Source organism: Devosia sp. P3_B2 (assembly GCF_056402875.1).
The window spans coordinates 54116-108403 of the sequence record NZ_JBFUGO010000009.1 but is presented as its reverse complement, the minus strand read 5'-3'; the positions used below and the strand labels follow the sequence as shown (position 1 = coordinate 108403).

The following is a 54288-nucleotide window of genomic DNA, read 5'->3' as shown; positions in this document are numbered from 1 at the left end:
CTCGGGGCCCTTTTCTCGTTGCGGCAAAGGCGATGGATCAGGCGCCGGTCCACGATTTCGGGTTGGCGCCCGACATCGAGATGATCCGCAAGCCGGCCTGGGCCTTGAGCTTGACCGCGTTGGTGCGGTTGTCGAGCACGAAGTCGCCCTGGCTGGTCTTGACGATGAGTATCGCGTGCCCCTCGCCCGAGCGGGTCTTGGCGAAGGCGATGCGGAGCGCGCCGGGCGGTAGCCCCAATTTGATCAGCCGCGAACGCTTGGTGACAACATAGTCTTCGCAGTCGCCGCTGCTGGCGTTTAGGGTCCAGACGTCCTTGCCCCGATTGTCGTTCTTGGGGCGGATGGCATTATTCACCGACAGATTGACGCGCTTGAGCGTCTGCATGGTCGCGTCGGTCATCGGCACCGAGGACTTGCCACCGGGCTGGCACTCGCCAGGGTTCTTAATACAGAAGATCTTGAAACCGAGCGGTGACTGGGCGCCCGCTGCCTGAACTTCCACCGTGCCCGCCAGCATGGCGATCACGAGCGCTGTTGCAACCATCAATTTGGATTTCATTCCGCCATCCCCCTCATTGGGCACGGCGGCACAATGACACTCCCGGATTTCCGGGCTTTTTAAGGTATCCGGCGCATTTTAGCTAATTTGCGCCGGTCGAACTTTCCTGTCAGACGTCACTTCAACGTGCTGACCACGACCTCAACAGCAGCAGGAGCGAGCGGCCCTGCATTGCGGGCGTTGGCGTTGGCCTTGCTGACGCACGGTTCGCGAATGCCACGGATGGTTGCTCCGGTCAACATGCCATCAGGCGTGCCCTCGACGAGACCCTGCTGCCGCAGCAACTCCTGCACAACGAAATGTACGCGTTTTCACTTAGGCCGCGCAATCGCGGCAATAGCATGGCGCATCTCGGCAGATCGAGCTTCATGAACCGCCGTGCGGTCTCCGCACGAGCCGCAGGGTGCGCTGCGGCCGGATTGCACAAGTCACGGGCAGTCGATCAATTTCAGGTGCCCGAGCGTGGCCCGACCTGGGCGAAGGCGTCGTCAACAAGCTGGTCCCGATCGGCGAAGTGATCGAGTTCGACCTCAACAGTGCGCATACCCTCGGTGAGCGAATAGAGTTCATCAGCCTGCTGCATGATCGGCAGCACGTCGTCGCCTGCCGCGACGGCGTCGAGGAGGCGGTCGAGCAGGGCGTCCACAGTGACTTTCGCGTCGTTGATGTACATTGTCTCCGCGCGATCGCCCGGCCAGTTGGCGCCGCCGCTCTCGGCGAGATAGCGCAGCGAGATCAGAAAGTAGCTGCCCTCGGCGATGAGGTCGCGCTGCAATTGAGCAGTCTCGAGGTAGGTCGGACCCGCCGCGCCGACAGCGCGGACGTCGTCGGCGACCAGCGCCGGCACATCGACACTCGGCACCACGCCATACGTCGCGCGGATCATGAACAGCACCGCGCGCTGCGATACGTAGCGTCGCGCAGTCTGCTCCGCGAGCTCGGGGCTCGCCGGCACGCTCCGCGCTGGAACGTCCGCTGCAAATGTGGGAACAGCCGGAATAGCGGTGCCGAGAAATGCCAGAAGCGCGGCAATGGCGCAGTATCGCATGGTCAATACCTCAGAAGCAGCCGCGTCGGTTTCCTAACACGGGTTCCGCGGCGGCGGAGTGCGGTGCGGTACAATATTGGCCGGTAAGGTTAGCGCCGGGCCGGACTTCCCAAGCCCAGGCGCTGCTGACCATCGCTTCAAGCTCAGGATATTTCGGGGTCCAGCCGAGCAATGAGCGCGCGAGCCCGCTGTCAGCCCATAGTTCGGGCGGGTCCCCTGCCCGGCGCGGTGCGAGTTCGTGGGCCACGGGACGGCCGACGACGGTACCCACCGTGCGGATCACGTCGAGCACACTGTGCGGTCGACCGGTGCCGAGATTTACCGCGCGCGACTGGCCGCCTCGCATGAGGTGATCGAGTGCGAGGACATGGGCGGTTGCGAGGTCGGAGACATGCACATAGTCACGCAACGCGGTCCCATCCGGCGTTGGATAGTCGGTACCCATGACCTTGAGCGGCGCGCCGGTTCCGGCGGCGGCCCGGAGGGCTAACGGGATCAGGTGCGGTTCGGGGTCGTGCGTTTCGCCGATCTCGCCTTCGGGATCGGCGCCCGCCGCATTGAAGTAGCGCAAAGCCATCCACTTGAGATTGTGCGCGACGCCAGTCCAATGCAGCAGCCGCTCACAGGCCAGTTTGGTCTCGCCGTAGGGATTGGTCGGCTGCTGCAGCGTGTCTTCAGTGATCGGCAGCAGGTGCGGCACACCATATGTGGCGCAGGAAGAGGAAAAGACGAACGCGGCGCAGCCTGTTCGTTGCGCTGCCTCGACGAGCCCCAGGGTGCCCGACACGTTGTTGTCGTAGTAGGCAAGGGGCGCCCGCATCGAGTCCCCGACATAGGCCGAGGCGGCAAAATGCATGACTGCCTCGGGCCGTACCACCCCGAACAGCGTGTGCAGGCCCTCGCGATCTCGGATATCGGCCTGGTGGAGTGCCCCCCAGCGCACAGCCTCGCGATATCCGGTGGAAAGGTTATCGATCACCACCGGTTCGTGCCCGGCGACGGCCAGCGCCTTGGCGGCATGGCTACCGATGTACCCGGCCCCGCCGACCACTGCCACGCGCATCAGGCGGCCAACAGATCGCGGAAGTAGGCGATGGTGCGGCTCATGCCGGCCTCGAGCTGCACGGTGGGAGCCCAGCCAAGCTTCTCGCGGGCGAGTTGGATATCGGGTCGGCGCTGGCGCGGATCATCGGGCGGCATGGGCATGAACACCAGTTCCGAGTGGCTGCCCGTCTGCCGGATCACCATTTCGGCCAGTTCGCGCATGGTGAACTCGCCGGGGTTCCCGATATTGACTGGTCCAGGGAGGTCCGGCCCCGTCTCCATCAAACGGACCATGCCTTCGATGAGGTCGTCGACGTAGCAGAAGCTACGGGTCTGGCTGCCATCGCCATAGATAGTCAGCGGTTCGCCCTTCAGTGCCTGGACGATGAAGTTCGACACCACGCGCCCGTCGTCGGGCTGCATGCGCGGGCCGTAGGTATTGAAGATGCGCATCACCTTGATATCGAGCTGATGCTGCCGGTAATAGTCGAAGAACAGCGTTTCAGCGCAGCGCTTGCCTTCGTCGTAGCAGGCACGGGTGCCGATGGGATTGACCCGGCCCCAGTAGGCCTCGGTCTGGGGGTGGACCTCGGGATCGCCGTAGACTTCGCTGGTCGAGGCCTGGAGGATGCGGGCGTGGAGCCGCTTGGCGAGGCCAAGCATGTTAATGGCGCCATGGACGCTCGTCTTGGTGGTTTGCACCGGATCCCGCTGGTAGTGGATGGGCGAGGCCGGGCAAGCCAGATTGTAGATGCGGTCGACCTCGACATAGAGCGGGAAGGTCACATCGTGCCGCAGCAGCTCGAAGCGCGGATTGCTGAGCAGGTGGGCTATGTTGGCCTTCGAGCCGGTGTAGAAATTGTCGGCGCAGATGACGTCGTGGCCGTCCGCGATCAGCCGGTCGCAGAGATGGCTGCCGAGAAAGCCGGCCCCCCCCGTTACCAGTACACTCTGCCCTGCACTGCTTCTCATCGCATCGCACCTTCGATTGCGCCGCCAGGGCGCCCGAGACTATCCTAGACCAGCAACTCGCGGACGCCCCCAAAAGCTCCACTTATGGGTAATGGCAGGGGCGGCGTCGGACGTCAAACCCCTGCCGGGAACGAGATTTTCCGATCTTGGCGCCACAGCGAAGGGTGTTTCGCGCGGGAGGTCAGCGGCAGTAAGATTAGACTAGTAAAAGCATAGGGTTTTGAGCGATGACGGGGTATCTAGATACCAATGTGAGACCGCTTTCATGCGACGGTCCACGCCGGACAAGGAGTTCCCCGAATGAACCAGATTTCCATCCGCCGCGCGCTGGTCGCCGCAACGCTGCTTGGCAGCGTTGCGCTGGCGCCGCTCGCCATGGCGCAGGAGTTCGATGCCAACGCTACGATCCGTATCGGCTCGCTGTACGAGCCGCAGAACCTCGACAACACCGCCGGCGCCGGCCAGGGCATCAACGAGGCGTTCAACGGCAACGTCTACGAGGCGCTATTCCAGCTGACCGATGCGGGCGCGGTAGAGCCGAAGCTGGTCGACAGCTACACCGCCAGCGAAGACGGGCTGACCTACACCTTCAAGTTGAAGCCGGGCGTGACCTTCCACTCGGGCGATCCGCTGACCGCGGCTGACGTAAAATACTCGATCGAGCGCGTCACCGCCGAGGCCTCGAAGAGCTCGCGCAAGAAGAGCCTCTCGACCATCACCGGCATCGAGACGCCGGATGACCAGACCGTGGTGATCACGCTGTCGGCCCGCTCGATCTCGCTGCCCTACAATCTCAGCTACGTTTGGATCGTCAACGACAAGGCGACCGACATCACTGCGACGGAAGACGGCACCGGGCCCTACACGCTGGGCGAATGGCGCCGCGGTTCGGCCCTGGCGCTGGCTCGCAACGACAAGTACTGGGGCACGGCGCCGACCAATGGCGAAGTGATCTACACTTACTTCACCGACGCGACGGCGCTGAACAACGCGCTGCTGACCAATGCGGTGGATGTGATCACCTCAGTGCAGAGCCCGGACTCGCTGGCACAGTTCACCGGCAACCCGGCCTACACGGTGACTGAGGGCGCTTCGACCACCAAGGAGTTGCTGGCCTGGAACGACCGCGTCGCGCCGTTCGACAACGTCAAGGTGCGCAAGGCTCTGGCCAAGGCCACCGACAAGGCGAAGCTGCTCAACTCGATCTGGGGCGACTACGGCACGCTGATCGGCTCGTTCGTGCCGCCGACCGACCCGTGGTATGTCGACCTGACGGGCGTCGATGCCTATGACGTCGATGCGGCGAAGGCACTCCTGGCGGAAGCCGGGTATCCGGATGGCTTCGAGTTCACGCTCGATACGCCCGACTACGACCCGCATCCGATCGTCGCGCAGTTCCTGCAGGCGGAATACGCCAAGGTCGGCGTGAAGGTGAACATCAACATCATCACCGCCAACGAGTGGTACGAGAAGATCTACAAGGCGCACGATTTCCAGGCGACGCTGCAGGAGCACGTGAACCACCGCGACATCGTTTTCTACGGCAACCCGGACTTCTACTGGGGCTACAACAACCCCGAGGTGGTGAAGCTGATCGCCGACAGCGAGGCGGCCGCGACGACCGATGAGCAGAACGCCAAACTGCTGGAAGCCAACAAGCTGATCGCCGAGGACGGGGCCAGCAACTGGCTCTACCTCTATCCGCAGATCGTGGTGTCGGCAGCGAACGTCACCGGCTATCCGGTGAACGGGCTGAACTCGCAGTTCTTCGCCTACGGGATCCAGAAGGCGAAGTAAGCTCTGGGTCGCGAAGACCCTGGTCCATGACGACGAGGGCGCCGCACGCTAAAGTGCGGCGCTCTCATTTTTGCGAAGGCCGTCTTCCATTCTTACCTACCTCCTCCGCCGTCTCGGCATCCTGATCCTGTCGCTGTTGATCGCGGCGGTGGTGCTGTTCGTGCTGCTCCGGCTGCTGCCGGGTGATCCGGCGAATGCTCTGCTGGGCGTTGGCGCCACCGAGGCGCAGATCGACGCGGCGCGGAGCCAGGTCGGCTCGGATCAGCCGCTGATGACGCAGTTCGTGACGTTCGTCGGCAACCTCGCGCGGTTCGACCTGGGCAACTCGTTCGTCAGCAAGGCGAGCGTGCTCGGGGAGATCGGCAACCGGCTGAGCGTGACGTTGCCGCTGACAATCCTCGGGTTCGCGCTCGCCATCGTCATCGCGCTGCCGCTGGGGATCATCGCCGCTGTGAAGGGCGATCGATGGTATGGGGCCGCGATTTCGATCGTCAGCCAGCTGGGGATCGCCATTCCGGTGTTCTGGCTGGGAATCCTGATCGTCACGATCTTTGCCATCAACCTCAGGCTGTTCCCCTCCGGTGGCTTTCCGCTGAAGGGCTGGGCCAATTTCGGCGAGGCGGCAGTGGCGCTCGCCCTGCCCGTGTCGACGGTGGCGCTGGTGATCGCGGCGTCACTGCTGCGCTATGTGCGCTCGGCGACGCAGGACGTGATCGGCAGCGACTACATCCGCACGGCGCGGGCGCTCGGCTCGGGCTTTGTCGAGGCGCTGGTGCGGCATGGTATCCGCAATGGCGCGGTGCCGGTGATCTCGATCCTCGGCATCGAGCTGGCGACGACCTTCCTCGGCGCCGTGGTGGTCGAGAAGGTGTTCGCGCTGCCGGGGCTCGGCTCGATGCTGCTGCTCGCCATCCAGCAGCGCGATTATCCGAACGTGCAGGGCGTGTTGTTCATCTCGACGCTGCTGGTGCTGCTGATCGGCTTTGCGGCCGACTTGCTGCAGCGCTACATCGATCCGCGGTTGCGCGGGCGGGCGGGGGCGCCGTGAGCGCGGTCGTGGCAACTGCGCCGCGCTCGCGCGGTTCGCTGACGCTGTGGCTCGGCTTTGCCCTAGTCGCCATCCACGTGGCGGTGGCGCTGCTGACGCTGGTGTGGACGCCCTACGATCCGACGGCGCTGACCGGCGGACGGCTGGCGCCGCCATCCTGGGAGCACTGGGCCGGCACCGACCGGCTGGGGCGGGACTTCTTCACGCAGATCATGATCGGCTCGCGCATCGCGCTGATCGTCGGCGTCGGGGCGGTGGCGATCGGCGGGTTGATCGGGGTGACGCTGGGGATGCTGGCGGCATTCGCGACGCGGCTGCTCGACGATGCGCTGGCGGCGACGCTCGACATCCTGATCGCTTTCCCCACCCTGCTGATCGCCATGCTGGTGGTGGCGGCGAGCGATACGGCGAGCCTCGGCACGGCGATCCTGGCGCTGGGTACCGCGCTTTCGGCTATCGTGGCACGGCTGACGCGCATCCTCGCCAAGCGGGTGCTGCTGATGGACTACATCACGGCGGCGCGGACCTCCGGCACCTCGTGGCTGGGCATTGTGTTCCAGCATGTGCTGCCCAACATCTGGCCGACGCTGTCGGTGAACTTCGCGCTGCAGTTCGGCCTCGCGGCGATTGCGGAGGCGTCGCTCAGCTATCTCGGGCTGGGGGCGCCGCCGCCGAACGCGAGCTGGGGCCGGCTGCTGCAGGAGGCGCAGGGGACGGTGTACACCGCGCCGATCGGAGCGATTGCGCCGGGCATCGCGCTGGTGTCGCTGGTGATCGGGGTGAACCTGTTGGCGGATGGACTGCGCGATATCGGCGATCCGACGCGGAGGGGTTCGCGATGAGCCTGCTCACGATCGACAAGCTCAACCTCAGCGTCGACGGCAAGCCGCTGGTTTCCGACCTGTCTTTCTCGATCGCGCCCGGCGAGCGGCTGGGGGTGATCGGGGAGTCCGGATCGGGGAAGTCGCTGACGGCGATGGCGGCGACGGGGTTGTTGCCGCGGGCCATTGCGGCCAGGGGCTCGGTGCTGCTCGGTGGGCAGCAGGTGATCGGGGCGCCGGACCGGGTGCTCGACGGGTTGCGCGGGACGGTGGCGGCGTTCGTGTTCCAGGAGCCGCTGACGGCGCTCGATCCGCTGCTGCGGGTGGGCAGGCAGGTGGCGGAGCCGCTGCGGCGGCGGGCGCGCCGCGACGGGCGTGAGCTTTCGGGCACTGAACTCAATCGCGAGGTGCTGGCGCTGCTCGAGCAGGTCGCCCTGCCCCAGCCCGAGCGCATCGCGCGATCGTATCCGCACGAGATTTCGGGCGGGCAGCGGCAGCGGGTGGCGATTGCAATGGCATTGGCGTGCCGACCGCAGCTGCTAATCGCCGACGAGCCGACCACGGCCCTCGATGTGACGACGCAGGCGGAAATCCTGAAGCTGCTCGACGGGCTGGTGCGGGAACGTGGCATGGCGCTGCTGTTCATCAGCCACGACCTGCCGGTGGTGGCGGAGATCGTCGACCGGGTGGTGGTAATGAAGAAAGGCGTCGCGGTGGAGGCCGGGCCGGTGGGCGAGGTGTTCGGCGCACCGCAGGACGACTACACTCGCTCGCTGGTGGTAGCTGCCAAGGCGTTCGACGACGCGCTGGAGGGCACGCCGTGAGCCTCGTCAGCGTCGAGAACGTCAGCTTCGGCTACAACCGCGACCGGCTGGTGCTGAATGACGTGTCGCTCAGCATCCGCACCGGAGCGAGCGTGGGGCTGGTGGGCGAGTCCGGATCGGGCAAGACCACACTGCTCCGGCTGCTGCTCGGATTGACCAAGCCGAGCGCGGGGCAGATCCGGTTCGATGGTGCCAGACTCGAGACCGGCAATCGCGGCTTCATGCGGGACTATCGCCGGGAGGTGCAGGCGGTGTTCCAGGACCCCTATTCCTCGCTCGATCCGCGGCAGAACGTGCTCGGCATCGTCTCGGAGCCGCTGCGCTCCCTAGGTATTCCGGGCGACGGGCGGGCTCTGGTCGAGGCGGCGCTGGTTTCGGTAGGGCTGGAGCCGGGCATTCTCGGCCGCTATCCGCACGAGTTCTCGGGCGGGCAACGGCAACGTATTGCCATCGCGCGAGCTATCGTAGCCAAGCCAAAACTGCTGCTGGCGGACGAAGCGGTGAGCGCACTCGACCTCTCGACCCGCGTCCGCATCGTCGAGCTGCTGAAGCGGCTGGCAGCGGACATGACGCTGGTATTCGTATCGCACGATCTCGGCGTGGTGGCGGCGCTTTGCGAGGAGATGCTAATCCTCGAAAAGAGCCGCATCGTCGAGGCCGGCGCCACTCGCAAAATCCTCGCCGACCCCCAACATCAATACACCCGGAAGCTGCTCGGCAGCGTTCCGCGGATGCCCGCCTGAGCCACCCAAGGACGACTCGCATGACTAACTCTGATTACTTCGCCGCGCTCGATGCCTGGAAGACCAAGCGCCTCAACAACCTCAAGGCGCCGAACGGCTGGCTCAACATTATCGGCCGCTTCGTGCTCGACCCCGGCACGGCAAGCGTCGGCACGGCCGAAGACAACGACATCGTCATCTCGGCCGGCCCGGCGCACCTGGGAACGGTGACGCAAGAAGCGGACGGGACGGTGACGTTCAAGCCGACCGACGGCGAGGCCATCCACATCACGCCGAACAAGAAGAACCCGCCAAAATTCCAGCTCGGCGCACTGCTCTGCGAGATCACCACGGTGAACGGCGACAACGCCCTGCGCATCCGCGACACCGCCTCGGCGGCGCCGGGTGCCTTCCCGGGGATCGAGTACTTTCCGGCGCAGCAGGACTGGCGGATCGTCGCCGAATGGGTGCCGTTCGAGGCGCCGGTGGAGATGGATGTCGACACCACGGGCAACATCCGCACGGGCGTCGCGGTGACGCACAAGGCGGTGTTCACGCATGAGGGCAAGATCTACGAGCTGATCGCCACGCACGGCACGCCGCAGTCGCCGCAGTTCGTGATCCGCGATCCGACCTCGCGGGATTCGACCTACCCGGCGTCGCGCTTCCTCTTCGGCGAAGAGGTGACGGAGAACAGCATCGTCCTGGATTTCAACAAGGCGATAAACCCGCCCTGCGCTTTCACCGAATTCGCAGTGTGCCCGCTGCCGCCGCCGGAGAACGTGCTGCCGTTCCGCATCGAAGCCGGCGAGAAGCGCGTGCCCTATCCCGCTTAGGTCGAACCGTCAGGCGGTCTGAAGCTCGATCGGCAGGACGTCGCCTTCGGCGTCCCGCATCTGCGCCAACGTGGTGCGATCGAGCACTTCGGCGATGGCGTTGCGGACGTTCAGCATGGTGTGGCGGATCTGGCAGGTCGCCACATCGCAATCGTCGCAGGCTTCGTAGCGGGTGTGGCTGGCGCAAGGGATCGGCGCCAACGGGCCATCGAGCACGCGGACGATCGAGCCGACCTTGATCTCCTCGGGGGGCCGCGCCAGGCGGTAGCCCCCGCCCTTGCCCTTACGGCTCTGGACGATACCGGCGTTGCGCAGGTCGCCCAGGATGGCGTCGAGGAACTTCTTGGGAATGTTGTTAGAGGACGCGATGTCGGCCACCAATGCCAGCTCGCCGGGCGGAAACTGCGCAAGATGCACTAGCGCCTTCAGGCCATATTTTCCTTTGGCAGTGAGCATTCGTCGACAATCATCCCGGGCAATGAGCTTGCGCAAGGTATAAATTCTACCGACTAGCTATACAAGTGCTCCGTATCGGGAGGATCAGGAGACCTGCCGGCGGCCAATGGGGAAGTAGGCGAGGCCGGCGTCCTCGACTGCCGCAGGCTCGTATATGTTGCGGCCATCGAAGATCGCCTTGCGGGTCAGCCGGGCCGCCAGCGACTGGAAGTCCGGGGCCCGGAACGCCTTCCACTCGGTGACGATGACCAAGGCGTCGGCGCCCTCGACGGCGTCGCTGGCAGAGCCGGCGAAGGTGATCCGGTCGACATGGCCGTCAAGGTCCAGCGCCAGCACACGCTTGGCCTCGTCCATAGCGACAGGGTCATACGCGCGGATGGTGGCGCCGCGGCGCACCAGATCGGCGATCAATACCCTACTCGGCGCGTCGCGCATGTCGTCGGTATTCGGCTTGAAGGCAAGGCCCCAGATGGCGAAGGTCAGGCCGGTGAGATCGTCGCCGAACCGAGCGCGGATCTTGGCGCCGAGCACGTCCTTCTGTGCGGTGTTCGCCTCCTCGACTGCGGCGAGGATGCGCAGCGTACGCCCCTGCTCCGCCGCGCTTCGCCTGAGGGCGCTGACATCCTTGGGAAAACAGCTGCCGCCGTAACCGGTGCCGGCATAGAGGAAGCTGTAACCGATACGCGGGTCCGAACCCATGCCGCGGCGCACTAGTTCGATGTCGGCGCCGAGATCCTCGGCGAGGTTGGCGAGCTCGTTCATGAACGAGATGCGGGTGGCGAGCATGGCGTTGGCGGCATACTTGGTGAGTTCGGCGGAACGCACGTCCATGACCATGGTGCGATCGTGGTTGAGGGTGAACGGCGCGTAGAGATAGCGCATCAGCTCCAGGCCGCGCCGGCCGCTGGCGGTGTCGTCGGCGCCGATGATGATGCGGTCCGGGCGGTTGAAATCGGCGACCGCAGCGCCTTCCTTGAGGAATTCGGGGTTGGAAATGACGGTGAAATCCGGCTGACCGAGGCGGATGCGCTCGGCGGCATCGGCCGCGAAGCCGCGCTGCGCCAACTGTCCGGTGATCGCCTCGGCGACGCGGTCGCCGGTGCCGACGGGCACGGTGGATTTGCTCGCCACTACCTTGAAACCCGTGAGGTGTTCTCCGATGGAGCGGGCCACTGCGAGAACATACTTGAGATCAGCCGAGCCGGTTTCGTCGGGCGGCGTTCCGACGGCGATGAACAGCACCTCGCCGTGACCGACGCCTTGCGCCACGTCGGTGGTGAATGAAAGATGCCGGTGGGCGCGGGCGCTGGCAACGATCGCCGCAAGGCCCGGCTCATAGATCGGCAAACTGCCGCTGTTGAGCTGCGTTACCTTCTTCTCGTCGATATCGACGCAAATCACCTGATTGCCCGCATCAGCGAGACAGGCGCCCGTGACGAGGCCCACGTAGCCTGAACCAAACACCGTTACTTTCATTCGTCGCCCCGCTGGAGAATAGCGGCAGCATACATGCCCGAGCTCGGTGTGCAGCAACTATCGGCGCGAGTGTACCAAATGTGGATGGGCGGGCTGGGCCCGATCGTCCGTAACCACCGCCACCCTGCCGAACTGGATCGATCCTCCAAGTGACGCCATAGGCCGTAGAACACTACTGACACGCTGGGCGCCGAAAGCATCAATGAGATTGCGCTATGCCGCTGCCATCAATAGAGCCACCAAATAGCCGGCACTGGTTCCCGTTGCCTCGACGCCGCGGGCGCGCACCGGCAGCACCGTGCGGCCACCTAGGCCGACAAAGCTCACCTCCTTGCCCGTCGCCAGCACCGCCACCAAATCGCCGGCCCTGCCGACGTAAATGGCGAGTCTCGCCCAGGAGATCGGTCGAGTCGCTGATCGTGTCGTAAATCCGCCGCGGGCGGGTGCCCCGATATCACGGCCTTGGTATTTCTCGCTCATGTTCTGCTCCAGCAATGGAGCCACAAGCTTAGGGCCGCGCCCAAACGTGGGGATAAGTGGGGGTCGTGGGCTAGGCCCGGCCGAACTCGTCCTCGATGCGGATGATGTCGTCCTCGCCCAGATAAGAGCCGGTCTGCACTTCGATCAGCTCCAGCAGGATCTTGCCGGGATTGGCCAGCCGATGCACAGAGCCGAGCGGTAGGTAGACCGACTGGTTCTCGGTCAGCATCATCACCTTGTCGTCGATAGTCACCTCGGCAGTGCCGGTGACCACCACCCAATGCTCGGCACGGTGGTGGTGCTTCTGCAGGCTGAGCTTCTTGCCCGGCTTGACGAACAGCCGCTTTACCTGGAAGCGCTCACCATTCAGCACGGACGAGTAGCCGCCCCAGGGCCGATAGGCGGTGCGGTGGATTTCGGTCAGCCCATGGGTTGCCGCATCGGCGCGCAGTGCCTTCACCATCGGGCCGACGCGCTGCGCTTCGGAGAGCTTGCCTACATAGATCGCGTCTTCGGTGGCGATCACCGCGACGTCGTCGAGCCCTTCGACCGCGATGTGGGCCTTTTCCGACATGACGAGGGAATTGCGGGTGTTGGAGAGCGTGGCATTACCGTTGGTGACGACGTTGCCGGCGGCGTCCTTGCCCGACACCTTCCACACCGCGTCCCAGGCACCGAGGTCGGACCACGGGTAGGTCACCGGCACCAGAGCTACCTGCGTCGACTTTTCGAAGATAGCGTAGTCGACCGAGATATTGGGCGCGGTGGCGAAGCCGGCTTCGTCGAGGCGGATGAAATCCAGATCGGTCTTCGCGGCCGCGACGGCGGCCGCCGCGGCCCGCAGAGTATCGGGCGCCAGCGCTTCGACCTCGCGCAGGAAGCTGCCGACACCGAGCATGAAGGTACCGGAGTTCCAGTAGTAGCCGCCATCGGCGAGCATTTTCGCCGCGGTTTCGCGATCGGGTTTTTCGACGAAGCGGGCGACGGCACGCACGCCCTGATCGAGTTCTGCCCCGGCCTCGATGTAGCCGTAGCCCGTTTCGGGAGCGGTGGGGGTGATGCCGAAGGTGACGAGACGGCCGGCGCGGGCGGCCTCGGCAGCCGTGGCAACGCTCCACCAGTAGTTATCGTCGGGCTCGACCGCATGATCTGAGGCGAGGACGTGGATTACTGCGTTATCGCCGAACCTGCCGCGTACGAAGACAGCCGCTGCAGCGATGGCCGCCGCGGTGTTGCGCGCAACGGGCTCGAGTAGCACCGCCGAGGTCGCCACGCCGGCCTCCTGGGCCTGCTCGGCGACGAGGAAACGGTATTCGGCGTTGGTGACGATCACTGCCGGCGTATAGTGCGCGGGATCGGCCACGCGGAGCAGCGTCTGCTGATAGAGCGAGGTGGGCCCGGTAAGCGGCAGGAACTGCTTGGGGCGCGCGGCGCGCGACATCGGCCAAAGCCGGGTCCCCTGCCCGCCTGCGAGGATTACCGGTACGATCGGAGTGGCTTCAGTCATCGGTTCTAGGCCTCGACGTGGTATCCCGCGTACTTGCTACGATATGCGGCGGGATTGCTAGTTTGATGGTTGAGAATGGTTAGGATCGGCACGTCGTCCGCTTTGGCACCGATCAGCGACGCCATCGCCGCCTTTACCTCCTGCTGGGGCGTGCTGGAGAATTTCACCACAACGGCGATAGCATCGGTCATGCCTGCCAGATAGAGGCCATCGACGACCGACCCCGCCGGCGGGGCGTCCGGTACCATGACATCGAAGTTCATCCGCGCCGCGGCGATCAATCGCGCGAAGGTCTTACCGGTCGCGAATTGGTCAGTGGCGCCATCGCTTCGCCGTGAGCCGACGATGACCTTGGCTCCGCTACCCGGATCGACGGTGAGGATCGCCCTGAGTCGGATGGGTCGCTGGTATGGGCAAGATATTCGAGCAGGCCCCGGAGGCCTCGATGCCGAGAAGCGCTGCACGCTGCCGTTCCAGGTTGTCGATAGCTTCGTCCCCGAGGCCTGCCGCCACCGCTGCCCAATCGCGGCGCGCAAAACTGCTATCGGAGCGCCCCAGCAAGGAACTCGACTGCGCCCTGAGGCTGTCCAAGCTCGCGATCTCGTCGCGCATCTGCAGGAAGTCGGCGCGCCCTGTCGCGTCGCCGATGCGCGTGATGTTCCGTTCGATGAAGGCGTCGAACGCGCGTTCGCACGCTGCGACTGCGGCACCTGCCTCGCTCACGCGGTCCTTGAGAATGGCGGCTGAAGCCAGAGTGGAGGCAACCTTCGCCTCCAGCAAGCAGGTTCTTCGTGCCAGGATCGACAAGTACTCGCGCAGATGCTGAATAGACCTGCTTCATCGCGAGAAGCGCCACACCAGCAGCTCCAAGCACAAGGGCGGCGGCCACCACAAGGATGAGCCAGGCTCCGCGCCTCAGAAGATCGAGCGTGGTCTTGAGATCGAAAGGCACCGTCCATGCGGCGACCCAAACCACTGCGTGCGGCAGCAGCCATTTGACGGCAGCTCCGATCTCGGCCGAATGGTCGAGCGGCAAACCCCCTGCCGTCACGCTTACACTACGCCCCCGAAGCAGTACTCATGCCGCGTTCCTTACGCTCAAAGGCGTCGCAACTAATGACTAACCAAGGAACGTCGGTTAGTCTGGGAAGTACTGGGGATAATACCTATCTCAGGGCGGTGACGTCAGGCGGGCGGAGCGTGATCGGCCGGCGAATGATCAACCCGAGCAGCAAGCCGACATTGAAAGTGACAATGGCTAGCACCGTCCATCCGATCGCGGTCAGCAGGTCCGCCTGAGCGGCGAGTGCCGCCGTGGCGGTCGTCAGCAGCAGCAGGTTCCCCACCAGGATCCAGCCCATGGTGTGGTAGTAGCCGCCGGCGATCAATCCTAGTCCGCTGGCAAGCATAGCCGCCAGCACTGCCGCACTCATAGGTTCTCTCCTACACCGGGAGAATCCAACATTGCCTGTTAAGCGAACGTTATGTCTACGTGCCGGTTTATGCCATCCACAGCAGGCCTGAGGCGAAGCATCCAACTAACTCGCTTGGGGAATGTGGCGGAGAGGATGTCCGCTAAGAAGTCCTGATTTCCGAGCGTCTTAGTAGCTGGTTTTGGACATACCTACAACTGGACTCACAGGCACGGTTTAATGCGCATCGTCCTTCGCTTCGCCCCATTGCATTGACCTGAACTGCGGCCCAGCCAGCGTCCGCGGGCGGTAGGAGTCCTTGTTCGCGCAAGATGCCCATAGGAGGCTCAAGGACTGACTCCGCTGCAATCGAGACCCAAAGCAAATCTCGGCCAGTTCGTGCCGGTTAGGCGCAATTGCGAGCCGACCGCAAACCGGCGCGTTTTTTCAACGGGGCCGCACTGAACCTCCTCGCCGGCCTCAACACGACGTCCTCGAACTCCACGTTCGGGTCAACAAACTGCCCACGTATCTTGTAACCAGAGAATCGCCACCGAAGCTCGAACTGGCCCTCGTCGGTATTCACATCCCGTGGTTCCAACTATGCCGTTGCGGTGGGCGAGGCAGTTCCTAGTGACCTGGAAGCAAGTGAACATCGGTTACATTGTTCCGCTCAAATCTCGCATTGAGGGCCTGCAACTCGACAACGCGCATGATTCCCTTCGTGATTAGCTGGAAAGGGTTGAACACCGCGTCGAGAAACGTGGCGCGCCCTTCAATCAATTCGCGAAGACCCTTGGCGACCACCCATACCTCAAACTCCTCAAATGACGCGCCTGCTCGGGTGAAGTCGGCCAGCCATCGCGTGCTTGCCGATCTGGTCCGCAACGTCCTGAGCATCAGCGAAAAGCCAAAGACGCACGAGGATAAAGAAGCTCGGCCGCAAGATGCGCCGTGGCGACACCATACCAAGGCCGACGCCCACCAGGTGCTGCTCGCGATCCTCGCTGACGAGGTCGTCGACAAGGTCCGTCGACACGCTGACAGCTCGAATCGATCGGCTGCTGGAAGCGCAGGCGAACGTACCTCAGCTCAGCCGAAGTAGCGGCGCATAGGCGAGCCGTTAGAGCATGATCACCCGTACTTAGAACCGCCGCTTCCGTGAGTAAGTCAGCCAGTCCCATCCGGAAATGATCGGCTGCTTCCACTCCACGATCACGCCGAGTTCGTCGGTCCGCAACTGCGGGTCGATGGCGTTGCGGACCCTGGTCGTCTCCTCGTCGTACACGACATCGCCCGAGTACCGCACATCGACAGCAAGTTGTCGGCCGGTCCGCCGGACTGCAACCAGCTTGCGTACGTCGCTGTCCATGGCGAACGTGAATAACTGGATATCGTCCATTTCGTCACCTACCTACCATGGGCATCGGCCACATTGCGAGCAGTAGCCCCGCGGCGAGCGCCCCCGCCGTAGCCGTAGCGTCCTCTGAGCATCTTTTCCCCCGCTCTCACGCCGCCAGGGAGTTGTAGCGCCGCGGTAGTTGCCGCGCCATCCTACTCTGGAGGTACCATGAACCCCGAAAACGCACGTCCGTGCGGTGGCGTCGTTCACGAGAGCAACGGCCTCACCGACGACCAAGAAGACATCGCAGCTTTCACCGTGAGGTTTTGAGATGGTGCCTTTCTTTCGTCTGTCGCAGTTCAGTGGTTGCTCCGCCGCGTGCTCGACTGGGGCGTGACGAGGGCAGCCGCCACGACTGCCCAGAAGACAATGCGCCCCGAGACACCCCAAGCGTTGCTGGTGCGGGGTGGCGGAAGCGGTCCGCTGATTGGCGGTGTGTTCGCTGGCCGAGGGAGCGGTGACGGGGTGACCACGGCGGGCTGACGCAACTCCTCTAGGCCAATCTCCGCCCAACGCGCTGGTGCCCATTTCGTTGATAACAACGAACAAAAGCGAGTGCTCAGGCAGATCGTAGAGCCACATTGCGCGATATTTCCCCCGGCCGCGCGGCATCTACATTGATGTGTGAACGAATTCAGCTGTCAATGCCTCAGTCCCCGACCTTGCCAAACAGCCAAACCGCAGCATCAATCATCGGGTTGATCATGCTCATCAACACCCGAAGAACAAAAGAAAAACGGTCGCACCACTTTAGGGACCGGCGCGACCAAAAGAGAGGTACCTGGGACTAAGCCCGTTAGGCTCCGTCCGACGGTTCCAACGCGTTGGAACCATTCTAGTTCCCGTGTTCGTGGAGTGTCTTGCGTCACCTATCTCGAACGAGACCCTTCGACGCCTTCGTTTAGGGAACTCCCACGCGCACGCGTCGTTGAATCTGCCGCGGCGACCGTAGTAATGGAGTTTGATCAATGGCCAGCTGCCGGCAGGCTGTGGATAGGTAACACAAAATGGATCGCCGTGCGCCAGGATCGCAGTTGAACCGAAGCCATCGCCGTTATCTAGCGCGCGCCTTCGCGTTTCCCGATGCGGCACGATTCTTTTTAATATTTACACCTCTTGTCACCATTACAATTTTGATTGTGTCCGTGGCTGTCGTCGTCGCGGTGGGGATCTATCCTCCTGGCGTCGTCGATGCGAGCACGCTGGAGTTCCTGCGGATGACCCACGAACGTAGTCTCGCCGAATTCTACGAGTTTGCGCTGCTTCTGTTTACATCCGTCGCCCTCCTGTTTATTTCGCGGCGGGCACACCATGCGATGTTCTCGGTAGTCGCCCTCGGGTATCTTTGGGTAGCGGCCGACGGCTTTCTGGGAATCCACGAGTATGTAGGCAATACCTTGGCCGCGATGGTACCTGGTTTGGACAGCGACATCGGTGAACTCGTCGAGTTTGTGCCTTTTGGCCTGTTTTTGATTGTCGTATCCTTGAGGCAGTCGGTCGCCAACGATGCGGCTCTGCAAAATGCGATCCTGGTGGCCCTGATCTGGATACTGGGCCTATTCGCTGTCGGCCTGGATTTCCTGCACAGCCTTGTTCCCACAAACTTGGCCTTCCGCCCCGACCGGATTCTTGGCCTGATCGAAGACGGAGGCGAGATGCTCGTCATTACCGCCGCCAGCGCCTACGCCGCATACCTTTTGCGGTGGTATTTCCGGCCCACAGGCCCGAACCCGGGAGGGACCTAAGGCTAACCAGGGGCGATCTACTCCAGCCCGGGACGCCGGCGAAGCTGCGCTCCCTGAGGCTTGCAAAGCCCGTAGGCCATCATGCCCAGCCCAATCCCTCTCGCAGATAAGCTGTGGCAGCCGGCATGTGTCGCTGTACTGGAGCACACCCCCGCGGCCGCGCGCTACGGAGCCAGTTCCACTGCGCCGGACCGGGCAGAACCGGAGTCCTCTCTGGCCAAGCGCACATTCGAGGCCCACGCCCGCATCGATGCGCGTCGGCAGGTTGGCTATCCGGTTAGTCGACGGCCGGGGGCCGGCAGGTACCGTCGTAGTGAACCTGATCGCGCAGCCAAGCGATGGCGCTGTGATCGCGCCCGCGCCTAGGTGGAATGTAGGTCCGTGGCTTCGGCTCCTGATCATCCTGATCGGCGCAGCGCCCCGCTGCGAGAACGGACGCTCCGCCGCGGATGCACGCGCCGGTCGCGCCCGCCCCGGCGCGAGCGCTTCCTTTGCCCTGGGCTGGGGAGGGAGCGTGGGGATAAGGAGGGGCTCACCGTTAAGAGTCCGGAAACCTAGCTGGCCCGCGTTCGTTATGAACTCCACCGCCGGGATTTTGGTATGCAAATTAGAGCCGGGTTCACCATCGCGTTCGACTGCCCGAAGCCCACGGCGACCCTCTTAGCGCTGAAGCTCCATCCAACACGGCGTATCGACCTGCTGACACCAGAGGTTCTCACCTTCTCGCCATACGTCGACGCTTGGGACTATACCGATGGCTTCGGCAACGTCTGCACCCGGCTGACAGCGCCGCCCGGTCGGCTCACCATCTCAACTGAGTTCGAGGTCTACGATTCCGGGTTGCCCGATTTCGTCCCACATGATGCAGTCCAGCACGGTATCCGCGACCTGCCCGACGACACCTTGGTCTACCTTCTGGGCTCTCGCTACTGCGAGACCGATGTGCTCACGGAAATCGCATGGCGACTGTTCGAGAAGACAGAGCCGGGATGGCCCCGAGTGCAGGCGATCCTCGATTTTGTGCACGGGCACCTTCGGTTCGACTATCAGCAGGCAGATAAGACTCGTACGGCCTACGGCGCGTATCTGCAGCAGGTCGGGGTTTGTCGTGACTTCACCCATCTCGCCGTGGCTTTCTGCCGGTGCATGAACATTCCGGCCCGGTATTGCACCGGCTACCTCGGGGACATCGGGGTACCTCCGATGGAGGCGCCGATGGATTTCTCAGCTTGGTTCGAGGTTTACCTCGGCGGTCACTGGTACACTGCCGATGCGCGTCACTACACTCCGCGCATAGGACGCATCCTTATGGCGATTGGCCGCGATGCCACGGACGTCGCCCTCTCCACCCAATTTGGTCCCTCAGCGCTGTTCCAGTTCGAAGTGCTGACCGAGGAAATTCAATCGTCAGATCAAGGCCTGAAAGAGGGACCGCAACGCCAATTGACGTAGGGGAATCTCCATGCTGCGCTGGTAGTCACTGATCCGATTGCGGGCTTAGGTGCCCGGCTATAGCGTGCGCGATCATGTGCCACGCCTACTCCATCACCACCAATCTCGAAGCCCTGCGGCGGCTGCGATTCACCTTCGAGGTGGCAACAATATCCGCAACCTGCCACCGCAGACGGGGATCTATCCCGACATGCTGGCGCCGATCATCCGGAACGCGCCGGGCTTTCGCGAACTGGTGAAGGTTCGGTGGGGCATGCCGAGTTCGTCGAGGGCGCTCTACCTCGCCGCCAAGGAGCGCGCCCGGAAGATCGAGGAGAAGGAAGGCCGGCGCCTCGCCCCGAACAGTTCTATGACATGGTGCGGATGGAGCCTGACAGGGGAACCCACAACGTTCGCAACACCGACCTGCATTGGAAGCGGTGGCTGGCGCCGGAGTTCCGCTGCATCGTGCCATTCACCAGCTTTGCAGAGTTCAGCAGCCAGGTTGGTCCCGATGGCAAGAAGCGGGGCAACACGTGGTTTGCGTTCGACGTGGACCGGCCAGTGGCGTTCTTCGCGGGATTTTCGTCCCTCAACACACCAGCGTGCGCAAAGTTTCGGAGGGCCTCATCACTACCGACCTATTCGCCTTCCACCACGAGTCCCAACGACGTGGTGGCCCGTGCCAACCCCGACGCCATGCCGGTGATCCTCACTACGCCCGAGGAGATCGAGATCTGGATGACGGCACCCTGGGAGGAGGCCAGGCTGCTGTAGCGGCCGTTACCACCCGGTATGTTGAAAGTCGTTTCGGTTGGCCGAAGGAAGACCCACCCCAGCCGGTCGAGCCGGCACTATTCTGACAATCAGGTATGAACTTGACCGCTATCGCCTGGGGCGACTGGGCGCGGTCGATCCCACCCGGCCGTTGCCGAAACTTTCAGGGCAGCCCGGTTTTGGCGAACTCATCCCACCCAATCAGGCCGGGATGTTCTTCATCATCCCGCTCCGGGTCGTTGGGCGCCCCATCGGCACCGTCCGCCCTTTGAAGTCGCTTCCGCTTGGCCTTCCACGATGCCGTAAGGCGTCGTTCGGCGGCGGCTTCGGCATCTTGCTCGCGCCATTCGACAACTAGGTCACTGCTTAGAGCACCTGCGACGAACACGGGGTCAAAGACGTGAAAGGTAATCGTGCCTCGACCCCGCAACTTCATTGTTCTCGTGCCAGCACTTGGAAGGCGGCCATCCTCCAACCACCGACGTCTCTCGGTGGAAGTTATTCCAAGGATGTCTTCGATCTCCCGCGGGATGACCGGCCGGGTTTCGATACCGACGAGAGCTTTGGAGACGATGGTAGACGCGGCGGCGAACTCAGCGGCCGCATCCTTGGGCATCCGCAGCATCAACTCACCGGCCTTCACAGTCAGCGACTTTTGCGTCGATTTCGGGAGATGGGATCGGACCTGCATGTAGAGGCCCTTCGAGCGAACCGAGGATCCCAAGCGGGCCTCGTACGGCAATGTCCAGGTGGCCACTTGCTCTTCAGGGATCGCTTTCGAGGCCATACTAAGTGCCAGAGGGTGGATCGGTGTCAGCTTGAGAAAGCTGCCCCGACAGGAAGCATCCAGATTTCGCGGCGCTTGATCCAGCCTTCACGGGTGGGGGAGAGGCTCGTGGGTGCTTCGTCGAGGTTGCCGAGGCAAATCTCGGCGCTGTTGTCGGCGAGGTGAAACAGCCTTATTCCGCATTCCGGACAGAAGCTTCGACCGGCATAGGTCTTGAAGTCACCGGTGACGGACAATCGTTCGAGCTGCCAATCCCCATAGTAGAGGAAGGCTGATCCCGTTTCCTTGCGACAGTCAGTGCAGTGGCACAGGCCGACCTTGGTCGGTTCGCCTCTGACCTCGTAGCGGACCTGGCCGCACCGGCAACCACCCTTACGGAGTGATGATTGGTCGTTGTCCATTCTCGGCTCCTTCGGATGAACCACAACTACGCCGTGCCCAACCGAGTTGCAGCGTTGCGCGTGAGCGCGGGGCGAATTTGGAGTGCCGCCGTCCCCAGATGGCCACAAGCGAACGCTGGCGCTAGCCGGCGCGGCGCAGCGGCACTGGCTCCGTAGCTCGTGGCCGCGGGGGTGTGCTCCGGTACAGCGAGACATGCCGGCTGCCGCAGCGAGGACAGCACATTTTCTGCTGCAGCTGTTCGATCGGGAACTCGTGACCCAACCCGGCAACCAGGCTTTCGAGGTCGATCGAGAACGCCGTGATGCAGGGCCTTTTTCGTCTTCAGCCCTTCGTGCCGGCCCTCGCATCGGAGGCTAAGGGTCCACCCAGCGTGAAGCGCAGCGCCAAGGCTGCGAACCTCATTGGCAATGTACTTTCGGGCAAAATGGGCGGTGCAGTCGGTGCCGGGGTACTGCATCGGGCACTGGCCAGCCATTGCCACTAACCGGCACACATCGGCCAACGGCGGATTGGGGAGAAACTTCCACATGGTGGCCTCTGATGTTGCGGAGTGGGCCGTGGAGCGACCCACCCCGTCTTGGACCGCTATGGACGGTCGTCGATGTAGACCGTGAAGGAGCCGTCGGCCTCAGTCGTGACACCGACCACCTGATCGAGCGGACAGGTCGAGGCCTCGAGCTTGGCCTTGGGGGCCCGCAACGGATGGAGAGAGCCAGCGAGCGACCATTTCGGTAATCAGTTCATCTTCGACTAACCAGCAATCAACCGATTCCGGCGCAACCTGTAGAAGCCTCGCGCTGGGTCACGGGCTCACACTTAGTGGATTGACGGCATGAGCAAGAGATACAGTGTTCCGCCTATTCCCGTACCGGAGCAGGCCAAATGGCACAAAGTGAGAGAGGTCGCACGTGAGGTCTCCAAAGGATCGGCCAGCGCGATCGGGATTCGAACCAAGAACAACTGGATCTGATATCCCAAGCCCTTCCACTTCTGTCGCCGGCAGAGGTCGATCGAATAGTGTTGGTGGTCTCGGATCTTCTTGAGCGAAGGAGTAGGTGACGCAAGGCACTCCACGAGCATGGGAACTAGATCGGCTCCCATGCGTTAATGCTATCGACCGAGCCTAACCGGCCGGTCCCCACGCACACTCTAAAGTCATACTCTCGGTCGCGCTGGTCCCTAAAGCGGCGCGACCGTTTTTCTTTTGCGACCTCAGGTCCCAGCCCGGACGGAACGCGAATGCCCCGTCGGCGTTGAATCGGGGTTGCGGCTAGCCTCGCTAAGAAGGACGCTGACATGAAATCCAGATTCTTATTCGGTGTTGTTCTCGTCACAGGTCTGCTTGCAACGGGTAGTTTTGCGGCCGAAGCTGTTAGCGGCGCCAATGTCCGCTCCGGTCCGGGCACCAGCTACCCGGTGGTAGACGAACTATCTTCCGGCGAAAACGTGACAGTGGATAGATGCGTGCAAGGCGGCTGGTGCTTGATCAGCCACGCTGGTGCTGATGGCTGGGTCTCAGCCAAACTCCTGGCCGACAACGGCAACCAAGATGATTACTTCAATGCCAACGGGGGCCGCGTCGCAGTCGCGGATGACGTCGAAGTCTTTGAGGATGCTGATGATCCTGACATGCAGGTGCGGCTAGGCTTCGGGTTTGGCTTCGGCGATGGGTTCTTCGTACGCCGTCCGGGTGGACGCGGCGATCTGGTCTGCCTGGTCACCTTCTTTCGACGGGCCGATGTTGCAGCCGGGCGGGATGTCGATGTTCAGCGCGCCGAGGTTCTGCCCCGTCGGGTAGCGGAACTGCGCGATCGACGGAATGATCGGAGGGCAGTGTTCGATTACGGGTCAGATCGCGAGACTATCCGGACCTGCAGGTACCTCGACCGGTTGAATTGACGACTTTCGGGCTCGCGGCAGCCCGAGCAGTACCGCGCAAGCTGGGCAGTTCCGCCTCCTAGGCTGGCCCCAGCCGGGCCATGCCGCCGAAACGGAGGGGCCGGATTGACCGATGCGATAGGGAGACCGGGAGACCCGCGAGCCTAGCGGTCTGCAGTGCCGCGTTGTCAAGGTTCTACGGCCTTGGCTTTCGCGTAGGCGCTGAGCTTGTTTCGGATAGTTCGGATCGAGATCCCAAGAATATGGGCGGCGTGCGTTCGGTTACCGTTTGTTTGCCGAAGAGTAGCAAGGATTAAGGCCTGCTCGACATCTGCTACAGCGAGCCCAACCAAAGATTCGGCCGCACTCAGATCAGGCTCACGCATCGCGTTCCTTTCTGAGCCCCCAATTCCCGACCCGAGAAAGTCTGCCCAAAGCTTGGCGCTCGATGGTTAAAGACAGATTAACCGCCTCGTCTGTGTTCGACCTATGCTGGCCAGGCGCCGAGTCCTTCGCGGCCCCATCCTGCTGGCGAGGGGCATAGCCCTTGGTGGACTCGCCATCGCCTTTCAACTGTCCAGGCGCCGGTTCCGGCGCGGCTACTGGCGACTGAAGTCTCCATCCGGAACGCAACGCGTTGAGCTAGACTTCCTTCCCAAGTGCCGCCGGCCGCCCCTTGGTCCGGAGGCCCGACGGTCCGGCGGGCAAACGCTGCGTGTCAGGTTCGCTCGCCGGATCAGCAAAGGATTGATGCTCCCATCCGCCGCAACCTCGGGACATCAAGAATGGAGCGGGACCGCCCGCCGGCGGTCCTGCTCCGCTGACAGGAGGCCGAAACCAAAACTCGGCCTCGACGTTGCCGCTTCCATCATCCGTTCCGGTGGAGAGACAAGATGGCAGACGACAAAACCAACCAGAGGCAACAGGACCGGTCACGCGTTGCGGCTGAGCAGCAGTACGAAGTGAGCTACTTCGCCGACAAGCGCGGCCTCACGCTCGATGAGGCGCGCGAGATCATCAGGAAGGCCGGCCCCAGCCGGACGGATGCCGATGCCGCCGCGAACCGCAAGAAGGGCTGAGTGGTAGCTGGGGACGCAAGTCGGCGCGTTGGCGCGTCAGTCTAGTTTTCCGGCCTGGCCCTGTAGGTGCTGCGTCTCCCAATGCAGGCGGGTTTCCCACAGCGCTCCATCAGCATCGGTGCGCACGAGCACCTTTAGGTCCCTGGGCGAGCTGTCACTGGGGAGACAATCTCGAGCTATCTCTGCAAGGGTACGCGCAGCCTGAACCCGCGCTTGCTCGTCATTCGCAAGCTCCTGACCCTCCAGATCGTTGAACGCGCCGTCGGTGCTGTCATGGAGGTCAAAAAAGTAACGCGTCGTCGCCCGGCCTCCCGATCTGCGAGCAGCGATTCACACGGTCGGAAAGAGGAACGGTCGCGCCGGGGCGGGCGCGACCGTGGGTATGACTTTTGAGTATGACACCATGCCTTGCGCAGCTTGGCCCTCAAAAAACGCACCGAGGCGCGTTGAGTTCCGTGCCCACAGGTCGCCCTCCAAAGGCGGAACCCCAGCGGCACAAACAGGTTAATGTGCACCAAGGTGGTGGATAGAGTGGTGGACTATGTTCTTCATTACGTGATGACGACAGGTCGAGCGCAGCGGGAAGTCCTGACGGCCGCTCAAGCCTTAGTCGATTACAGGGGCCTGCAATCAGCCGGCGCCTCATCAATTTCCGTCGTCGATCCGAGTGGGGCGAGGGTGACGCTTCCCGAGCTGTTGGCCCGCGCCACGGAGCCAGTTTCCGTCAGCACGGAACGTCCGCAGAGACAGCGTCAGAAACGGAGTTCCTAGGGGGCTGACGAGAGGATCCTCAGTTGCTCGATCAGGTGCTCAAAAGCCGCGTCGACGTCATCAAAGCGGCTGTGCGGCGGCTCACCCTTAGTGGCGACTCGAAACTCGGCATGACGGTGCAGAGCTTCCGCCAAAAGTGCGCCGGCCTCCAGGCGGGCCAAAGCCCTTTCCTCTGGTGTGCTGCGGCCTGAGGTGGCACGAACGCCGAGATAGGCGGCTTTGGCACCCCTTTAAGGCCTTCGCGAATGGCGCGACGGCCGCGTCGGCGCGTCGTCGGTTCTGCACAGACGAAAAGCGGCGTTCGGGAACGAACTGCTGGTTTTCCAAGGACGATCTCCTCCATCGACGGTAGAGGGTGGTCGCGGTTCGCTCATCCGTTCGCCAGGCCAAGGCGCGCTCGCGACAACCCCTCCTCCCACGGGATTTGGATGGTATTCCTCCTGGTCAGCCGGCGCTATAAAGAACGATAAATGGTTACCGGTTCCCGGGAGGAGACGATGACCCAGGGGGGCAAGTTGGTAGTGCTAGTTGCCTTCGATATGGACGAGGACGGCAACCTTCAGCCCGCCTTCGAGCCGCGGGAAATGCAGAGCGAGGAGGGAGCCATACTGGCGGCGATGGAGCTTGCGCCGCATCATACCGGGGTGCTCGCCTGGAGCCGCACCGCAGATCCCCAGCACGGGGAATACGGCGACCCGGTCGAGCTGGCTCGTTACGGCCTCGTGCCGGACATGAAGTGACCGGGAGAAGATGAAGCGCCACCTAGGCAGCCAATCGAGGCCCGAGATCGCCGGCCGAATGCTCCGCATCCCGAGCGCTCACGGCGCCGCGTATGAGTATTTCCGCCGCGCTATCCCCGAGCCAGAATGGCTAGGGATGAAGGATGCCTGGGAGGCCGCCTTTAACTTTTCGCAGCCCGCGACTTCGGGTCGTCGGTGAACTTGAAGGACTGGAGCCTCTTGCCATTTTTGCGGAGGATATGATTCAAGCTGAGGATGGCTCAGCTCTCGATCTTCACCACCGATACGCTCCCCGAGGCTCATGAACATCAAGTCAGATCGTTCATTCGGCTCCATTGGCACGATGAATATCAGTACAACCTCGATGGCCCCCTGGTCCCTGCCGAACGTCACCCTGTCCACCTGGTTGTTCACGAACGCCACGCGCTCTTCAGCCACGGACGCCTGATCTGGGTCGATGTCGAGCAGGTAGACCAGCGGTATCGCCTCTATTGCCTCGGCGACGTGCTGACCTATCCTGCCTTTCGGCGGCGCGGGCACGGCACAGACATTGTGCGGGCCGGCACACAGATGATCAGGAACGACGGCAAGGCAGATGCTGCGATCCTGTTTACGGATCCAGCCACTACCTCGCTCTATGCAGCGCACGGTTGGGAGCCGATGCCGACACTGCGGGCAAGTTACGGTCACCCGGCGATGTCGGAACCAGCCCAGGGAACGCCAATGATGCTGTTCTGCTCCGACCGCGCCCGCACCAACCGCACGGACTTTGAAACGGAAGAACTGAGACTCCCCGGCTGGGGATGGTGAAGTGCGGCGAGCCCCCCGGTTCTAGCTTGCCCAGTAATACGGGTGCGGACGCAGTGAGCTTCGGCAACAAGGTAGCCATCTGCAAGCCGGCGCATTCCCGTGACGGCGACAGCATCAATGAATTGCATCAAAGTATCTCCGGGTAGAAAGTCTTTGCCCGTCTTGCGGTCGTCCCAGAATCGGTAGTTGCTCTGCAAATCGCATCTGAGGGACCACCGAAATGGCCAAGGCACCTTCGAAGTCGACCGCAAAGCCCGCAGCAAAGGCAGCTGCCAAACCGGCCGCTGCAAAGCCAGCGTCCAAAGCGCCAGTCAAAGCTGCCGCGAAACCACCAGCAAAGCCCGCAGCTAAGACGGCGCCGGCCGCCAAGGCCGCCCCTAAACCCGCGGCGAAGCCGGCAGCCAAGTCCGCTGCTCCCAAAGCTGCACCCAAGGCTACTGGGGCAAACAAAGAATCGAGCTCGCCGCTGTCGAGCCTGGCCGGCAATATCCTCGGCGGAGCGAAGGCAGCCGCCAAGGAAGCGAAGAAGCTGGCGGCTTCCGTTCTCGGCCAGGACAAAAAGGCCGGGCAGAAGAAGAGCTAGGCCCTTCGCCCGGAGGCTCGGGTGGTGGACCAGTGGACATTCGACGCCGGCATTGCAGGAGCGATCGTGAACGGCCGAATTCTGCACATTCCAACGTTGCGGGCCATTGCCGAAAACAGTCTGGGGCCGATCAGCGACAAGCTATGGGAGCAACTCGAACCCAAATGGCGCTGGCACGACGCGGTGAGCACGGAGGAGCTGCAGCGAGCGTCCCGCTTACGTCCATGAGTGCCAGTCTTGTTCTCTCGTTCCTGGGAACGTCGATGTCTTATCGAAATTGGGCATACCCAGAAGACAGGTTCCCGGCGCCGACGGTCGTCGCTGATCGGAAATCTGACTTACCAAGAGCGACGCGAAGCCCGTCCCGCAACTACCCGTCACCAAGCTCGAACTGCTGTTGGCTGCCATGCGGCAGCAGCAACAGATGTACGGCAGCAAATAGTGCGCCACGCTCGCGTGCTACCGCTTCATTGACCTGAAGGTCACCGAATAGCGCAGGTTGGCGACAGGCGGGATGGAGTGCTCCCAGTCCGTGCGTGCCTGGCCCGAAATGAGGTACGCCGACCCGGGCTCCAGCGTCACGTTTCTTCTCTCCCAATGCCCATCGCGCGGGCGGCGGAAGCGCATGGTGCAGGTGGCCCCGAGCGAGACCCCGACCACCTCATCGAACACCGCCTTGTCCTTGTGCCAACCGATTGCAGCGCCCGGCTGATACTCAGTGACGAGCACCTGCTCCAGCGTCTCCGGAGGAAGGCTCGCGAAGCGCGCAGCCTTGTCCCGCAAGGGAAGGAGAAAGTCGGGAATGTGGCCGATCTTCTCTAGGCGTTGGGTGGAAAAGTCATATTTCCATCCAAACGACACCACCCTGCGCTTGCCCGTAAAGCCGTGGAACTCGAACTCCCTGAATGGCAGCGGCGCGATCAGTTGCACCAGGTCCGCGGCTTCGGCAGATCCGATCAGTTCAGGATCATAATTCAATCCGCTCGGCGTTGCCTGCAACTCGGGAAAGAGATCATCCTGCGCCATCCAACAGAAATGGAGCCGGCAGAGGTTGGTTCCGCGGCGCCCGGCCGTCTCGAGGTGTGAAAGTGAGTATGTTTCCCGCGGCCAACCGCCTACCTTGCTCTAAGCCACGCCCACGAGGTACGACATGCAAAACGGCGAACGCGTCTTCTACACGAGCGAGAGCGGCGATCGGTGGCTACTTCTGTCCACCGACGGTGACATCGTGTCGGTGCGGCATGTGCCCAACGCTGCATCCGGCGGCGCGGGCACAACCTATGAGCTCGGAGAGTTCCTGATCCGGGAACGGCACACTGCTCAAAATCAGGCGCTTAGGTCGCTCATCTCATCTCTAACCCGAACTGAGTAGCCTAGAGGTTCTGCAGCGTGAAGGTCGAGCCCAGCGCCAGCTCATTCAGCGCGTCGGCGAAGGCGTCGACCTGGTCATCGAATGTCGCGTTAGGGAACGAGCACACTTCATCGAAAGGTATCGTTCCATGGCCCACGTACCAGCTTGACGTTGCCTGCCTCGGCCTGAGCCGATGGCGCGGGTGCCCAAGCTGCGAGGCCGTGATGATCAAGCTCGTAGAGACACCGCGCGGTGCGTTTATCTCGACGCTCGCGGCGCAGCCTTCGTCAGGATCGCGAGGTAACTGCCCGCTTCGAGTGCCGTTGCGTGCGAGCTTCGTCCCATTGAGGCGGTGGGGGATGGCCGATGACGTCGACGATTGGGGTTCGGCTTGCACGCCTGGGCGACGATTACCGGCATGACGTCGGGGTTGGCCTCTGCCACCACGTCGTTCGGATCGGTGGTCAGGAAGGCGAAGAGGTCCTGGTGATCAGGCCCTCGGTTGCGCACGCTTGGGAATCATTCAGTCCGCGGTCACCCGCCAGGTACGATGACAGCGCCCACTCCGCCACCGGGTATTGTCTTCATGTCCTACCGTCCTGCCTTTGCCGCCACATTGCTTGCCGTGTCACGCCATATCTGCGGGAGGCCCGTAGTCCTTGCATGCGTCCTGATCGGCCTAGGGCGTGGGACCTAGAACGTGTTGGGACGCAGCCACGCTGCCTGGGCTTTGGTAACGACGCAGTGGCCGTCAACTTGGACAGACACCATGAAGTCCCTACCGGCCTCCAGGTTGGAAAGTCTCCGGCGCACAACGATGGAACTCTGATCATCGTCCTTCTGGACGTAATATGGACCGCACTGTCTTTTGAGGTATCTGACTTGCGGGTCCGGATTAGTGACCCAATCCGTGTTGAAGCCGGATAAACGCAAATCTTCGACTAAATCGCCGACCGGCAGCGGGTGTGTGCCGTAGACAAGGTGCAGATCGATCTGATGAAAAAAATCGTCATCCCTGGCAGTCACCTCGCGGATGTGGCGAAGCAATGCTGTGTCCGCGCGGGGCATCCAAATTGGCTGGACGATCCACACGGCGGCGGCTGCACCGAGCAGTAAACCCGCAATCAAGAGAATACGCATCTCCCAATCTGAGGCGGGCAGAGGGCGACCGCAAGCCTGCTCCACTTTCGAGGGTTGGGTATGGGGGGAGCTATGTGAGGAACTTCAGCAAAGGCTCGCCGGTAGTTGCCATGGCCCATCATTGGGCGCCAGCGTGAGCAGCAGACAAATCTGTCGTCAAGCTGAGCGGGAGCCGCCCCACAGAAATGATGATGGGGCGCTTGCAAAACGAACCTGTGGCGCCGGACGCCCCTAGTCGTTTGCGCCCTTGGTGACCTGAATTTGCTGGAAGACATCCCGGCCGAGAACGCGGGCGTTAAGTCCCATCCATGGCAGACTTTTTGCATCGACGGGCCACCAATGCGTGGTCATCCCGCAGGTTGGGCAGAAATGAAATTCGAGAAGGCGCTTGTTCCAAACGTAGACCGAGGTCGGTCCGCTGATATTGACCTGATCGGGCGAGTAGTACGCCCAAAGAGCGCCCCGCTTCTGGCAGTGTTCACACTGGCAGTCGTTAAGTTCAGTGGGCATCGAGGCGACGCGGATCTTCACCGCCCCGCAGTGACAGGAACCTTCCACGGAATCGTGTCCTAGCGACATTTTTCAACTCCTCTCCAGCTTCGCCCGAGCTGATACTTCTGCCGCAACTTTGTTCGACTGACGAGGCCCCTGGCCGCATGACTTGCGCCAATGCCGGAGCCTAACCCAGTTGTCAGGACAGGGACGGCTCTCCAACAGGCTCGGGCGGGTCCTCCTTCGGACCGACCGAAACCACCGGGTGGCAGCGGCCGCTGCAGGAGCCTGGCCTCACCAAGGGATGGAAAAGGCAGGTCTGTCTCTAGCTGACCTCGACGCAATCGAAAGAGACGCTGCCCGCCAATGAAGCTACGGCGTCGGCGTCGCGGGAACGATTTCCCCCATGGGACCCGGCGGTCCCATGGGCCCAGGGTCTCCTTTGGCCCCAGCGGGGCCCGTATCACCCTTGGGGCCGGCGACTCCGGGATCGCCTTTCGGTCCCGCGGGCCCAACTGGACCAACATCCCCCTTGGGTCCAACTGGGCCTGTGTCTCCTTTCGGGCCCGCGGGTCCCGTCGGCCCAGCAGGACCCTTGGGGCCAATCGGTCCGGAATCACCTTTGGGGCCGGCAGGCCCCACCGGCCCTGTGCTCCCTGCCGGTCCTACCGGTCCAGCCTCGCCCACGGGACCAGAAGGTCCTACCGCGCCGGTGTCCCCCTTTGCACCGGGCGGCCCAACATCACCCTTCGGACCGGCGGGACCGGTGAGCAGTTCGATGGCCGCTATCTCGGACGATCGAGCCCCACCGAAGGCGTTCACAATTGTGCCCCCGGTGATGCTGTTCCAGATCAGCAGCAAGATGAAGAAAATCAGGGCTCCGACGAAACCCGGCAGCACTCTGCCGACCCACCACTCACGATCCATGGACAACCTCCGTTTGAAGCCAGCCTGTCACGACGCGGCTTCCATTGCACATCAGTTTGCTAAGTGGTCCGTGTTTTGCGATGTTTCGCGACCTAATGGGCATCCTCAGGAGCCGCCAGCGGCTCGAGATATCCGTGACCGACAAGCCAGTCCCGCAGAATGAGCGCGATGGCATCGAGGCGGGTCGCCGGTGCGTCAGGCTCCGCCAGGAATGCATCGAGCGCCGCGGCGACGTCCCAATCCCCAGTCGGCATCGCATCAAGCGCTGCTATGATCTCACGCGCTGCCGGATCGCTCGCATCAGCCTCACCGAGAAAAGGCACCGGCGGTTCGTCAACCCACGGTACGGACGGCGGCCGCTGACGGCTAGGGCGAAGCGCTGCGAGCATCTGCTGGCCTGCATGCACCCGCACATCTTGGTTATACAGGTGCCCTGGCATCGCCAACTTGGCGATGGTCAGCAGATCGAGAATGACCTTTGCCAGGTCGTAGTTCGTGGGTGTGGGCATCGTTTGCCTGCGAAACGATAGAAACCAGAGGAAAGGCGATCCAGGCCGGTTTCGCAATAGCGTCCGCAGGCAGACCTTGCAGACTTGGGAGGTGCAGTATGAGTCTCAGCCACTTCGCTCGCGGAGCCATTGCCGCCGAAAATGGCCGGCGGATGATGATGCTCCGCGGCTTCACTCCCAACGGCCATCGCCTTTGGGATCCGCCCGAGGCCGGAAACCTCAAGCACGGCTACCCTGACTACGACGCCGTGATGGTCCTCAATACCCGGCGGACCCGTCCAGCCACCACAGTAAGGCCGGACGGATGGGCATAACGAAGCCCGGGGCCCGGCAATGGGATCCGAACGAACTGTTCAAGCTTCATCGGCTGTATCCCCGAGCCACCAAGCAAGAGCTTCTGTCGGCGCTACCAGGAAGAACGTGGACAGCTGTCTGCAGTCGTGCCCGAGCCGATGCGTATTTCCGCGCGCCTCGTGTTCTTAAGCCCACCGGCAACACTCTCCTCGATCAGATACTGGAGAGAGCAAGGCAGCGGAACTGGTCGCGCGCCGAACTCGACGCCGAGACGAACTCACGGAAGTACTTCCAGAGGAATGGTTGGAGGGGTCGGAAATGGGACCACAAGACGCTTCTTCGAGCGGTGCACGTCTTGGGGGGATATCCGCGAGCGAAATGGGTTCGGCCGCCAAGTCTCCTGCCAGGGACGCTCCAAAGTGGGAACCACGGGAACTAGAAATCGTTCGGCGCGGAGACCTGACGGTAATCCAGATGGCTGAACTGCTCCCAGGTAGAAGCGAGAGCGCAATTCTCACCCGTCGGTCGATGGTCGGTATCAATGCGCGCGGCAAGCGCAAACCAGTCTGGTCGGAGGACGAAATACGGATCCTCGTCGAGAATTCGGATGTGCCGGCCAAAGACCTCACGGCCAAACTTCCTGGCCGTACGGCGGTCGCCATCCGAGTACGCCGGTGCAAAGGACTGCACGAGGTCAGGCGTCCCCAATGGCGCATCACCGACGTGAAACGCGTACAGTCCTCCGCCCCAACGGAAACGGACCGAGACCTAGCAGCATCACTCGGGAGGACCATCGGCGCGGTGCAGCAATTGCGCTGGCAGCTGCGCGTACTCCGACCTCAAGGCCCGAAAGGTTCGACGGCCGATGATTTGGCGCCTCCTCTTATCAGGGACATTCGCGTCCGTGCGAGAGAACAGCGAGTCGAGTTACGTGCCCTAGCGCGTGCATCGGGGTCGAAAGGAGCGTTCAAGCCGCCCGAGCAACAGTGCGTCCCCTCCACCACATCCGCCCGCGCCGTCGAACTTCTCGGAGGCGAACTCTACGCAGTGTGGGAAGACTGACGAATCCCGCGATTCTAGACGTCGCTCGCCTGCTGATAAACTCGGCCTGCGATCCGGTCAGCGTACCTCAGGGCACCTCCCACTCCAAGTCGCGACCGCGAAATCCTGACAAATCCCAGTGAAACGACGCCAGGTTTAGGGCTATCTTTAGGGTTGGTGACGACCTGGGTACGGATCGTCGTGCAAATACAACACTCTATGCGGTGGCAGTGGCGGAGAGGATGGGATTCGAACCCACGAGACCCTTTAGAGGTCTGCGCCCTTAGCAGGGGCGTGCCTTCGACCACTCGGCCACCTCTCCGTCGCCGGTCCTGATAGGGGTGAAACGCCCGTGCTGCAAGGACTTTTTTGTGTCCTCTTGCCCAGGACAAAGTGGCCACCTCGGCCCGATTTTGTGTCCTTAGTCCGGCGTTTCGCCGGACTCTGCCGGACTCAGCGCCGGATTTGCCCGTTTGTTCACGCTCGCACCGCGAGCGTGTTCTCCTCCCGTTTGCGTTTGTCCTTTCTGTCGGCACAGGGGGCACGAAGGGCCGCCCCGGTCCAACAGTGGATCACGCTACATTCTGCTTCCTAGCGGCCGTGATGCTCGAACCGCGACGCGTCGTGCGGCTCGTCGAGAATGTCGCCACCGTCCTCGTTAAACATGCAGTCTCGGAACCTAGAGAAACCTAAGTGAACCAATCAAATCTCGCTTCGTCGGTGTTGGCTACAATTGTCGCGTCGGCTGCCAGCGAACGTCCGTGGTTCGCGTGCCAGACAGCGCGCTCAGGCATCCCCCTGTAGATCACTGGCCGCTGATCGAGCGTCCCCTCCTCGGCGTGCGTGATGAGAAGCAGTCGGTCGGGCGTCAGGGGGAGTGTGATCTCGATATCCAAATCGCCTAGCGCCGGGCCTCGGTAGAACGCCGGCTTCTTGCCGTCGCTAGGCGAGTGCCACGTGACTGGGTTGTCTGAAGTGATGAGTAGATGCCCAGGCGGAGCCGTGAGAACCTGGAACTGCATGAAAGGCAGATACCTCATTTCGGAGAGCATCATGGGCCCCATGAGGTTCTGTAGGGGGCGATCGGCAATGGCTTTTGCCTGCTCGTGCGACATCGTCGGTCCCGACGGCGGGAGTTGCATCCGGGCAATTCGTCGCCTTTCATCCGGCGTTTTTCGCGCCATTGATTGCTCGAGGCGATCGCCCTTTTCGACGACGCGCTGCCAATGCTTTCGGTGATGCTCGCGAAAACGGATTGTTCGGACGTGCAGGGCTGAAACAAAGGCCGACAGGTCTACCTGCTCTTGAACCGTGAGCTGCCCGTCCTTCAGGAGAACGTTTCGTCGAATTCCGGCAAAGCGCTGCTCGATCCCGGAAAGAGCATGCTCGATCCGCAGGTCGCGCTCGCCATCCTGGCCAGCGATCGTGTACAGATCGGCCTCGGTGAAAATGTTGCTAGGCGCCTTTCGCTTGCCCAATCCACCGGTGCGCGGATACAGCCAGACGTAGGGCGTTTGCCCCGCCGGCGTTTTTGGGTCGCACCACGCGGACAGGTACGAACTTGGCACTGAATGTTGGTCGCGATTCTTAACCACCACAAAAGGTGTGGATCACCGCGACGGAAGGCACAAGCATCTGGTCGAGGTCGGGCGCTTCCCGATAACTGCCATTATCGGCAGTTGCGACTACCTGCGCGCGGCTTCCACGGCGGCACAGCGCACGCTGAGCGCGTTGAAGTTGTAAGCGGCGCGTCCGGCGCGTCCCTCCGGCAATCTCTGAACATCCGCTCTGCCCATCCAGGGAGAAGCGCCACGCGCACACCCGGAAGCACGAACCTAAGTACCCGCCGCCAGCGCGGCCTCGCCGGCGTGTCCTTTGTCCCCCTGCTGAACAACCTCAACGACCCCGTTGGAGAGGTCACTAGAGAGCGCCTTAGGAGCCCCTCGCGGGTCCCTCCTTTTTGCGCACTACAGTGCCGGAGTGGATAGCAACAATCCGGCATTGCCGGATCGTTTTGTCCTGTTCTGTCCACTTCTGGCAGGACACAAAACTACAGCAATTCCAGGCTTCTCGGGGTTTTTGTGTCCTTCGGAGGGGCCAATATCCGCCCTTAGCAGGGGCGTGCCTTCGACCACTCGGCCACCTCTCCGTCGCCGGTGGGGATAGCGGCTGGAGCCTTGCCGGGCAAGCGGTTTTTCGGGGTGCGCACATGGGCAGTAATGACCGGCCGTGCACAAATGATGCCGACTGTCGCCCTCGGCGGCCCGCGACATTATTTGCGGAACTTTGCCATTGATTTGACGAACCTCGCGGCAACGATGCCGATGCTACTCGATTGAAGCTCGAGATCTCGATTCGACGGCGCGGCGACGGAGAGCAACCATGGCTTGTACTGGCAGATTTGCAGGCGCCGCGGCTGTTTTGGCGCTGGCGGGGCTGGGGCCGGTTGCGGCGCAGGAGACGCTCCCCTCGCTGGTCGAGGGAGTGTGGCTCACCACAGCGCAGACGGAGCTGACCATCGCCCCGTGCGAGCCCGGATTCTGCGGCTATATCAGCAAGATCGTAATACCGGAGACGATCAAGGAGAAGTATGGCGTAGAGCTCGAAGCCATTGATCCGGCTTCGTTTACCGACGCCAACAACAAGGACCCGGCGCTCCGTGGCCGCCCGATCCAGGGGATGCAGATTCTGACTCTGCGGCAGACCGGGAATCCGATGTTCTACGAGGGCGAGATCTATAATCCCGAGGATGGGAACATGTACTCGGGGTCGGTAGAGGTGCTGAATACCGACCTAATCCGGCTCAAAGGCTGTGTACTTTATGTGCTGTGCCAGGAGCAGGATTGGTCACGGGTGCTGACCGAGTCAGCACCCGAAACTGAATGATGCATTAACGCTGGTTGAACAGGATCTTCTGCGCTTCCTTGTCTGTGGCGGCGCTGATGTTCTGGCTCTGCTCGAGCGTGATGCCGAGCGCCCGCTGCACGGCGGGGCGATCGGTGACGCGTTGGCGCCAGGCCGCAAAGGCCGGGAACTCGGCGAGGTCGATGCCGTGGTTCTCGGAACCACGCGACCAGTCGAAGATGGCCATGTCGGCGATCGAGTAGTCACCGGCCACGTAATCCTTGCCCTCGGCGGCCTGCTTCTTGAGCTGGGTGTCGAGCACGCGATAGAGGCGGTGGCTTTCGTCCTGGTAGCGCTTGATGGCGTAGGGGATCTTCTCGGGGGCGTAGCGGGAGAAGTGATTGTTCTGGCCCAGCATCGGGCCGAAGCCGCCGACCTGCCAGAACAGCCACTCGTCGATCTTGATCCGCTCGGACCAACTGGTGCCGTAGAACTTGCCGAACTTCTCGGCGAGGTATTTCAGGATCGCGCCCGACTCGAAGATGGAGACCGGCTTGCCCTCCGGGCCCTCTGGATCGACGATCGCCGGGATCTTGTTGTTGGGCGAGATCGCGAGGAAATCCGGCTTGAACTGGTCGCCGCGGCCGATGTTGATCGGATAGATCCCGTAGGGCAGCCCGAGTTCCTCGAGGATGATGGTGATCTTCCGGCCATTCGGAGTGGCGGCATAATAGAGGTCGATCGGCAGGGTCTGGGTGGTCATGGGTAGAGTCCGTGTCTGCTGCAGGAGGGTGACGGAACGCCACCGGGACGGGCCTCCATATATCGGCAGATGGCGATGGAAGACAACCCGCGGGAGGGAAAGACAACGGCGGAGCATGCCCCGCCGTTGGAAAACGGTTCTGCTATGCGCGCTGGATGCGCATATGCGGTTCACCGTCGCTGGTGCGCGACGCCGAGATGCCGCGCAGGTCGACCGTCGCCCGCACGCGCTGGCGATAGATCGGTCCCATTAGCTCGGATTTCGAGACGTTGACCGGGCGATCGAACTTCACGGTCACCTCGTAGTGGTTCATGTCGGCGAGCAGTTGCACCCCGATCACCATGCCGATGAACGGCTGGCTGAGGTAGGTGCCCTTGACGCGCTGGCCAACCTGCACCGGGCTGACCGCGCGTTCCGGCATCGCCGCTGAGGCGGTGTTCCAGTCGCGGTAGCCGTGGCGGTGGGCGATTTCTTCCAGCGCGGCGCCCTGCCCCAGCGGATTGCCCGCCAAGGCTCGTTCGGCGCGCAGAGCCTTGGCCTCGGCCTTCAAGGTCGCGGCACTGGGAGTATCGAGAGAGAAAGTCATGTCGGTCCTCTTCAAGCAGAGGCGGATTTCTTCATGGGGCTCGCCTTGCCATGAACCGCCTCGAGAAGGGAGCGATCATGAATGCGTCACGGATGATCCGCGGCTGGACTTGACCATCGGGTTTCCCCGGCGAGCGGCAGGCGCCAGCAGCACGGCCGCTATGTGGTGGATCGGGCCAGCTTTGTCAACTTGCCCCCATTCGCTCGGCTGATGGCGAAGATCACGCGATTGCGTTGGAGTGCGGGCACCTGACAGGCTAGGGAGAACGGCATGACCGAGATCATGCTGTTCGTCGCCGGGCTCATCGCCGGCACCATCAATACGCTGGCGGGTGGCGGCTCGTTCGTGCTGTTCCCAGCGCTCCTGTTCGCCGGCGTGCCGCCGGTGATCGCCAATGCGTCGAACACCTATGCGAGCCTGCCGGGCTATGCCAGCGGCGCTTTCGGGTTGTGGCACGATATCGTCAAGCATCGCGACCGGCTGATCCCCTATTCGATCGTCTCGATCGTCTTCGGCTATGTCGGCGCGGAACTGCTGTTGCAGGTGTCGAACGCCACGTTCGTCCTGGTGGTGCCGTGGCTGCTGCTATTTGCGGTGGTACTGTTCGCCTTCGGCGGCCGGATCAATAGCTTCATCCGGGCCCGAGCGGGCGACAGTGGCCGCGGCCGGCATGTCGGTGCGGCGCTGCTGTTCGCGCTGCTGGCCGGCATCTGCGTCTATGGCGGGTTCTTCAACGCCGGACTCGGCGTCTTGCTACTGGCGTTCCTGGCGCTGGCGGGGTTCACCGACATCCATGCGATGAACGGGCTGAAGCTGTGGATTTCGACGCTGGTGGCGCTGGTCAGCGTGGTGCGGTTCGCACTGTCCGGGTCCATCGACTGGTACCACGGCTCGATCGCGCTGGTCGGGGTGACGATCGGCGGCTATGTCGCGGCGCGGCTGGCAAAGCGGATACCGACAGGGCTGATCCGCGGGCTGGTGATTGTCTACGGGATCGGGCTGACCGGGTGGTTCTTCTGGCAGGCTTACGGGGCTTAATCCCCTACCCCTTCCGAACCCACACCGATGTATCGTGGAACGCGGCGCCGCCGAAGGGGCGGACCGGATCTGACCCGATCAGGGTGTTGATGCCCTGGCCGTTCCGGTGCGCGGAGTTGGGATGGATGCCTTCGGCGATAAGTACGCCGCGTTGCATGCCGACGAAGAACACCGCCCTCAGCGCGACTTCGCCGCGGCGGTTGCCGAGGGTGACGGGGTCGCCATCGGCGATTCCGAGTTCAGCTGCGTCGGCGGAATGGATGAAGACGGTAGGCTCGGGCTGGCGCTTCTGGCTGCCTGCGGTTTCAGCGAAGCTGGAGTTGAGGAAGCTGCGCGAGGGGCTGGTGGCGAGGCGGAACGGGGTTTCGGCGTCGACCCGCTCGGTGACGTCCCAGTGGTCGGCGAAGCGTGGCATCTCCGAGGGGTCGCAGACCCAGTTGTAGCCCTTGAGCTTGGCCACAGCGTCCCAGTCCGGCTCGAAGCGATAGCGCTTGTCGGGCCAGGCGAAACCGTCGGCGAAACGGGCTTTCTCGTCCGGCCAGGCGCCGTCGATGAAGCCGGTTTTTTCGATCTCCTCGAGCTCGCCGAAGCCTGACCGGCGGAAGGTCTCGGCGACCATGTCCCGGTCGCTCAGGTGCATCGAGGCGTGGTCGGTGCCGAGGCGGCGGAGCAGCTCGTTGACGACCTCGAAGTTGGAGCGGCACTCGCCGGGCGCATCGACGAGCTTGGGGCCGAACAGCAGCCGGGTGTGGCCACCGCGGCGGTAGTAGTCGTTGTGCTCGAGGAACATGGTGGCGGGCAGGACGATATCGGCCATCTTCGCGGTATCGGTCATGAACTGCTCATGCACGACGGTGAACAGGTCCTCGCGCTCGAAACCGGCGCGGGTGAGGCCCTGCTCCGGGCTGACGTTCATCGGGTTGGTGTTCTGGATGAACAGCGCCTTGACCGGGCCGCCGCCGTTCAGCGCTTTCTTGTCGCCGGTCAGCACCTTGCCGATTTCGGACATGTCGAGCTCGCGCCCGCCGGGCCCCATGTCGGCGCCGATGATCATCGACTTGTCGAGCTTCCACGAGCCGGAATTCGAGTGGAAGGCACCGCCGCCGTGGTGCTGCCAGGAGCCGGTCATCGCTGCGACCGAGAGCGCCGCATGCATCGAGGTGGAGCCGTTGCGCTGGCGGGTGAAGCCGTAGCCGAGACGGAAGTAGGTTTTGGGCGTGGTGCCGACGAGCCGGGCGAAGGCTTCGATCTCCTCGACGGTGAGGCCGGTGATCGCGGCCGCCCATTCGGGCGTGCGGGTCGAAAGGTGGGCTTCGAACTCAGGCGAGAAGTCGGTGTATTTGGCCATGTAGGCGCGGTCGGCGAGGCCGTCGCGCAGCAGGACGTGCATCACGGCGACGGCCAGCGCGCCGTCGGTGCCGGGGCGCACCACCAGCGCCATGTCGGCCTGCTCCATGGTGCCGTTGCTGTAGATGTCGATGGCGACGATCTTCGCCCCGCGTTCCTTGCGGGCGCGGATGGCGTGGGTCATGACGTTGACCTGGGTGGCCACCGCGTTGGTGCCCCAGATGACGACGCAATCGCTGTCGGCCATGGACTCGGGGTTGGGGCCGGCGAGGACGCCGGTGCCGGCGATGAAGCCGGGCCAGGCGGTGCCGGTGCAGATGGTGTCGTATTGCAGCGAGTAGCCGCGGGCATGGCGCAGGCGCTCGATGCCGTCGCGCTGCACGTGGCCCATGGTGCCGGCGTAGAAGTAGGGCCAGATCGCCTCGGGGCCGTCGGTGCGCTCGATATCGAGCCAGCGCGCGACGATCTCATCCATCGCTTCATCCCAGCTGATCCGCTGGAACTCGCCGGAGCCCTTTTTGCCAACGCGGCGAAGGGGATGGGTCAGGCGGTTCGGGTGATGAATCCGCTCGGCGTAGCGCGCCACTTTCTCGCAGATGACGCCGGCAGTGTACGGATCGTCTTTGGCGCCGCGCACCCGGCCGATGGTCGAGCCGTCGATCAGTTCAACGTCGAGCGCGCAGGTCGAAGGACAATCGTGCGGGCACACCGAACGGGCGGTGCGGGGCGTGGTGATGGCGTTCATGGGCGCGAGATTTATCACGCACGGTTGGGCGGCAACAGGGCGAACGATTGCCCAAGTGACGGGCCGGATTACCCAGGCAAGTCTCGGTTGCCGCAATATTAGGCAGCGCGACGAGATGGTTTCGTTGTCCCGGGGATCGATATGGCGGGTTCCATGCGCTGGGAGCACGGCTCCCATGCGGGCCCCTCCGTTCCCGGACCGCTGCCCGAGGCGGAGCCTTGGCTGATATTCGGGAGGATTTTCAGCATGTCGTATTATCCGCCTACCATCGATCCGGATGCGCTCGACGGCACCGACGGCTTCAACATCACCGGCGCGACGACCGACGACAGGCTGGGGACCAACGTTGAGAACGCCGGCGACATCAACGGCGACGGCTTCGACGACATCATCGTCATGGGCCGCGATCGGATGGGCGGCGCGGTCTACAACTACGTCGTCTTCGGTTCGGCCGAGCCGTTTCCAGCCGAGTTCAACATCACCGAACTCGATGGCAGCAACGGCTTTGCGATCGATACTGTGGACAAGCCCTTCCACGTCGAGGCCGCCGGCGACATCAACGGCGACGGGTATGCCGACCTGATGGTCGGGACCACCAACGACGCCGACGAATACGGCTACGAGGACGTCAACGTGGTCTTCGGCAAGGCCGATGGGTTCGAGCCATATTTCTGGCTCGAGGAGCTCGACGGCGAGAACGGCTTCACGCTCAACGGGCCGCCGCGATCGACCGCCAACTACACCATCGCCGCGGCCGGGGACACCAATGGCGACGGCTTCGACGATGTGCTGATCACCACCGATTACGAGGCCCGGCTGTTGCTCGGCAAGGCCGATGGTTTTGCGGCGGATGCGATCGTCACCGATGCCACGACGCCGATCTTCAACTCGACCCAATGGGGACACGCACCGCCTGCCGGCATCGGCGACATCAACGGCGACGGGTTCGGCGACGTCGTCATCGGCGAAGCGGTGATCTTCGGCGGCGCCGGCGGATTTCCTGCCGGGCTCACGGTCGACATGCTCGACGGCAGCAACGGCTTCCGGCTCGATCCCAACGTCAATCGCACAGTCGCTGCGGCGGGAGACGTGAACGGCGACGGCATCGACGACTTCATCGTCGGCAATCCCTACGCCAAGCCGCATGGCCACATCGATGGTGGCGAGGCCTACGTGGTGTTCGGCAAGGCGGACGGGTTCGATGCCTCACTCGACCTCGAGGTGCTCGACGGCAGCGACGGCTTTGTCATCCGCGGACCGACGCTGTCGGGACTCGGGGCAGAGGTGACGGGCGCCGGGGACGTGAACGGCGACGGCTTCGACGATGTGCTGGTGCAGACCGGCTATAGCAGGGCGCACGTCGTGTTCGGCCGGGCGACGTTCCACACGCCGGGCTTCGACGTCGACGACCTCGACGGCCGCGACGGGTTCGAGATCGACAGCTCCGACCCCTATTCGGGGGTCGAAAACGTTGCCGGGCTCGGCGACTTCAACGGCGACGGCTTCGCCGACCTCGCCTTCGGCAACAGCAACGCCAGCCCGGGCGGCCTGTATCTCTCCGGGACCACCGCGGTGGTGTTCGGGTTGAAGCCCAGCGAAGCGGTGACGCGGATCGACGCGGCGGGCGACCAGACGGTGCGTGGCGGGGTCGGCAACGACGTGCTGATAAGCTATGGCGGCGACGACCACCTGATCGGCGACGTCGGCAATGACTCGCTGCGCAGTGTGGAGGGCGCGGATACCATGGAGGGCGGGCTCGGCAACGACGAGTACTTCGTGTTCGCCGACCGCTCCGACACCATCATCGACACCGGCGGCATCGACACGATCCGCGCGACGACGCACTGGGACCTCACCGGCAATCCCGAGATCGAGAACGTGGTGCTCGCCGATGCGGGCGACTGGCACGTGAGCGGCAACAACCTCGACAACCGGCTCGTCGGCGGCTTTGGCGACAACGTGCTCTCCGGCGGCAACGGCGATGACCGGCTCGAAGGCGGTGGCGGCGACGACATCCTGATCGGCGGCTTTGGCCGCGATGTGCTGATCGGAGGCGCCGGCACGGACCGGTTCGATTTCGCCAGCTACCAGAGCGAGCCGACGGTGGGCCGCGACGTGATCGTCGACTTCGAAGCCGGCGAGCTGATCAACCTCGCGGGCGTCGATTCGAACGTCTGGCGCAACGGCAACCAGGCGTTCACGTTCATCGGCAACGGCGAGTTCACCGGCAAGTGGGGCCAGTTGCGCTACGACTATTTCACCTTCACCAACGGTGAGGTCGTGACGATCGTCGAAGCCGATACGGATGGAGATGGGGAGGCCGATTTCGGCCTCGAACTGCGCGGCCAGCATGTGCTGACGGCGGCTGACTTCATTCTCTAGGGAGAAATTCCATGGCCTACATCATGGGCACCGACGCGCCCGAGACGCTGACCGGGACGAACGCCAACGATGCGATCCTGGGATTTGCCGGGGATGATCACATCCTCGGGCTCGACGGCAGCGACCAGTTGTTCGGGCATGGCGGCGCCGACCTGCTCGAGGGCGGGCTAGGCGACGACATCTACCAGCTTATCGACGATCGCTCCGACACCATCATCGATACCGGCGGGTGGGACACGATCCGCGCCACCGTGGAAATTGATCTCGAGGATTATCTCGAGATCGAGAACCTCACGATGGCTATCGACTATTCCGGCCGCGCGCTGCTGGGCAACGGGCTCGACAACGAGCTGATCGACTGGGGCGGCAGCAACCGGCTCGATGGGCGCGACGGTGACGACTACCTCAACGCCGGGGCCGGCAATGACCTGCTCATCGGCGGGCTCGGCACGGAGTTCATGCTCGGCGGACAGGGCCGGGATCGGTTCGATTTCCGCAGCGTCGAGGAGATCGGCACGGGCGAGACGACGCGCGACGTGATCTGGGACTTCAAGCCGACGGCGGATAAAATCAACCTCGGGGCGATCGACGCCAACGAGCAGTTCTCCGGCAACCAGGCGTTCCAGCTGCTTGGCTTCGCAGAGTTCACCGGCAAGGCGGGCGAGTTGCGCTGGGTGTACGAGCAGCGCGCCGACCTTTCCGCCGTAACGCTGGTCGAGGGCGACACAGACGGTGACGGCGTGGCGGATTTTCAGATCGAATTGAATGGCCGGCTGCCGATGTACGCAGCCGACTTCATTCTCTAGGTGGCTGGGCCCAGGCCCGGCCTACTCTTCGGCGCGGATCTTCTTCAGCTCGGCATTGTAGATGCGCAGGCTGAGATAGATCGCGAACATGAAGCAGACGATCCCTGTGACCTGCGACAGCGGCAGGCCAGCGAAAAGCGGAACGTGCTTGGCAACGATCAAAGCAACAACGAGCATGAGGACAGACACGACCTCAGCAGAGCGGAACAGCATGGCTCCCCTTTACCTTCATTTCGAGATGCGCTGACGCTCGGCGCGGAATGGCGCCTCGTGGGAGCCCCCGCAATCACGTTTACGGAAAATCGCAAAAGGTTCCATCAACTTTTGCGTTATTCGGTATTTTCGTCAAACAGGCTGGCGCGGAAGCCACAGCTCCCGCGCCGCGCCCGGATCAGCTGACGAGCTTAAGCCCGACGATCCCGGCGATAATCAGGCCAATGCTGGCGAGCCGCAAGGCCGTGGCCGGCTCCTGGAAGATCATGATGCCGAGCACTGCAGTGCCAACTGTGCCGATGCCGGTCCAGATGGCGTAGCCGGTGCCGACTGGCAGCTCACGCAGCGCTATACCGAGCAGCACGACGCTGGCGACCATCGCCGCGATGGTGATGGCGGTCGGCCCGAGTCTCGTGAACCCTTCGGTGTACTTGAGGCCGATGGCCCAGACGATTTCCAGCAAGCCGGCAGCGATGAGATAGACCCATGCCATGGGAGTTCTCCTTTGTCGCGGGCCGTCCCGCTGGTGATCTGGTGAGGCGCCGGGGCCGTCCCCGACGCCGGTTCATATAGGGTTCATCTGCGATCTTGTGTAGGAGGGTCATTGATCGCACCCGCCGGGGGGCCGGGCGATCTTCATGTCAAAAGCATAGCCGAGGACGCGTATGCAAAAGATGATGAGGCGAGCCCCCCTCGCCTGCGCAGTGGCTGCGCTTGGCCTTCTGTTACTTTCCGCCCCCACGTTCGCAGCCAGCGGCAAGGCGCTCGGCGTCATGCCGGCGGCGGTTGTCGAGACCAAGACCGACAGCAGGACGATCACCGTGGGCGCTGACATCTTCATCGGCGACCGGGTGGTCACCGGCGCCAATGGCCAGGTGCAGATCAAGTTCTCTGACCAAACCGAACTGGTGGTCGGGCCGAACTCGGCACTGCTGATCGAGGACTATCTGCTGCGCGAGGACGAATCGGCCGGCAAGTTCGCCATCAACGCGCTGTCCGGCACGTTCCGCTTCACCACCGGCCGGGCGCCGAAGGACCGCTATCTGATCGAGACCCCAACGGGGACGATCGGCGTGCGCGGCACGGCGTTCGATTTCAACGTCGATGACGCCCACACGCGGGTGCTACTGTACCACGGCGCCGTGGTGCTCTGTAACCTCGACAAGACCTGCGTGACGCTCGACGATACCTGCGAGCTGGGCGAGTACGACCTCGGAAAGTCCGAGATCCTCGGCCACACCGACGAAATCAAGGGTGCCGCGCGCGAGGACCTGAAGGGCGACTTCAAGTACGCGCAATCGCAGGCGCCGCTATTGGGCGAGTTCCGTATCGACCAGGCCAAGGAGTGCTTCCACAAGGGCTTCGTGAACACGACGCCGCAGAGCCTCGTCTATGGGCAGAGCGATTCGACGCCGAAGCCGGCGCCGGAACCGGACACGGGCGACGATGCACCTCCGCCTCCGCCTCCACCACCGCCACCACCGCCGCCTCCACCTCCACCACCTCCTCCTCCACCTCCGCCGCCCGACGACGGCTTTCCGCCCGAGTGCTATGGCGAGAATGGCGAGTTCTACTGCAACTGAGATTGGAGCCGCCGACTCGAACGAAGTCGGCGGCCGCTCCGTTGACTTCTGCGCCGCGGGACGCAAGCTCTTGCCTGCGATGCGGGCTGCAGCAGCACGATCCGGATGCCGTGCACTGCAAGGCATGCGGGCACCCGCTCAACATCCCGAACGACGGCAATTGAGGCTCAGCGCGACAGGGCGCGGATCTCGGCATTGGCGCGGCGCAGCCGCTCGGCGAGGCTGGCGCCAACCGCCAGCACCAGCGCGGAATGGGCGGCTGGTGCATTGGCCTGGAGATCATCGAGCGCGTCGCGGTCGAGCACCAGAGCGCTGCCGCTGCTGGAGGCGATGACGTCGGCGGTGCGCGGGGCGTGGCCGAACAGCGCCAGCTCACCAAACGCCGTGCCGGCCTCAACCGTGCTGACCCGGTGGCTCGGGGCGTTGCCGATGCGAACCGAGATATCGACGTGGCCTTCAGTGAGGAAGAACAGCTCGTCGGCGCGCGCGTTCTGGGCGATGAGCTTGTCGCCCGGTTCGAAGCGCTGCAGGCGCAGGCGCTTCGACAGTTCGGCCAACATGGCTTCGTCGAGAGTGGCCAGCAGGTCGAATTCAGTCAACGGCACCGCGGTGTCCGCGGGGGTGCCACCGGCCTGCTCGAGCAGCCGGTCCTCGAAGTACTCGAGCGCCTGGTCAACGGTGGGGAAATGGATGTCCTGCTCGAAGGTGTGTGGGATCTCGCCCGAGACAGAGACGACGGCGAAGCCCTTGCCGGCCTCCTGCAGCGTGCGCCGGGCGGTGTTGAGCAGGGTGACGGCGACGCCGTCGATGCGCAGCACGCGCGTCACGTCGAGCACGAAGTAGTAGGCGCTCCCCATGTCCTCGACGATGCGGCGGGTGACCCGCTCGGCTTCGATGAAGCCGAGTTCGGCCTGCAGCTCATAGACGGCGATCAGGTGGCCGTAGCGATCGAGCTTCTTGGCCTGCTCGTGCCGGCGGACGCGCTTCGAATGCACCTCATCGGAGCGGTAGACACGGCGGAGCGGCGCTAGGCCGCCACCGCGATCCTCGAACAGATGCAGGCGGAAATTGGCGGAAATGTCCTCGCAGACCTTGACGCCGCGGGCGCTGTTGCCGACCGCATCGAGGCGGGGCGAGAACGTGCCGATGCCGAGCTGGCCGGGGAGCACCGCGGCGATGCCTCCCCCTACCCCGCTCTTGGCCGGCAGGCCGACGCTGAACTGCCAGCCGCCGGCGTAGTCGTACATGCCGCAGGTGTTCATCACCGAGAGCACGGAGCGCACATTGTCGGTGGAGATGGCGCGCTGCCGCGTCACCGGATTGACACCGCCGTTGGCTAGCGTAGCGCCGATCATCGCCAGGTCGCGCGCCGTGACCAGCAGCGAGCACTGGCGGAAATAGAGGTCGAGGTGTTCGTTGACGTCGCCCAAGATCATCCCGGCGTTGAGCTCGAGATAGGCGATGGCGCGGTTGCGGTTCCCGGTGATGGTCTCGGAGCGATAGACCGCTTCGTCGAGATCGAGCATCCGACCGGTAAAGCGCTGGAAGATGTCGAGGATGCGCTCATAGCGCTCGGCGTGGTCGGCGCCCCTGATCATGGCGCTGGCGGCGATGGCACCGGCGTTGACCATCGGGTTGAACGGGCGGTTGTTGCGCTCGTCGAAGGTAATGGAGTTGAACGCCTCGCCCGAAGGTTCGACCCCGATGTGCCGCAGCACTTCCTCGCGGCCGTGATCTTCCAATGCCAGGGCGTAGATCACCGCCTTGGAGACGGACTGAATGGTGAACAGTGCGCCAGTGTCGCCGACTTCGTAGACAAAGCCGTCGGTGGTGGCGAAGGCCAACGAGAACTTATCGGGATCAACTGCGGACAACTCGGGGATATAGCTTGCCAACTGCCCCGTTTGGTTGGGACGATGCCGCGCATAGAGGTCGTTGAGATATTGCCATACGGGCAGTTCTTTTGGCGAAAGCCCGGCCGCCCGCAGATCGACTTGCTGCATACAATTGACTCGCATGTGCCTAAAGCATAATCAGACTAATCACTATGCTATGTTTTGAGCAATAGCGCTTGCGGCTAAGCCGCACGGCAGCGGCAGGGATGGCCGCCGACGGGGGCAAAATGAGCATTATCAGGAAGATGACAGCCGTCGGGCTGGCAGTTGTTCTGACGGGGGCGGCGCTGCCGGCGATTGCCGCGAGCGGCACGGCGCTGGGCGTCGATCCACAGGCCGAGGCCGACACGGCGGGCAAATCGCGCACGCTGACGGTGGGCGCCGATATCTTCATCGGCGACAAGGTGAACACCGGCGCCGCGGGCACGGTGCAGATCAAATTCTCCGATAACACCGAGCTGGTGGTCGGGCCGAACTCGTCCTTGCTGATCGAGGACTACCTGCTGCGCAACGACCAGTCCGCCGGCAAGTTCGCTATCAATGCGCTGTCCGGTACTTTCCGCTTCGCGACCGGTGGCGCGCCCAAGGACCTCTACAGCATCAAGACGCCGACGGGTACGATCGGGGTGCGCGGCACGGCGTTCGATTTCAACGTCGATGCGGAAGGCACCGAGGTGCTGCTGTTCCATGGCGCTGTGCGCCTGTGCAACCTCAACGGGACCTGCGTGACGCTGGACGGCACCTGCGAGATGGGCACCTACGACCTGACGCAGTCGACCATTCTTGGCTCGCCCGACGACCTCACTGGCGAGCAGCGCGAAATCCTCAAGGCGGCGTTCCAGTTTGCCGAGATCCAATCGCCGCTGCTGCGCGAGTTCTGGGTCGACAACGCGCGGCAGTGCTTCAACAAGGGCTTCGTGGCCGACGTGCCGCCGAGCCTCGTGGTCGACGAGGACGACGACCAGCCGCCCGACGACGAGGACCCGTGCGGCGAAAGCTACGATTGCTGCGGCGAGAGCAGCTACTACGACGAGGGCTGTACCGAGTAGTCGGCCGCGTTAGAGCTCGTCGAAGGGCACACCGCCCCTCGACTTGCTGTCCTTCGGACTCTCGACGATCTGCACGACGACGCGCTCGGCCGGGACGCTGAAGTTCTTCACCACCGCGTCGGTGATATCCTTCATCAGAGCCTTCTTGGACTCTTTCGATCGGCCCTCGACGATGTGAACGAGGATCTCGGGCACGTCAGGCCTTCCTGGCGGGGCTCTTCTTTTCGGCCTTGGCCGCGCCCTTCTTGGCTGCAGCCTTCTTGGAGCCGGCTGCCGCCTTCTCCCGCTCCTTGGCCTCGGCCTCGCGGATCTTGGCCACGGACGTACCCATGTGGCCCCAGTTCTTGTTGTCGACCTCTTCGATGACCACGAAGGTGTATTCCGGCTTCTTGTTCAGAATCCGGACCAGCATTTCCGTGGTTTCTTTGTAGATCTGCAGCTTCTGTTCGTAAGTCGCGCCGTCGGTGATTTCGATACGGACGTAAGGCATGGTTTCCTCCCCCAAAGCCGGGGGGAGGATGCGGCAGCCGAGGTACGTTCGTCAACCGAGAGGATCGTAGCCGGCCTTCTGCTTCTTCTTGCGCGCCACTGCGCCGGCCTCGGCGGGCGGCTCGCGCTTCTCGCGGTTCTTGTATTTCGGCTTGCCCTTGTCCTTCGGATTGACCTTGGGCTTCTCGGTGGGCTTGCGGTTGAACAGCACCGGTTCGCGTACTGCCGGCGCATCGTGCTGAACCGGCGGGGTGATCTCGCGGGCCGGCTTGGTGGCGAGCTTGGCGCCCTTGTCGCTGCGGACCTTGTAGCGCGGACCATCATCGCGGGCCGGCCGATCCTCGCGCGGCTTGTAGCGCGGTGCCTCGTCGTCACGCTTGTTGAAGCGCGGGGCGCTGTCACGATTGTAGCTCTTCTTCGGCGGCGCCGACGGCGGGCCGGAAGCCGCAATGGTGGTATTGTTCTCGATCGTTCCGCCGACGCGGGCGATGGCGGCCGCGAAGGCATCGGCCTTGTCGGCCGCGATCTCGAAGCGGGTCTCGCTGTCGAGAATCTTGATCGAGCCGACATCACGTTTAGTGACGTCGCCGGCCTTGCAGATCATCGGCAGAATCCACTTGGGATCGGCGCGGCGGTTGCGGCCGATCGACAGCGTGAACCAGCGGCCGTTCTCCATCGGCGGCGCTTTTTCGCGCGGGCCTTCATCCTCGAAACGCTTGTCGCGGCGCGGTCCCTTTTCGGCGAAGGCGCCGATCGACTGCTCTGACACCTCCTCGGGCGCCGGGCGGGCGGCGAGCTCGCGACGGATGTAGGCGGCGGCGAGTTGCTCGGGGGTCAGGCGGGCCAGCAGTTCGGCGACGAAGGGGGCCTCGATGTCGTTCGGGGCGGTGACGGCGGTCGCCGTCGCGATGATCTGCTCGCGATTGCGGGCGTCGATCTCGGCGATGGTCGGGGCGCCGCGAGTGGTCGCATCGAGATTGGCGGCGCGCAGCACGCGGGCGGCGGCGCTGCGGCGGTGCACCGGCACGATCAGCGCGCAGATGCCCTTGCGGCCGGCGCGGCCCGTGCGGCCCGAGCGGTGCAGCAGGGTTTCGGGGTTGGACGGAACGTCGGCGTGGATGACCAGATCGAGGTTGGGCAGATCGATGCCGCGGGCGGCGACGTCGGTGGCGACGCAGACCCGGGCGCGGCCATCGCGCATCGCCTGCAGGGCGTTCGAGCGCTCGGCCTGGGTTAGCTCGCCCGACAGCGCCACCACCGGGAAGCCGCGGTTGGCGAGGCGCGCGGTAAGGTGCTTCACCGCCTCGCGGGTGTGACAGAAGACGATGGTGTTGGAGCTGTCGTGCAGCAGCAGCATGTTGATGACCGCATGCTCGCGCTCGTCGTTGCGGACGACGACCTGCTGGTACTCGATATCGGCGTGCTGCTCGCCGGCGCTGGTGGCGACAAGGCGAAGCGCATCGCGCTGGAAGGTCTTGGCCAGATCGGCGATGGCGCGCGGCACGGTGGCCGAGAACATCAGGGTGCGGCGGGTTTCCGGCGCGGCATCGAGGATGAACTCGAGGTCTTCGCGGAAACCGAGGTCGAGCATCTCGTCGGCCTCGTCGAGCACCACGGCGCGGATGTTGCCGAGGTCGAGCGCGCCTTTCGAAATATGATCGCGCAGGCGCCCCGGGGTGCCGACGACGATATGCGCGCCGCGCTCGAAGGCCCGGCGCTCGGTGCGGATGTCCATGCCGCCGACGCCGGCGGCGATCTGCGCGCCGGTATCGGCATACAGCCACTCCAGCTCGCGCTGCACCTGCATCGCCAGTTCGCGGGTCGGGGCGATCAGCAGCGCCAGCGGGGTGGCGGCGCGCTCGAACATGGCGGCATCACCCAGCAGGGTTGGCGCGATCGCCATGCCGAAGGCCACGGTCTTGCCCGAGCCGGTCTGCGCCGACACCAGGAGATCGCGCTCGGCGGCCTCGGGCGCCAGGACGCTCAGCTGCACCGGCGTCAGCGTGTCATAGCCGCGGGCGGTGAGGGCGGCGGCGAGCGCGGGGTGGATGGTCTCGGGGAGGTTCACGGGGTGGCTTTCATGGGGCGGCAGGGTGCCCGCTAGCAAAACAAAAGGGCCGCCCGGAGGCGGCCCTCGGAAAATCGTGGTCTGGCCGAGATCAGCCGACGATCTCGTCGTCGGTGAAGAAGAACTTGATCTCTTCCTTGGCGGTCTCGGGAGCGTCCGAACCGTGCACCGAGTTCTCGCCCATGCTCAGCGCGAATTCCTTGCGGATGGTGCCCTCGGCGGCATTGGCCGGATTGGTGGCGCCCATGACTTCGCGGTTCTTGAGGATGGCGCCCTCGCCTTCGAGGACCTGGACCACGACGGGCGACGCAATCATCTGCTCGACCAGCTCACCGTAGAACGGGCGCTCCTTGTGCACGGCGTAGAAGCCCTCGGCCTGGGTGCGGGTCATGTGGATCTTCTTCATCGCGACCGGGCGGAGGCCAGCGTCCTCGAACTTGGTGAGGATCTTGCCGATCAGGTTACGGCGAACCGCGTCGGGCTTGATGATGGAGAAAGTGCGCTCGATGGCCATGTGTCTGGTCCTTGGAGTGGGTCTGAAAGAGGTCGCGCCTTGTATCCAAGGGTTTTGACGGGCGCAAGACGTAGCGGATTGGGTCAGTTTGTGCTCGAGGGCGCAGCCGCACGTCTATGCAGCTCCGAGGGCGTGAACGCTCCCCACCAGGCGGCGAGCAGGCCGGCACCGACTGCGCCGGGAATGCTGAAGAGGGACATCGCGAGCCCAGCGGCAGCAGCGGGGACGATTGCAGAGAACCAGCTCGAAGCCCAAAAGAAGACGAAGTAGAGCACGAAGGTGGTGACTACGGTGATCGCCAGCGCCTCGACCACTGAGACGAAGCGGCGCACCACGATCAGGATGGATGCGACGAACGCCGGCACCGCGCCATACAGGAGTGCGGCAAAAGCGAACACCAGAGAGATCAACGACTGATCGAAGACGCTCTTCGGCCCATAGGGCGGAAACGCGGTCACAATGGACATCAGCAACCCACAGGTTGCCGGGCCGAAGAACGTCGCGATGACGACGAAGCGGGTGCCCCGGTAGATCATCCACCGCCGTAGCGCCCAAGCCAACCACTTCATCGCAAGCCCCCGAGCGAACCTTAACGGCTCGTGCCCTCTGACACCACGGTCAAACGGGAGTAGGATGGCGACAGTCGGCTCAACCGGAGGAACAAATGTCTTCTGTGGGGTCTGCGCATTTGCCGCACGGCGATACCGCGACCACCCGGCGTGGCAGCCGGATGTGGACCGACAGGCGGGTCCTTGTCGGCGCCCTGATCTTGGTGGTCGCCCTGGCGATCGCACTGACTGACTATGCCGGGTACGGCTACGCCTGGTCATATTTCTCCAGGACCAACGAGAACAACCCATCGGCAACTTCGGCATCGACGAGCGAGGTGTTCGGCAGCCTCAAGTCGAAGTTCAGCGACTACAATACTTACTCACGCGACATCTTCCTGATGGAGGAGCGCAGCAAGGTCGATGCGCCCTACCTGTCGACCATCGCGAGACTGCTGGAGAATACCGCGGAAAGCGGAGGCGCTGGCCCGATGATCGGCGCTTTCCTGGATCTGCGGAAGGCGCTCGACCTCGAGCAATCCTGCACCGCCGGCTATCCGTGGTCGACGCTGGTCTGGAGCGCAAGACGCGACATCGATACGATGGCCGATGGCAGCAAGCTGGTCGCGCTGGACCTGTTTTTCTGCCTGTTCACGGTGCCAAGGGACGAAAGTGGCATCGTTCGGTACCCGATCGCCACCGTCACGCTCACTGCGGACGAGAGCCGGCAGCTATCGTCCATCTACCCCCATATCAGTGCCGACGACGCGAGGAATGCGTTGCGCTGGCTACAGGCCGTTGTGAGGGGCGAAGTCGCGCACCTCAAGCGTCTTCTCGAGCTGCGGAACGCGTCGACATCGTCATTGTCAGGAGAGATCGACGACCGGCTGCAACAGTATCTGCGGACCAACCAGGCTGCCTTTGAGCACGGCGTGGCGATGACGCTGACCCGGGCCCTGCTGCTGGCGGTTCTGATTGTACTGGCGGTTGTGTCGCTGAACCTCGCGCACCGCGACCGATCGAAATGACAGGGCCCACGAGCCGGTGTTGCCTGGCTAGGCGCCCTACTCCGTCGGCACCGGCGGCACGCAGTCAGGCGAGTTCGGGGCGATGTCAACCTTGCCAGTCGCCTGCACCTCGCCACCGGGGCTGACGAGTTGAACGCTGAGCGCTGACACGTCCTGATCTGCGGTGATGGCGCTGGAGTGGTTCACCTTCACCACCTGCATGGTGCAGACCTCGGCGGTCGAGACGATCGGGATGGTCACCGTCGCGGTGCCGGACTCCACCAGGTCGACGCTGCCGTTGCCGGTCTGCTCGCAGGCGCCGCCCTCGTAGCTGAAGCTCAGCGAGACCAGTTCGGCGTCGAGCCGGCAGGCCCTCAGGTCGTTCAACGGGGCGAGCTCTTGTGCCAAGGCGGCGCCCGTGAACAGGCAAAGGGCAAGAGCGGCGAGGATCGGGCGCATTGGACTTCTCCGGTTTCTCGGTCTATTGGGACGGCTTCGATTTGCCCCTATCCCTTTCCTAACGCATTCCGCGCGCCGCGGATGCATCGGCCGCGCCATGTTGACCATTACCGATCTCAGTTACCGCATCCAGGGCCGCCCCCTGTTCGAGGGTGCCTCGCTTGTTCTCCCAGACGGTTCCAAGACCGGCTTCGTGGGCAAGAACGGCACGGGCAAGACAACGCTGTTCCAGCTGATCCTGGGGCAGATCGCGCCTGAAGGCGGCACCATCGAGGTCAACAAGAAGGCCCGCATCGGCGCGGTGGCGCAGGAAGCGCCGGCGAGTTCGATCAGCGTGCTCGACGTGGTGCTGTCGGCCGACAAGGAGCGCACGGCGCTCCTGGCCGAGGCCGAGACGGCGCATGATCCGCACCGCATCGGCGACATCCACACGCGGTTGGCCGAGATCGACGCGCATACGGCCGAGGCGCGTGCCTCCACCATTCTCAAGGGCCTCGGCTTCGAGAAGGATCGGCAGATGGCTCCGACTTCGGAGCTGTCGGGTGGCTGGCGCATGCGCGTCTCGCTGGCGGGCGTGCTGTTCAGCCAGCCCGACCTGCTGCTGCTTGACGAGCCGACCAACTACCTCGACCTCGAAGGCACGCTGTGGCTCGAGAAGTATCTCGCGACCTACCCCTACACCGTGTTCATGATCAGCCACGACCGTGACCTGCTCAACAAGGCGGTGAACTCGATCGCGCATCTCGAGCATCGGAAATTGACCTTCTACAAGGGCAATTACGACACGTTCG

Annotated in this window: 58 protein-coding genes, 1 tRNA gene and 3 pseudogenes (1 of these 62 running past the window's edge); 27 read left to right on the top strand and 35 right to left on the bottom strand. The window is 63.5% G+C overall.

Annotated features, from left to right (window positions below; translation table 11 throughout):
• Positions 1 to 37: 37 nt before the first annotated feature.
• From AC1DV8_RS14460 to AC1DV8_RS14445, 4 genes are all read right to left on the bottom strand, one after another.
• Positions 38 to 559: a transglutaminase-like cysteine peptidase gene (locus tag AC1DV8_RS14460; RefSeq protein ID WP_477157930.1), complete on the bottom strand. Its 522-nt coding sequence runs from the start codon at positions 557 to 559 to the stop codon at positions 38 to 40.
• A gap of 448 nt (positions 560 to 1007) precedes the next feature.
• The gene (locus tag AC1DV8_RS14455; protein ID WP_477157929.1) at positions 1008 to 1607 is read right to left on the bottom strand and encodes a hypothetical protein; all 600 of its coding nucleotides are present in this window, start codon (positions 1605 to 1607) and stop codon (positions 1008 to 1010) included.
• 10 nt (positions 1608 to 1617) lie between these two features.
• Positions 1618 to 2670 carry a UDP-glucose 4-epimerase GalE gene (gene galE, locus AC1DV8_RS14450; protein WP_477157928.1) on the bottom strand — a complete coding sequence of 351 codons (1053 nt, stop codon included), beginning with the start codon at positions 2668 to 2670 and terminating at the stop codon, positions 1618 to 1620.
• On the bottom strand, positions 2670 to 3623 hold the full coding sequence (locus AC1DV8_RS14445; protein ID WP_477157927.1) for a UDP-glucuronic acid decarboxylase family protein: 954 nt from the start codon (positions 3621 to 3623) through the stop codon (positions 2670 to 2672). The genes galE and AC1DV8_RS14445 overlap by 1 nt, the downstream gene beginning before the upstream one ends.
• A gap of 300 nt (positions 3624 to 3923) precedes the next feature.
• Between AC1DV8_RS14445 and AC1DV8_RS14440 the strand changes: the two genes are divergently transcribed.
• The 6 genes from AC1DV8_RS14440 to AC1DV8_RS14415 all read left to right on the top strand — a co-directional run bounded on the left by AC1DV8_RS14440 (position 3924) and on the right by AC1DV8_RS14415 (position 9671).
• Positions 3924 to 5420 (top strand): ABC transporter substrate-binding protein, encoded by a 1497-nt coding sequence (locus AC1DV8_RS14440; protein WP_477157926.1) that lies wholly within the window; start codon positions 3924 to 3926, stop codon positions 5418 to 5420.
• Between the two features lie 70 nt (positions 5421 to 5490).
• A complete protein-coding gene (locus tag AC1DV8_RS14435; RefSeq protein WP_477157925.1) occupies positions 5491 to 6468 on the top strand; it encodes an ABC transporter permease in 978 nt (325 codons plus the stop codon).
• Between the two features lie 8 nt (positions 6469 to 6476).
• Positions 6477 to 7310, top strand: a complete 834-nt coding sequence (locus AC1DV8_RS14430) for an ABC transporter permease (RefSeq protein WP_477157924.1) — start codon at positions 6477 to 6479, stop codon at positions 7308 to 7310.
• Positions 7307 to 8113, top strand: coding sequence for an ATP-binding cassette domain-containing protein (locus AC1DV8_RS14425; RefSeq protein ID WP_477157923.1), 807 nt, complete (start codon positions 7307 to 7309; stop codon positions 8111 to 8113). The genes AC1DV8_RS14430 and AC1DV8_RS14425 overlap by 4 nt, the downstream gene beginning before the upstream one ends.
• Complete coding sequence (locus AC1DV8_RS14420) at positions 8110 to 8856, top strand: ATP-binding cassette domain-containing protein (protein WP_477157922.1); 747 nt, start codon at positions 8110 to 8112, stop codon at positions 8854 to 8856. The genes AC1DV8_RS14425 and AC1DV8_RS14420 overlap by 4 nt, the downstream gene beginning before the upstream one ends.
• A gap of 20 nt (positions 8857 to 8876) precedes the next feature.
• Complete coding sequence (locus AC1DV8_RS14415) at positions 8877 to 9671, top strand: DUF1684 domain-containing protein (RefSeq protein WP_477157921.1); 795 nt, start codon at positions 8877 to 8879, stop codon at positions 9669 to 9671.
• A 9-nt stretch (positions 9672 to 9680) separates the two neighbouring features.
• On the opposite strand, the gene AC1DV8_RS14410 is transcribed toward AC1DV8_RS14415, so the two are convergent.
• The 8 genes and pseudogenes from AC1DV8_RS14410 to AC1DV8_RS14375 form a co-directional block, all read right to left on the bottom strand.
• Positions 9681 to 10127 (bottom strand): RrF2 family transcriptional regulator, encoded by a 447-nt coding sequence (locus AC1DV8_RS14410; RefSeq protein WP_477157920.1) that lies wholly within the window; start codon positions 10125 to 10127, stop codon positions 9681 to 9683.
• An 84-nt stretch (positions 10128 to 10211) separates the two neighbouring features.
• Positions 10212 to 11603, bottom strand: a complete 1392-nt coding sequence (locus AC1DV8_RS14405) for a UDP-glucose dehydrogenase family protein (RefSeq protein ID WP_477157919.1) — start codon at positions 11601 to 11603, stop codon at positions 10212 to 10214.
• A 213-nt stretch (positions 11604 to 11816) separates the two neighbouring features.
• Positions 11817 to 12083 (bottom strand): spike base protein, RCAP_Rcc01079 family, encoded by a 267-nt coding sequence (locus AC1DV8_RS14400; protein WP_477157918.1) that lies wholly within the window; start codon positions 12081 to 12083, stop codon positions 11817 to 11819.
• Between the two features lie 70 nt (positions 12084 to 12153).
• Entirely contained in the window at positions 12154 to 13590 is a 1437-nt protein-coding gene (locus AC1DV8_RS14395) for a mannose-1-phosphate guanylyltransferase/mannose-6-phosphate isomerase (RefSeq protein ID WP_477151300.1), read from the bottom strand.
• Between the two features lie 5 nt (positions 13591 to 13595).
• Positions 13596 to 13853 (bottom strand): hypothetical protein, encoded by a 258-nt coding sequence (locus tag AC1DV8_RS14390; RefSeq protein WP_477157917.1) that lies wholly within the window; start codon positions 13851 to 13853, stop codon positions 13596 to 13598.
• A gap of 97 nt (positions 13854 to 13950) precedes the next feature.
• The gene (locus AC1DV8_RS14385; protein WP_477158005.1) at positions 13951 to 14370 is read right to left on the bottom strand and encodes a hypothetical protein; all 420 of its coding nucleotides are present in this window, start codon (positions 14368 to 14370) and stop codon (positions 13951 to 13953) included.
• Between the two features lie 19 nt (positions 14371 to 14389).
• A pseudogene (locus AC1DV8_RS14380) lies at positions 14390 to 14542 on the bottom strand (Wzz/FepE/Etk N-terminal domain-containing protein); the annotation flags it as partial.
• A gap of 214 nt (positions 14543 to 14756) precedes the next feature.
• The gene (locus AC1DV8_RS14375) at positions 14757 to 15023 is read right to left on the bottom strand and encodes a hypothetical protein (RefSeq protein ID WP_477157916.1); all 267 of its coding nucleotides are present in this window, start codon (positions 15021 to 15023) and stop codon (positions 14757 to 14759) included.
• A 691-nt stretch (positions 15024 to 15714) separates the two neighbouring features.
• On the opposite strand from AC1DV8_RS14375, the gene AC1DV8_RS14370 reads away from it, so the two are divergent.
• Positions 15715 to 16107, top strand: coding sequence for a hypothetical protein (locus AC1DV8_RS14370; RefSeq protein ID WP_477157915.1), 393 nt, complete (start codon positions 15715 to 15717; stop codon positions 16105 to 16107).
• A 39-nt stretch (positions 16108 to 16146) separates the two neighbouring features.
• Here the strand turns inward: AC1DV8_RS14370 and AC1DV8_RS14365 are convergent, their stop codons facing one another.
• Entirely contained in the window at positions 16147 to 16404 is a 258-nt protein-coding gene (locus AC1DV8_RS14365; protein WP_477157914.1) for a hypothetical protein, read from the bottom strand.
• 1007 nt (positions 16405 to 17411) lie between these two features.
• Between AC1DV8_RS14365 and AC1DV8_RS14360 the strand changes: the two genes are divergently transcribed.
• The 3 genes from AC1DV8_RS14360 (at position 17412) to AC1DV8_RS14350 (ending at position 20357) form a co-directional block, all read left to right on the top strand.
• Positions 17412 to 18149, top strand: a complete 738-nt coding sequence (locus AC1DV8_RS14360) for a hypothetical protein (protein ID WP_477157913.1) — start codon at positions 17412 to 17414, stop codon at positions 18147 to 18149.
• Between the two features lie 600 nt (positions 18150 to 18749).
• A complete protein-coding gene (locus AC1DV8_RS14355; RefSeq protein ID WP_477157912.1) occupies positions 18750 to 19601 on the top strand; it encodes a transglutaminase-like domain-containing protein in 852 nt (283 codons plus the stop codon).
• 246 nt (positions 19602 to 19847) lie between these two features.
• A complete protein-coding gene (locus AC1DV8_RS14350; protein WP_477157911.1) occupies positions 19848 to 20357 on the top strand; it encodes an SOS response-associated peptidase family protein in 510 nt (169 codons plus the stop codon).
• Between the two features lie 163 nt (positions 20358 to 20520).
• On the opposite strand, the gene AC1DV8_RS14345 is transcribed toward AC1DV8_RS14350, so the two are convergent.
• Positions 20521 to 21144, bottom strand: coding sequence for a hypothetical protein (locus tag AC1DV8_RS14345; protein ID WP_477157910.1), 624 nt, complete (start codon positions 21142 to 21144; stop codon positions 20521 to 20523).
• Positions 21145 to 21170: 26 nt separating this feature from the next.
• Positions 21171 to 21545, bottom strand: a complete 375-nt coding sequence (locus AC1DV8_RS14340; protein ID WP_477157909.1) for a GFA family protein — start codon at positions 21543 to 21545, stop codon at positions 21171 to 21173.
• Between the two features lie 1297 nt (positions 21546 to 22842).
• Here AC1DV8_RS14340 and AC1DV8_RS14335 point away from each other — a divergent pair.
• Positions 22843 to 23445 carry an SH3 domain-containing protein gene (locus AC1DV8_RS14335; protein ID WP_477157908.1) on the top strand — a complete coding sequence of 201 codons (603 nt, stop codon included), beginning with the start codon at positions 22843 to 22845 and terminating at the stop codon, positions 23443 to 23445.
• Positions 23446 to 23612: 167 nt separating this feature from the next.
• On the opposite strand, the pseudogene AC1DV8_RS14330 reads toward AC1DV8_RS14335, so the two are convergent.
• Positions 23613 to 23780: pseudogene (locus AC1DV8_RS14330) on the bottom strand (helix-turn-helix domain-containing protein); the annotation flags it as partial.
• A 537-nt stretch (positions 23781 to 24317) separates the two neighbouring features.
• On the opposite strand from AC1DV8_RS14330, the gene AC1DV8_RS14325 reads away from it, so the two are divergent.
• Positions 24318 to 24503: a DUF3606 domain-containing protein gene (locus tag AC1DV8_RS14325; protein WP_477157907.1), complete on the top strand. Its 186-nt coding sequence runs from the start codon at positions 24318 to 24320 to the stop codon at positions 24501 to 24503.
• 36 nt (positions 24504 to 24539) lie between these two features.
• Here AC1DV8_RS14325 and AC1DV8_RS14320 read toward each other — a convergent pair whose 3' ends face one another.
• Entirely contained in the window at positions 24540 to 24833 is a 294-nt protein-coding gene (locus AC1DV8_RS14320; RefSeq protein WP_477158000.1) for a DUF6894 family protein, read from the bottom strand.
• A 464-nt stretch (positions 24834 to 25297) separates the two neighbouring features.
• Here AC1DV8_RS14320 and AC1DV8_RS14315 point away from each other — a divergent pair, with 464 nt between their 5' ends.
• From AC1DV8_RS14315 to AC1DV8_RS14295, 5 genes are all read left to right on the top strand, one after another.
• The gene (locus AC1DV8_RS14315) at positions 25298 to 25465 is read left to right on the top strand and encodes a hypothetical protein (RefSeq protein WP_477157906.1); all 168 of its coding nucleotides are present in this window, start codon (positions 25298 to 25300) and stop codon (positions 25463 to 25465) included.
• Positions 25466 to 25744: 279 nt separating this feature from the next.
• Entirely contained in the window at positions 25745 to 26014 is a 270-nt protein-coding gene (locus AC1DV8_RS14310) for a hypothetical protein (protein ID WP_477157905.1), read from the top strand.
• A gap of 255 nt (positions 26015 to 26269) precedes the next feature.
• A complete protein-coding gene (locus tag AC1DV8_RS14305; RefSeq protein ID WP_477157904.1) occupies positions 26270 to 26824 on the top strand; it encodes a GNAT family N-acetyltransferase in 555 nt (184 codons plus the stop codon).
• Positions 26825 to 27044: 220 nt separating this feature from the next.
• Entirely contained in the window at positions 27045 to 27407 is a 363-nt protein-coding gene (locus AC1DV8_RS14300) for a hypothetical protein (RefSeq protein WP_477157903.1), read from the top strand.
• A gap of 24 nt (positions 27408 to 27431) precedes the next feature.
• On the top strand, positions 27432 to 27635 hold the full coding sequence (locus AC1DV8_RS14295; protein WP_477157902.1) for a hypothetical protein: 204 nt from the start codon (positions 27432 to 27434) through the stop codon (positions 27633 to 27635).
• Positions 27636 to 27866: 231 nt separating this feature from the next.
• On the opposite strand, the gene AC1DV8_RS14290 is transcribed toward AC1DV8_RS14295, so the two are convergent.
• Entirely contained in the window at positions 27867 to 28433 is a 567-nt protein-coding gene (locus AC1DV8_RS14290) for an alpha-ketoglutarate-dependent dioxygenase AlkB (protein WP_477157901.1), read from the bottom strand.
• 124 nt (positions 28434 to 28557) lie between these two features.
• On the opposite strand from AC1DV8_RS14290, the gene AC1DV8_RS14285 reads away from it, so the two are divergent.
• Positions 28558 to 28779, top strand: coding sequence for a hypothetical protein (locus AC1DV8_RS14285; RefSeq protein WP_477157900.1), 222 nt, complete (start codon positions 28558 to 28560; stop codon positions 28777 to 28779).
• Between the two features lie 672 nt (positions 28780 to 29451).
• Here the strand turns inward: AC1DV8_RS14285 and AC1DV8_RS14280 are convergent.
• The 5 genes from AC1DV8_RS14280 to AC1DV8_RS14260 all read right to left on the bottom strand — a co-directional run bounded on the left by AC1DV8_RS14280 (position 29452) and on the right by AC1DV8_RS14260 (position 34729).
• Positions 29452 to 29898, bottom strand: a complete 447-nt coding sequence (locus AC1DV8_RS14280; protein ID WP_477157899.1) for a hypothetical protein — start codon at positions 29896 to 29898, stop codon at positions 29452 to 29454.
• A 231-nt stretch (positions 29899 to 30129) separates the two neighbouring features.
• Entirely contained in the window at positions 30130 to 30477 is a 348-nt protein-coding gene (locus tag AC1DV8_RS14275; protein ID WP_477157898.1) for a GFA family protein, read from the bottom strand.
• Positions 30478 to 31409: 932 nt separating this feature from the next.
• Complete coding sequence (locus AC1DV8_RS14270; protein WP_477157897.1) at positions 31410 to 31826, bottom strand: hypothetical protein; 417 nt, start codon at positions 31824 to 31826, stop codon at positions 31410 to 31412.
• A 1566-nt stretch (positions 31827 to 33392) separates the two neighbouring features.
• Positions 33393 to 33483, bottom strand: a tRNA-Ser gene (locus AC1DV8_RS14265).
• Between the two features lie 367 nt (positions 33484 to 33850).
• The gene (locus AC1DV8_RS14260) at positions 33851 to 34729 is read right to left on the bottom strand and encodes a DUF4238 domain-containing protein (protein ID WP_477157896.1); all 879 of its coding nucleotides are present in this window, start codon (positions 34727 to 34729) and stop codon (positions 33851 to 33853) included.
• An 814-nt stretch (positions 34730 to 35543) separates the two neighbouring features.
• Here AC1DV8_RS14260 and AC1DV8_RS14255 point away from each other — a divergent pair.
• Positions 35544 to 36047 carry a DUF2147 domain-containing protein gene (locus AC1DV8_RS14255; protein WP_477157895.1) on the top strand — a complete coding sequence of 168 codons (504 nt, stop codon included), beginning with the start codon at positions 35544 to 35546 and terminating at the stop codon, positions 36045 to 36047.
• A gap of 4 nt (positions 36048 to 36051) precedes the next feature.
• Here the strand turns inward: AC1DV8_RS14255 and AC1DV8_RS14250 are convergent, their stop codons facing one another.
• Together AC1DV8_RS14250 and AC1DV8_RS14245 are read right to left on the bottom strand one after the other, a co-directional pair.
• Positions 36052 to 36768 (bottom strand): glutathione S-transferase N-terminal domain-containing protein, encoded by a 717-nt coding sequence (locus tag AC1DV8_RS14250; RefSeq protein ID WP_477157894.1) that lies wholly within the window; start codon positions 36766 to 36768, stop codon positions 36052 to 36054.
• Positions 36769 to 36910: 142 nt separating this feature from the next.
• Positions 36911 to 37354: a glyoxalase superfamily protein gene (locus AC1DV8_RS14245; protein ID WP_477151305.1), complete on the bottom strand. Its 444-nt coding sequence runs from the start codon at positions 37352 to 37354 to the stop codon at positions 36911 to 36913.
• Between the two features lie 270 nt (positions 37355 to 37624).
• Between AC1DV8_RS14245 and AC1DV8_RS14240 the strand changes: the two genes are divergently transcribed.
• Complete coding sequence (locus tag AC1DV8_RS14240; RefSeq protein WP_477151306.1) at positions 37625 to 38392, top strand: sulfite exporter TauE/SafE family protein; 768 nt, start codon at positions 37625 to 37627, stop codon at positions 38390 to 38392.
• 4 nt (positions 38393 to 38396) lie between these two features.
• Here the strand turns inward: AC1DV8_RS14240 and AC1DV8_RS14235 are convergent, their stop codons facing one another.
• Positions 38397 to 40484, bottom strand: coding sequence for a molybdopterin-containing oxidoreductase family protein (locus tag AC1DV8_RS14235; RefSeq protein ID WP_477157893.1), 2088 nt, complete (start codon positions 40482 to 40484; stop codon positions 38397 to 38399).
• A 246-nt stretch (positions 40485 to 40730) separates the two neighbouring features.
• Between AC1DV8_RS14235 and AC1DV8_RS14230 the strand changes: the two genes are divergently transcribed.
• Positions 40731 to 42866, top strand: coding sequence for an FG-GAP-like repeat-containing protein (locus tag AC1DV8_RS14230; protein ID WP_477157892.1), 2136 nt, complete (start codon positions 40731 to 40733; stop codon positions 42864 to 42866).
• 11 nt (positions 42867 to 42877) lie between these two features.
• Complete coding sequence (locus AC1DV8_RS14225; protein WP_477157891.1) at positions 42878 to 43672, top strand: calcium-binding protein; 795 nt, start codon at positions 42878 to 42880, stop codon at positions 43670 to 43672.
• 21 nt (positions 43673 to 43693) lie between these two features.
• Here AC1DV8_RS14225 and AC1DV8_RS14220 read toward each other — a convergent pair whose 3' ends face one another.
• Both AC1DV8_RS14220 and sugE read right to left on the bottom strand, forming a co-directional pair.
• Positions 43694 to 43849, bottom strand: coding sequence for a hypothetical protein (locus AC1DV8_RS14220; protein WP_477151310.1), 156 nt, complete (start codon positions 43847 to 43849; stop codon positions 43694 to 43696).
• 214 nt (positions 43850 to 44063) lie between these two features.
• Positions 44064 to 44378: a quaternary ammonium compound efflux SMR transporter SugE gene (sugE, locus tag AC1DV8_RS14215; RefSeq protein ID WP_477157890.1), complete on the bottom strand. Its 315-nt coding sequence runs from the start codon at positions 44376 to 44378 to the stop codon at positions 44064 to 44066.
• Positions 44379 to 44550: 172 nt separating this feature from the next.
• On the opposite strand from sugE, the gene AC1DV8_RS14210 reads away from it, so the two are divergent.
• Both AC1DV8_RS14210 and AC1DV8_RS14205 read left to right on the top strand, forming a co-directional pair.
• Positions 44551 to 45468: a FecR family protein gene (locus AC1DV8_RS14210; protein WP_477157889.1), complete on the top strand. Its 918-nt coding sequence runs from the start codon at positions 44551 to 44553 to the stop codon at positions 45466 to 45468.
• 71 nt (positions 45469 to 45539) lie between these two features.
• Positions 45540 to 45632 (top strand): annotated as a pseudogene (locus tag AC1DV8_RS14205) (ion transporter); the annotation flags it as partial.
• A 3-nt stretch (positions 45633 to 45635) separates the two neighbouring features.
• On the opposite strand, the gene glsA reads toward AC1DV8_RS14205, so the two are convergent.
• Positions 45636 to 47471: a glutaminase A gene (glsA, locus tag AC1DV8_RS14200; RefSeq protein WP_477157888.1), complete on the bottom strand. Its 1836-nt coding sequence runs from the start codon at positions 47469 to 47471 to the stop codon at positions 45636 to 45638.
• Between the two features lie 119 nt (positions 47472 to 47590).
• Between glsA and AC1DV8_RS14195 the strand changes: the two genes are divergently transcribed.
• Entirely contained in the window at positions 47591 to 48412 is an 822-nt protein-coding gene (locus AC1DV8_RS14195) for a FecR family protein (RefSeq protein WP_477157887.1), read from the top strand.
• Positions 48413 to 48421: 9 nt separating this feature from the next.
• Here AC1DV8_RS14195 and AC1DV8_RS14190 read toward each other — a convergent pair whose 3' ends face one another.
• From AC1DV8_RS14190 to AC1DV8_RS14170, 5 genes are all read right to left on the bottom strand, one after another.
• Positions 48422 to 48607, bottom strand: coding sequence for a 2-hydroxymuconate tautomerase (locus AC1DV8_RS14190; protein ID WP_477157886.1), 186 nt, complete (start codon positions 48605 to 48607; stop codon positions 48422 to 48424).
• A gap of 1 nt (position 48608) precedes the next feature.
• A complete protein-coding gene (locus AC1DV8_RS14185; protein WP_477157885.1) occupies positions 48609 to 48902 on the bottom strand; it encodes a tautomerase family protein in 294 nt (97 codons plus the stop codon).
• A 51-nt stretch (positions 48903 to 48953) separates the two neighbouring features.
• Positions 48954 to 50969 carry a DEAD/DEAH box helicase gene (locus AC1DV8_RS14180; protein WP_477157884.1) on the bottom strand — a complete coding sequence of 672 codons (2016 nt, stop codon included), beginning with the start codon at positions 50967 to 50969 and terminating at the stop codon, positions 48954 to 48956.
• 91 nt (positions 50970 to 51060) lie between these two features.
• On the bottom strand, positions 51061 to 51483 hold the full coding sequence (ndk, locus tag AC1DV8_RS14175) for a nucleoside-diphosphate kinase (RefSeq protein ID WP_477157883.1): 423 nt from the start codon (positions 51481 to 51483) through the stop codon (positions 51061 to 51063).
• A gap of 83 nt (positions 51484 to 51566) precedes the next feature.
• A complete protein-coding gene (locus AC1DV8_RS14170; protein WP_477157882.1) occupies positions 51567 to 52052 on the bottom strand; it encodes a hypothetical protein in 486 nt (161 codons plus the stop codon).
• A 95-nt stretch (positions 52053 to 52147) separates the two neighbouring features.
• Between AC1DV8_RS14170 and AC1DV8_RS14165 the strand changes: the two genes are divergently transcribed.
• Positions 52148 to 53059 (top strand): hypothetical protein, encoded by a 912-nt coding sequence (locus AC1DV8_RS14165; RefSeq protein ID WP_477157881.1) that lies wholly within the window; start codon positions 52148 to 52150, stop codon positions 53057 to 53059.
• A 36-nt stretch (positions 53060 to 53095) separates the two neighbouring features.
• Here the strand turns inward: AC1DV8_RS14165 and AC1DV8_RS14160 are convergent, their stop codons facing one another.
• Positions 53096 to 53497: a hypothetical protein gene (locus tag AC1DV8_RS14160; RefSeq protein WP_477157880.1), complete on the bottom strand. Its 402-nt coding sequence runs from the start codon at positions 53495 to 53497 to the stop codon at positions 53096 to 53098.
• A gap of 97 nt (positions 53498 to 53594) precedes the next feature.
• Here AC1DV8_RS14160 and AC1DV8_RS14155 point away from each other — a divergent pair, with 97 nt between their 5' ends.
• On the top strand, positions 53595 to 54288 hold the 5' portion of the coding sequence (locus AC1DV8_RS14155; RefSeq protein WP_477157879.1) for an ABC-F family ATP-binding cassette domain-containing protein. 1199 nt of this gene lie beyond the right edge of the window; 694 of the gene's 1893 nt are visible here — the first part of the coding sequence; its start codon is at positions 53595 to 53597; its stop codon lies off the right edge, out of view.

Excerpts from the sequence above, each read along its gene's own strand:
- AC1DV8_RS14460 (WP_477157930.1), bottom strand. The coding sequence starts at position 559 with ATGAAATCCAAATTGATGGTTGCAACAGCGCTCGTGATCGCCATGCTG.
- AC1DV8_RS14455 (WP_477157929.1), bottom strand. The coding sequence starts at position 1,607 with ATGCGATACTGCGCCATTGCCGCGCTTCTGGCATTTCTCGGCACCGCT.
- galE (WP_477157928.1), bottom strand. The coding sequence starts at position 2,670 with ATGCGCGTGGCAGTGGTCGGCGGGGCCGGGTACATCGGTAGCCATGCC.
- AC1DV8_RS14445 (WP_477157927.1), bottom strand. The coding sequence starts at position 3,623 with ATGAGAAGCAGTGCAGGGCAGAGTGTACTGGTAACGGGGGGGGCCGGC.
- AC1DV8_RS14440 (WP_477157926.1), top strand. The coding sequence starts at position 3,924 with ATGAACCAGATTTCCATCCGCCGCGCGCTGGTCGCCGCAACGCTGCTT.
- AC1DV8_RS14425 (WP_477157923.1), top strand. The coding sequence starts at position 7,307 with ATGAGCCTGCTCACGATCGACAAGCTCAACCTCAGCGTCGACGGCAAG.
- AC1DV8_RS14415 (WP_477157921.1), top strand. The coding sequence starts at position 8,877 with ATGACTAACTCTGATTACTTCGCCGCGCTCGATGCCTGGAAGACCAAG.
- AC1DV8_RS14410 (WP_477157920.1), bottom strand. The coding sequence starts at position 10,127 with ATGCTCACTGCCAAAGGAAAATATGGCCTGAAGGCGCTAGTGCATCTT.
- AC1DV8_RS14405 (WP_477157919.1), bottom strand. The coding sequence starts at position 11,603 with ATGAAAGTAACGGTGTTTGGTTCAGGCTACGTGGGCCTCGTCACGGGC.
- AC1DV8_RS14400 (WP_477157918.1), bottom strand. The coding sequence starts at position 12,083 with ATGAGCGAGAAATACCAAGGCCGTGATATCGGGGCACCCGCCCGCGGC.
- AC1DV8_RS14395 (WP_477151300.1), bottom strand. The coding sequence starts at position 13,590 with ATGACTGAAGCCACTCCGATCGTACCGGTAATCCTCGCAGGCGGGCAG.
- AC1DV8_RS14390 (WP_477157917.1), bottom strand. The coding sequence starts at position 13,853 with ATGAACTTCGATGTCATGGTACCGGACGCCCCGCCGGCGGGGTCGGTC.
- AC1DV8_RS14375 (WP_477157916.1), bottom strand. The coding sequence starts at position 15,023 with ATGAGTGCGGCAGTGCTGGCGGCTATGCTTGCCAGCGGACTAGGATTG.
- AC1DV8_RS14370 (WP_477157915.1), top strand. The coding sequence starts at position 15,715 with ATGATTCCCTTCGTGATTAGCTGGAAAGGGTTGAACACCGCGTCGAGA.
- AC1DV8_RS14365 (WP_477157914.1), bottom strand. The coding sequence starts at position 16,404 with ATGGACGATATCCAGTTATTCACGTTCGCCATGGACAGCGACGTACGC.
- AC1DV8_RS14360 (WP_477157913.1), top strand. The coding sequence starts at position 17,412 with ATGGATCGCCGTGCGCCAGGATCGCAGTTGAACCGAAGCCATCGCCGT.
- AC1DV8_RS14355 (WP_477157912.1), top strand. The coding sequence starts at position 18,750 with ATGCAAATTAGAGCCGGGTTCACCATCGCGTTCGACTGCCCGAAGCCC.
- AC1DV8_RS14345 (WP_477157910.1), bottom strand. The coding sequence starts at position 21,144 with ATGGCCTCGAAAGCGATCCCTGAAGAGCAAGTGGCCACCTGGACATTG.
- AC1DV8_RS14340 (WP_477157909.1), bottom strand. The coding sequence starts at position 21,545 with ATGGACAACGACCAATCATCACTCCGTAAGGGTGGTTGCCGGTGCGGC.
- AC1DV8_RS14335 (WP_477157908.1), top strand. The coding sequence starts at position 22,843 with ATGAAATCCAGATTCTTATTCGGTGTTGTTCTCGTCACAGGTCTGCTT.
- AC1DV8_RS14325 (WP_477157907.1), top strand. The coding sequence starts at position 24,318 with ATGGCAGACGACAAAACCAACCAGAGGCAACAGGACCGGTCACGCGTT.
- AC1DV8_RS14310 (WP_477157905.1), top strand. The coding sequence starts at position 25,745 with ATGGTTACCGGTTCCCGGGAGGAGACGATGACCCAGGGGGGCAAGTTG.
- AC1DV8_RS14305 (WP_477157904.1), top strand. The coding sequence starts at position 26,270 with ATGGCTCAGCTCTCGATCTTCACCACCGATACGCTCCCCGAGGCTCAT.
- AC1DV8_RS14300 (WP_477157903.1), top strand. The coding sequence starts at position 27,045 with ATGGCCAAGGCACCTTCGAAGTCGACCGCAAAGCCCGCAGCAAAGGCA.
- AC1DV8_RS14290 (WP_477157901.1), bottom strand. The coding sequence starts at position 28,433 with ATGGCGCAGGATGATCTCTTTCCCGAGTTGCAGGCAACGCCGAGCGGA.
- AC1DV8_RS14285 (WP_477157900.1), top strand. The coding sequence starts at position 28,558 with ATGCAAAACGGCGAACGCGTCTTCTACACGAGCGAGAGCGGCGATCGG.
- AC1DV8_RS14280 (WP_477157899.1), bottom strand. The coding sequence starts at position 29,898 with ATGCGTATTCTCTTGATTGCGGGTTTACTGCTCGGTGCAGCCGCCGCC.
- AC1DV8_RS14275 (WP_477157898.1), bottom strand. The coding sequence starts at position 30,477 with ATGTCGCTAGGACACGATTCCGTGGAAGGTTCCTGTCACTGCGGGGCG.
- AC1DV8_RS14270 (WP_477157897.1), bottom strand. The coding sequence starts at position 31,826 with ATGCCCACACCCACGAACTACGACCTGGCAAAGGTCATTCTCGATCTG.
- AC1DV8_RS14255 (WP_477157895.1), top strand. The coding sequence starts at position 35,544 with ATGGCTTGTACTGGCAGATTTGCAGGCGCCGCGGCTGTTTTGGCGCTG.
- AC1DV8_RS14250 (WP_477157894.1), bottom strand. The coding sequence starts at position 36,768 with ATGACCACCCAGACCCTGCCGATCGACCTCTATTATGCCGCCACTCCG.
- AC1DV8_RS14245 (WP_477151305.1), bottom strand. The coding sequence starts at position 37,354 with ATGACTTTCTCTCTCGATACTCCCAGTGCCGCGACCTTGAAGGCCGAG.
- AC1DV8_RS14240 (WP_477151306.1), top strand. The coding sequence starts at position 37,625 with ATGACCGAGATCATGCTGTTCGTCGCCGGGCTCATCGCCGGCACCATC.
- AC1DV8_RS14235 (WP_477157893.1), bottom strand. The coding sequence starts at position 40,484 with ATGAACGCCATCACCACGCCCCGCACCGCCCGTTCGGTGTGCCCGCAC.
- AC1DV8_RS14230 (WP_477157892.1), top strand. The coding sequence starts at position 40,731 with ATGTCGTATTATCCGCCTACCATCGATCCGGATGCGCTCGACGGCACC.
- AC1DV8_RS14225 (WP_477157891.1), top strand. The coding sequence starts at position 42,878 with ATGGCCTACATCATGGGCACCGACGCGCCCGAGACGCTGACCGGGACG.
- AC1DV8_RS14220 (WP_477151310.1), bottom strand. The coding sequence starts at position 43,849 with ATGCTCGTTGTTGCTTTGATCGTTGCCAAGCACGTTCCGCTTTTCGCT.
- sugE (WP_477157890.1), bottom strand. The coding sequence starts at position 44,378 with ATGGCATGGGTCTATCTCATCGCTGCCGGCTTGCTGGAAATCGTCTGG.
- AC1DV8_RS14210 (WP_477157889.1), top strand. The coding sequence starts at position 44,551 with ATGCAAAAGATGATGAGGCGAGCCCCCCTCGCCTGCGCAGTGGCTGCG.
- glsA (WP_477157888.1), bottom strand. The coding sequence starts at position 47,471 with ATGCAGCAAGTCGATCTGCGGGCGGCCGGGCTTTCGCCAAAAGAACTG.
- AC1DV8_RS14195 (WP_477157887.1), top strand. The coding sequence starts at position 47,591 with ATGAGCATTATCAGGAAGATGACAGCCGTCGGGCTGGCAGTTGTTCTG.
- AC1DV8_RS14185 (WP_477157885.1), bottom strand. The coding sequence starts at position 48,902 with ATGCCTTACGTCCGTATCGAAATCACCGACGGCGCGACTTACGAACAG.
- ndk (WP_477157883.1), bottom strand. The coding sequence starts at position 51,483 with ATGGCCATCGAGCGCACTTTCTCCATCATCAAGCCCGACGCGGTTCGC.
- AC1DV8_RS14170 (WP_477157882.1), bottom strand. The coding sequence starts at position 52,052 with ATGAAGTGGTTGGCTTGGGCGCTACGGCGGTGGATGATCTACCGGGGC.
- AC1DV8_RS14165 (WP_477157881.1), top strand. The coding sequence starts at position 52,148 with ATGTCTTCTGTGGGGTCTGCGCATTTGCCGCACGGCGATACCGCGACC.
- AC1DV8_RS14160 (WP_477157880.1), bottom strand. The coding sequence starts at position 53,497 with ATGCGCCCGATCCTCGCCGCTCTTGCCCTTTGCCTGTTCACGGGCGCC.